We start from the raw sequence: 55,235 nt of genomic DNA on the forward strand, positions 1-55,235 counted from the left end.
ACCGGGCATCGCCGGGTCCGTGCGCGGGTCGAATATGGGATCGGGCGGCTGAAGAACTACAAGATCCTCCGTGACTGCGGGCAGCGCGGCGAGGGCCTCCACCACGCGGTCCAGGCCGTCGCCCGCATGCACAACCTCGCCCTGGTCGCATGATCAGCAGAGCCGCGGTCGGGCCCTGACCTGCAAAAACACGGCGTTCTGCAACGCGCTTTAGGCGACGGGAGCGCCGGGCGCGGCGGAGCGGTACCCCCATCCGGGGGAAGCCCTCCACACCATCGCCCGGAGAAGCGGAAGATCAGCCCTTGCGGGTGTTGACCTCGTCGGTGAGCTGGGGGACGACGTCGAAGAGGTCGCCGACCACACCGAAGTCGACCAGTTCGAAGATGGGGGCTTCGGCGTCCTTGTTGACGGCGACGATCGTCTTGGAGGTCTGCATGCCCGCGCGGTGCTGGATGGCGCCGGAGATGCCGTTGGCGATGTACAGCTGCGGGGAGACCGACTTGCCGGTCTGGCCGACCTGGTTGGTGTGCGGGTACCAGCCGGCGTCGACGGCGGCACGCGAGGCGCCGACGGCCGCGCCGAGGGAGTCGGCGAGGGTTTCTACGACGGTGAAGTCGCCGCCCACGCCGCGGCCGCCGGAGACCACGATCGCGGCCTCGGTCAGCTCGGGGCGGCCCGTGGACTCGCGCGGGGTACGGCCGGTGACCTTGGTGCCGGTCGCGGCGGCCGAGAAGGTCACGGCCAGCGCCTCGACCGCACCGGAGGCCGGGGCGGCCTCGACGGCGGCGCTGTTGGGCTTGACCGTGATGACCGGGGTGCCCTTGGTGATGCGGGACTTGGTGGTGAACGAGGCGGCGAACACCGACTGGGTGGCCACTGGGCCCTCGTCGCCGGCCTCGAGGTCGACGGCGTCGGTGATGATGCCGGAACCGGTGCGCAGCGCGAGGCGGGCGGCGATCTCCTTGCCCTCGGCGGAGGACGGGACCAGCACCGCGGCCGGGGACACCTGCTCGACGGCGGCCTGCAGCGCGTCGACCTTCGGGACGACCAGGTAGTCGGCGTACTCGGAGGCGTCGTGCGTCAGCACCTTCACGGCGCCGTGCTCGGCGAGGGCTGCGGCGGTGCCGGCGGCACCGGCACCGAGCGCGACGGCGACGGGCTCGCCGATACGGCGGGCCAGCGTCAAAAGCTCCAGGGTGGGCTTGCGGACCACGCCGCCTGCGTGGTCGACGTAGACGAGGACTTCAGCCATGGGACAGCAACTCCTTGTGGTTCAGATGAACTTCTGGCCCGCGAGGAACTCGGCGAGCTGCTTGCCGCCCTCGCCCTCGTCCTTGACGATCGTGCCCGCGGTACGGGCCGGACGCGCGGTCGCGTCCTGGACCGCGGTCCAGGCGCCCTGAAAGCCGACCTCCTCCGCCTCGATGTCGAGGTCGGACAGGTCCCACGACTGAACCGGCTTCTTCTTGGCCGCCATGATGCCCTTGAAGGACGGGTAGCGCGCCTCACCCGACTGGTCGGTCACCGACACGACGGCGGGCAGGGAGGCCTCCAGCTGCTCGCTGGCGGCGTCGCCGTCACGACGTCCCTTGACGGTGCCGTCCTGGACGGAGAGCTCGGAGAGCAGGGTGACCTGCGGGACGCCCAGACGCTCCGCGAGCAGGGCCGGGACCACACCGGCGGTGCCGTCGGTGGAGGCCATACCGGAGATCACCAGGTCGAAGCCGGCCTTCTCGATCGCCTTCGCCAGCACCAGCGAGGTGCCGATCGCGTCGGTGCCGTGCAGGTCGTCGTCCTCGACGTGGACGGCCTTGTCCGCGCCCATCGACAGCGCCTTGCGCAGCGCGTCCTTGGCGTCCTCGGGACCGACCGTCAGAACGGTCACCTCGACGTCGTCGTCCCCTCCCTGCCGCCGGCCTTCCGAGATCTGCAGCGCCTGCTCGACCGCGTACTCGTCCAGCTCGGAGAGCAGACCGTCCACGTCGTCACGGTCCACGGTCAGGTCATCGGCGAAGTGCCGGTCGCCAGTGGCGTCGGGCACGTACTTCACAGTGACAACGATCCTCATGCTCAAGTCCTCGTCAGGATTCGGGGGGTCTTGATCGACCGAACGCCGGCTCCCCCGCGGGTTCTTCGCATGCTATTGAATCGTGTACCGAATGGTCAATAAAACAGTGGATCCAGGGCGTGGCTGATCCTTTCGACCGATCGCCCCAATCTGTCGGCTTGGATGATCCGCGGTCGGGGTGGTACGGGATTGGCTTCTCCGTGTCCGAGTGGCGAAGGGGTGGGGTAAGGGCTTTCGCACTCCCTGCGCGATGTGATGTGCGTCACGTCGCATGGGTGCGATGAGTGTGCCCCATCGTGCGGCTTGGTGCCCGCTGTCGGTGCCCGGTGTGTCGTACGTCGCCGCTTCACCATGTGTAATCAGCCAAAACGTGACGGTGAGAAGAGTTTCGATGTGAGGGGGTGTCAGAATGTCTACGCGCATAGTGTACTGACTACCCTAAACGTCCATAACGATATGCCTGCACAGTCGCTTGACCCTGCTCGGCGGGCTCGGTTTCATGCTTACCTCAACTGCGCGACGGGGCGGATGGCTTGCCGTTGATCAGCGGCTACCTGCCCGGCCCTTCGTCCGTGCTCCACTCAACTCCCGGCCCCTGCTGCCGTGTTTCGTCATGCCCGTTTGTCCGGTGACGCCGTCGCACTACGCGCCTCCCCTCCGGAAAGGAAAGCCCCCGGTGCCCCAGCTCCACGCCACAGACCGCTTCCGCCTCCGCTCCGCCCCACGTCGGCGGGTGAAGTGAGCCGGCACAGGGGAAAGGCCGTACGCATGAGGCCGAACTCGGGCCGGAGTCGCAGCATCCGTGCCTCGCTGATCTCGCTCGCGGTAGTCCCGGCGGTGGCGATGATCCTGCTCTGGTTCAGTGGCTCGGCCGTGCTGTTCAATCAGTGGCGCCAGGCCGGCCATGTCGGACAGGCGGCGAAGACGACGTACGCGCTGGTGCCGGGCGTCGCCGAGTTTCAGAAGGAACGGCAGTTGACGGTTCTGCTGCTGTCGTCGCACGGCAGCCGTGCCGCTCTGGTCGCCCAGCGGGCCCGCACGGACCGTATCCTCGCGGACTTCCACAAGGCCGACACCGCTTCAGCCAGTGACGGATCGGCCGAATACCAGGCCCAGTTGGGGACTGTCCGCAAGCGACTGGACGCCTTGACCGCGGAGCGGACCACAGTGGACGGCGGAAAGGCCGACCGGCGGCATGTCTTCGACGTGTACTCCGCGATGATCCAGTCGGTGCTCAACCTCTTCGGGACGCTGAGCACGGACGACGGCAGCGGAGCCACGGCGGCGGAAGCCGCGCACGCGCTGTCCTTCCTGCGGGCGACGGAGGCGCTCGCGGAGGAGCGGGCCGTCCTCGACGCGGCCGCGGCCGGTGGGCGGTTGAGCGTTCAGGAGCGGTCCACTCTGGCCGCTGCGGCCGCTGTGCGCAGCTCCATCCTCACCAATGAGGTCACTCCCTACCTCCCGGCGAGCATGCGGGACGGGCTGGAGAAGACCATGGACGGCCGCGACTGGGTCGAACTGGACGCCTTCGAAGCGGCTCTGCCCGTGGCGGCCGCGGGCGGCGGCGACCGTATCGAGGTGCCCCGTGTCACGGCCGCCCGTGCCTCTGCACCGGGCCGTGTCTTCACCGATGTGCAAGGCGTGGAGAACGAGTACCTGGCCCAGGTCACCCAGAACAGTGTGGACCGGAACCACGAGCTGCTGGTCAGGGTGCTGGTCGGCAGCGCACTCGCCCTGCTGGCGGTGTTCGCGGTCGCCGTGCTGTCCTGGCGCATCACGCGGTCACTCATCGGCCGGATGGCTGGCCTGCGCGAGGCGACCCTCGATCTGGCCCAGGAGCGACTGCCCGAGCTGATCGGCAGGCTGCGCACCGACGGCAAGCAGACCGGCCTCGACGATCTCCCCGAACTCAACTATGGCACCGACGAGTTGGGGAAGGTCGCGGAGGCCTTCAACAGCGCTCAGCGGATCGCGGTGAGCGTCGCGCTGGAGCAGGCGGAGCTGCGTGAGGGGGCGCGGATGGTGTTCCTCAACATGTCCCGGCGTATCCAGATCCTGGTGCACCGACAGCTCACGGTCATCGACGGCATGGAACGCAAGGAGCAGGACCCCCAGCTGCTCGCCGACCTCTACCGCGTCGACCACCTGGCCACCCGTATGCGGCGAAACGCGGAGAGCCTGACGGTCCTGTCCGGTTCGGCGCCCCGGCGCCGCTGGAAGCAGGCCGTGGCACTCGCGGACCTGCTGCGTAGCGCGGTGTCCGAGATCGAGGGTTATACACGGGTGGTGGTCGAGCCGATGCCCGCGATCGCCGTGGCCGGTCCGGCCGTCGGCGACACCATCCACCTCATGGCGGAGCTGATCGAGAACGGCGTGACCTTCTCGCCCCCGCACACGGAAGTGCGCGTCCGCGCCCTGCCGGTGGCTCAGGGATATGTCGTGGAGGTCGAGGACCGCGGCCTGGGGCTGTCGCAGGAGGAGTACGAGGCCGCCAACGTTCTGCTGCACGACCCCCGGGAGTTCAGCATCACCTCGCTGGGCGAGGACCCGCGCCTGGGCCTGTTCACCGTCGGGCATCTCGCTCAGCGTCACGGCATCAAAGCCAGCCTGCAGGCGTCGTCGTACGGGGGATCGCTGGCCGTCGTCATCCTCCCGCACGACCTGACCGAGCCGGTCGCCGACCTCCCGCCGATGACGTTGGACCCTCGGGCGGAGCGACACCTGGCCTCGGTCGACTCCACGGCGCAGGAAGGGACGACGGTCGCCGGCATGCCCAGGCGCACCCGCACCACGGCGCCGACCCAGCCTGCCGGCGTACCGGCCCGGCCCCCGGGGGGTGTGCGCGGCAACGGGACCGGAGCAGTGCCGGACGGCGCGCTCGCGGTGGGCAACCGCGCCGGCGGCCAGAGCCGCCTGCCGCGCCGGGTCCGGCTGGCCAACCTCGCCCCCCAGCTTCGGGAGCGGCGCGAGGAACAACCCGACCATGGCCCGGGGCGGGAGGCGGAGGAGCGCCGCCCGGAACAGGCCCGCTCGATGCTCGCCGCGCTCCGTGACGGCACGCGGCGAGCTCGTGCCCAGGACGAGGTACCCGTACCTGACTGGCCCGTGCACCCGTCCCACCAGCGTCCGTTGCCCACCCGCACCAGCCCGACAAGGAACACCACCCCATGACACGAACCAACACCGCGCGCGAAGGTCTGTCCTGGCTTCTCGACAACCTGATCGACCGCATCCCGGAGACCCGGCACGCGATCGTGCTGTCGGAGGACGGGCTGCTGGTCGGTTCCTCGGCCGGACTGGCCAGGGCCGACGCCGAGCAACTCGCGGCCATCGCCTCAGGGGTGCATTCCCTGGCCCAGGGCACCAGCCGTCACTTCGGCGGCGGGCGCGTCCAGCAGACGGTCATCGAGATGGACGACCTCTTTCTCTTCGTCACCACGGCCGGAGGCGGCGCCCGGCTCGCGGTGCTCGCCGCCTCAGAGGTGGACGTGGGCAACGTCGGATACGAGATGACGATGCTGGTGCGGCAGGTGGGTCAGTTCCTCAGCGCCGCACCACGCTTCCCTCAATACAGCGGGGGTCCACATACGGGTGAGCATGAATGAGACACTGGTCCGAGGAAGACCCGTGGGCGGAGGACGACCCGCGCCGTCTCGTCCGGCCTTACGCCGTGACCGGGGGCCGTACCCACTCGGTCCGTGCCGACGTCGATCTGATCGCGTTGATCAGCACCGTCCGCCCGCCGACCCGTGACCAGCGGCTTCAGCCTGAACAGCACCGGCTGCTCGCGCTGTGCCGCAGGCCGACGGCGCTCGTGGAGGTCGCGGCAGCCCTCGACCTGCCGGTCTCGGTCGTACGCATCCTGCTGGGCGACCTTCTCGACACCGAACTCGTCTCCGTTTCCGCACCCCCGGCGGCCGGTACCCCCGACGCCCGCTTCCTTCAGGCAGTGATCGATGGCATTCGAAGACTCTGACCTCACCGCGGTCTCGCCCGACGCGGCGACGGCCAAGATCCTCATCGCCGGCGGCTTCGGCGTCGGGAAGACCACCCTCGTCGGCACCATCAGCGAGACGGAGCCGCTGCGCACCGAGGAACTGATCACCGAGGCCAGCGTCGGCGTCGACGACCTGGCCGGCGTGGAGCGCAAGACCACCACGACCGTCGCCATGGACTTCGGTCGGATCACGCTGAGCACGGCCCTCGTGGTCTACCTCTTCGGGGCACCCGGCCAGGATCGCTTCTGGTTCATGTGGGACGACCTGTCCCGCGGCGCGCTCGGGGCGGTCGTGCTGGCCGACACCCGGCGGCTGGACAGCTGCTTCCCCTCCGTCGACTTCTTCGAACACCGCGGCATTCCCTTCGCCGTCGGCGTCAACTGTTTCGACGGCATGTGCGACGAGGACGCCGAGGACATCCGCGCGGCGCTGGACCTGCCGCCCGATGTGCCGCTCGTGTTCTGCGACGCCCGGGACCGGGAGTCGGTGAAGCGGGTGCTGCTCGCACTGCTCGAACATGTGATGCGCGGGCTGGCGGCCGAGGCCTCGGCGGACCGGCAGCCGGTGTAGTCCGCCGGGCACCAGACCGGTCGACGCCGGCCGCCGCCGTGACAAAAGCTCTGGTCTCTCAGGTCCAGTCGGCGGCCACGGCGTGCACGGCGTCCCCGATCGCTCCGAACGGGGCGATCTGCTGCGGGCCGAAGAACATCCGGTTGTGCAGGACGGCGACGGAGAGGCCGAGTTCGGGTTCCGTCCAGGCGACCGTGCCACCGGCCCCCGTGTGGGAGAGCACCCCCTCGGTCAGGGCGCCGCCCGGGCTCGTGTCGCTCACGCCGGGGGCGAACTGCCACAGCCCGCCGTGCCCGACCGGCATGACGAAGCCGTAGGTGCGGTCGACGTCGGCCGGCCGGGGGGTGCGGCAACGGCGCAGGGTGCCGGCCGTGAAGAAGGGGTCACCGCCGTCGTGCCCGGACGCCGCGTAGGCCGCGAAGAGCCGGGCCGTCGCCCGGGCGGTGGCGATGCCGCCGGCCGACGGCAGGCCCGCTCGCTGTACCTCGGGCAGGTTGAACATCGAGGGGGCGAACGGCAGATGCCCGGGTGAGGCCGCCTGCAACAGCGGGTCGTCCGAGGAAGGCGCGCTGTCACCGGCAAGCGTGGCGACCCGGGGGCGCCGGTCGTCGGGCAGGCCGAGGAAGAAGTCGTCCATACCGAGCGGGAGCAGTACCTCCTCACGGACGATGTCCAGGAACGGCCGCCGCTGCGGATCGACTCGGCGTACCGCCTCCCCGAGCACCCAGCCGAAAGCGAAGGGACTGTACGCGTTCTGGGTGCCGGGTTCGGCCACCGGCCGCTGGTCGGCGACTTTGGCCGCCATCGTGTCCCAGTCGCACAGCTCCTCAAGGGTGGTGTCCGCCCCGATCGTGGGCGCCCCGGACCTGTGGCTGAGGACGTGGTCGAAGGTGATGCCGCCCTTGCCGTGGGCCGCGTACTCGGGCCAGACGTCGGCCACCGGGCGGTCGAGGTCCAGCAGTCCGCGTTGCGCGTAGCGGTGCACCACGGAAGCCGCGACGGCCTTGGTCACCGAGAAGACGGGGAACAGGGTGTCACCGTCGACCGCCCGGCCGTCCCCCATCTCGCCGGCCCAGGCGTCGACGATCAGCTCACCGTGGCGGAAGGCCGCTATCTGCACGCCCTTCTCGCCGGCGTTCAGTGCCTGTTCCAGGGCCTTGCCGATCCTGGGATCGGCGTTCGTCGCGATTCTTCTGCTCACAGCCGCTCCCTGTGATCGCGTGCCACCGGTGGACCGGAACCCGTCGGACTCAGGATCGCCACCAGATGTATGAGTGTATATAGTTCACTGAATTGGCGCTATGGTCGGTAAGTGGCACGCAGGGAGGTGGACGGGCTGTCGGTGGACCTGTGTTTCCCGGCAGCCGTCCGTCGCGACGACGAGGGAGGGCCGGTATGGCCGGGCGAGTTGAGGGCAAGGTCGCATTCATCACCGGCGCGGCACGCGGTCAGGGCCGCAGTCACGCCCTTCGGCTGGCCGAGGAGGGTGCCGACATCATCGCCGTCGATCTCTGCGCGGACATCGCCACCGCCCACTACCCGCTGGCCGATGAGGCCGACCTGGCGGAGACGGTGCGGCTCGTCGAGAAGCTCGGCCGCAGGATCGTCGCCCGCCGCGCGGACGTCCGTGAACGTTCGCAGCTCGCGTCCGCCGTTGCCGCCGGAGTCTTGGAACTCGGGCGCCTGGACGTCGTGGTGGCGAACGCCGGTATCGCCCCCGTGGGCCTGGACGTGCCTGCCGAGGGCTTCCTGGACGCGGTGAGTGTCAACCTGGTCGGCGTCATCAACACCGTCGAGGCCGCCTACCCGCACCTCGGCCAGGGGGGTTCCGTCATCTGCATCGGCTCGTCCGCCGGCCTGATGGTGGGCGGTGTCGACAGCCCCGAGACCGGCCCCGGCGGTTCCGGCTACTCCCACGCCAAGCGCGCGGTAGCCCGATTCGTGCACGACCTGGCGATCCAACTGGGACCGGGACTCATCCGGGTCAACGCCGTGCATCCGACCAACTGCGACACGGACATGCTCCAGAGCCGGCCGATGTACCGCATCTTCCGCCCCGACCTGGAGGACCCGACGCGCGAGGACGCTGTGGAGGCCTTCCGCAGCACCCAGGCCATGCCGATCCCGTACGTCGACACGTCGGACATCAGCAACGCCGTGCTGTTCCTGGCCTCGGACGAGTCGCGGTACGTGACCGGTCTCCAGATGAAGGTCGATGCGGGTGCGATCCTGAGGAGGAGCACCTCGGGCGCGCCGGCCTGACCCGCCCCACCGGTAGCCGGACATCCCCGGCTACCGGTCGGGCCGGTGCAGACGATCCGGCCCCAGCGCTGTGCGGGCATCCGGGGCCGAGCCGCGCGTGGGGTGTGGAACGTGCCCCGGACGCGCACATCGAGGTGGCGGTCGGCACGTCGCCGGTGCCGGCGAACGCCGTATCGCCGACGGAGCCGACCTCCGCATCGCCTGACAGGGGCCCCGGACGGAGCCGTGACCGGAAACAGGGTGGCCCGACGGAGGGTGCCCGGAGGCCGAAGCCACTGCTCGGGCCAGGCGATCAGTGTGCGAGCGGGAGATCCGCGACGACCTCGAATCCGCCTCCGGGACGCGGGCCGGCGCTGAGACGGCCGCCCACCGAGCGGGCCCGCTCGCGCATCCCGAGGATGCCGTAACCACTGTGGGGATCGGGTGAGCCGGGGCGATGAGCCACTCCGTCGTTGGTGACGGTGAGCCGGAACAGGCCGGGGGAGTAGTCGAGACGTACCCGGGCCTCTCGGGCGGCCGAGTGTTTGGTGACGTTGGTGAGCGCTTCTTGCAGGATGCGGTAGGCCGTGAGATCCGTGCTCGTGGGCAGCGGCAGCCGTGCTCCTCCGACGCTGACCGCGACGGCAAGCCCGGCGCCCCGGAAAGAGCCGGTCAGGTCCGTGAGGCCGGCGAGTCCGGGCGCGGGGTCCGAGGGCTGCTCCTCGTCCTGAGGGTCGCGCAACACGCCTACGGTGGCCCGTAGTTCACGCAGCGCCGCGGACGTGGCGACGGTGAGTTCGGCCAGGACCCGCTCCGCCTTGTCGGGCTGCGGCCGAAAGAAGCGCGCCACCGCACTGGCCTGCATGCTCGCCAGGACCAGGTGGTGGGCGACCACATCGTGCAGGTCGCGGGCGATGCGCAGGCGCTCTTCGGTGACCCGGCGCCGCGCCTCCTCGTCCCGGGTGCGTTCCGCGTGTTCGGCACGGGCCTGAACGGCTTCGAGGTACGCCTTGTGGACGCGGTTCAGGGTGCCGAGCGAGGTGGGCAGCAGCAGCCAGAAGGCGGGACTGAGCAGCTTCACCAGCAGCGGCTCGTCGGAGGCCCCGGCGATCAGCGCCGTCGCGGTGAGCAGCACGATCCCGATGCCGGCGACGGTGTTCGCGGTGCGGCGGTTCGTGCGGGCGGCCAGCGCGAAGAGGGCGACCATCAGCGGGCCCAGCAGCAGAACCGTGACCAGATGGCCGAGCGCGGTCATGGCCAGGGCACCGGCCAGCGTCAGCGCGGCCGTGGCCCGCGGGCGGGTACGGCGCCACGCCAGGGCCGCGCAGGAGATCACGGACACGAGGGCAGTGGGCCACCACGCGCCGGGCGGGTCCTGGCCTTCGAGCGCTCCCAGACAGGTCAGGAGGGAGCACCCGAACAGGCCCAGGGCGAGGAGTGCGTCGAGGGCGAGGTGCCGGCGGCGAGCGTACCGCTGCAAGCTGTCGATCATGAGTCTTCCGTCCAGGGGGCAGACGCGGCGGTCGTCCCGCCGGGCTCCGGCCTCGGCCCCGGTACGGGGGATCCGAGGAGCGAGGGCTGAGCCGATGAGGTGTCCGGAGGATCCGGCTACCAGGTGACCGGCAGTTCGTGGACACCGTAGGCGAGCGAGTCGCCCTTGAAGTCGAGTTCCGCACGGCCGACCGCGAGGCGCAGGCCGGGAACGCGGCGGAAGAGGGTGCCGAAGACGACCTGGAGCTCGACACGGGCGAGTTGCTGGCCCACGCACTGGTGGACGCCCCAGCCGAAGGCGTGGTGGTGGCTCGCCTTGCGGGCGAGGTCGAGCCTCTCCGGCTCGGGGAAGGCGCCGGGATCCCAGTTGCCGGCCGGAAGGGGGACGACGATGCCGTCCCCGGCCCGGATCGTCTCGCCCTCGATCTCGATGTCCTCGTCGGCGATCCGCCGCTGGCCCAGGTGCGGGACGGTCAGGTAGCGCAGCAGTTCCTCGACGGCGTTCGCGAGGAACGCGGGGTCCTCGTTCTCGCGCAGCCGGGCCAGCTGGTCCGGCTGCTCCAGCAGCAGGGCGGTGCCCAGGGTGATCATGTTGGAGCTGGTCTCGTGTCCGGCGATCAGCAGGATCATGCACAGCAGGGTGGCGTCCTCGATCCTGAGTTCGCCCGTCCCGACGCGCGCGGCGAAGGCGGAGAGCACGTCGTCGCGGGGGTTCGCCATCCGGGCCCGGAGCAGTCCGGCGAGGTAGCCGCCGAGAGCCGCCGACGCCCGCCGGTCGTCCTCGGCCGTCTTGAAGCGCCGGGTCGCGACGGAGGCGTGCTCCTGGAAGAACTCGTGGTCCTCGTAGGGCACTCCGAGCAGCGCGCAGATCATCAGCGAGGGCAGCGGCAACGAGAGGGCGGTCACCAGATCCACCGGACGGGGGCCGGTGAGCATCTTGTCGACGAGGTCGTCGGTGATCCGCTGGATCTCCGGACGGAGCTGTTCCATCCGCTTGCGCGTGAACGGGCTCGTCAGCGTCCGGCGTATCCGGGTGTGCTCGGCGCCGTCGGCGTTGAAGACGGTCAGCGGGTGGTGCGGGGCGCTGTCGGCCTGGGCCCGGCTCGGGTGCGGGAACCCCGGCCGCTTGTCGTCCGAGCTCACCCGCGGGTCGGACAGGATGGCGCGCTGGGCGGCGTGGCCGGTGACGAGCCAGGGGGTGCTGCCGTCCCAGATCCGGCCCCGGGACACCGGCTTCTCCTCATGCAGGGCGAGCAGTTCCGCGGGCGGCGCGAACGGGCACCCGGCCGCCCTGTCTCCTGGGTACTCGGTGGGCTGCGCGGCAGGGAAGGTCTGTGTCGTCTCGGTCATGGCATTGCTCCGGAAATCGCGTGGGGGAGTGGGGGGAGGGGGGAACTGAAGGCGGGAGGTTCAGTCCGCGATGCGGATCGCCAGCGCGGGGCAGACCGCCGCCGCCTCGCGGACGGCATCGGCCAGCTCGGCCGGCGGGTTCTCGTTCAGCACGACGACGATGCCGTCCTCTTCGCGCTGGTCGAACACGTCCATGGCGGCGGACACGCACTGTCCGGCGGCGACGCACTTGCTCTCGTCGATGATGACCTTCATGGGATCTCTCCTGATCTCTCAGTGGGCGGGGGCGGTGGCGACCGCGTCGGCGATCTCCTGGCGGCGCAGCCGGGTCTGCTTGGGCATGTTCCAGCCGAGGACTCCGGTGACCCGGCCCTCGCTGCGGTAGCGTGCGACGAACCGGCGGGCCGTCAGATCACCCTCCACGACGTCCACTTCGGCGTCCGCGGGCAGGAAGCCGTAGACCTGGAGCCGCGCGTCGTACTGGTCGGTCCAGAAGTACGGCACGGGGGTGTACGGCCGTTCGTCGCCGAGGACTGCGTCGGCGACCGCCGCCGCCTGCTCGGTGGCGTTGGTGCGGTTCTCCAGGCGGATCAACCGGCCGAGCCCCTCGTGGTACCAGCGGGCCACGTCACCGACGGCGTAGATCCCGTCGGCCGCCCGGCACCGGGAGTCGCACACCACCCCGTTGTCGAGGGTGAGCCCGCTGCCCTCCAGCCACTGTGTCGCCGGGACGGCGCCGATGGAGACGGCCACCACGTCCGCGGGCAGCACCTCACCGGTGGCCAGCCGGACGCCGGTGACCCGGCCGCCCCGGCCGTCGAGCCCGGCGACGCCGGTGCCGAGCCGGAGCCGTACACCCCGCTCGGTGTGCAGGTCGGCCAGGACGCCGGACACCAGCGGGCCCACCTGCAGGGCCATCGGCGCCGCGAGCGGGCCGGCGAGGGTGACGTCCAGGCCGAGGGTCCGTGCGGTGGCCGCGATCTCGGAGCCGAGCACCCCCTCGCCGACGACCACCAGCCGCTCGGCGGCCAGCAGGCCGGCGCGCAGGGCCAGTGCGTCGTCGAGGGTGCGCAGTGTGTGGACGCCCTCCTGCCCGCCCTGTCCCGGCAACTGCCGGGCACGTACGCCCGTGGCGATGACCACCGCGTCCGCGGTCAGTTCCCGTCCGGACCGGGTCCGTACGGTCCGTGCGGCCGTGTCCAGCGCGACCGCCGGGTCACCGAGCACGAACTCGGCGTCGAGTCCCGACAACGCCTCCCGGGTGCGCAGCGCGGCCCGTTCGGGCTCCCATGCGCCGGAGAGCACCTGCTTCGACAGCGGCGGCCGGTCGTACGGCGCGTGTGGCTCCTCGCCGAGCACGGTGATCGGGCCGGTGTGGCCCTTGCGCCGGAGCGACTCGACCGTCGTGAGTCCGGCCGCGGACGCTCCTACGACCAGTACTCGGGAAAGCTGTGATGCCCGCACGGCTGTACCTCCTGGGCCTCGGCTCACCGCGGTGAGCGTGAAACGACTTCCGAGATCGACGATCCCGGTCGGAGGACGGGGAAACGAGGGCGTGCACCCCCCGGTCGGGGGTGTAGCGGGCTGCACCCCCGAGACCGTGGTGTAGCCCGCTACACCACGGACCGGGGAGGGTGCTTCCTCGTGGCGGCGGGTGGGCGCCGGGATCGTGGAGACCACGGACGGCCCGGACCGCAACGGATCCACCGGCCGGACCGGACCTCGCATCCCCCATCCCCAAGGACACCGCCATGAAGTTCCTCGCCCGCGTCAAGGCCTTCTTCCGCGACCTGCTCCTGTGGTCGTGCTTCGTCGCCGGACTCGCCGCGAGCTCCGCCTCCGGTACCGTCCTCGACGGCACCCAGAAGGACGTCGCCACCTACTCCGGCATCGCCGTGTCGATGCTGGCGGGATCACGCATCGCGAAGAAGCCGAAGATCAAGGCGTTCCTGTCGAGGAGGGGCACCCTCTGGTTCCTGTTCCTCTTCAACGCCGGTGCGGCGGCGGCGATGTACTTCGCCATCGGCGGGGTGCAGGGAATCATGGGCGCCGCGTTCATGGGCCTGGTGTCGCTGGGCGCTGCGAGCGGTCTCGTCGCGGGCCGCCGCAAGCCGAAGCAGGTGCACCCGGCCGATCAGCCCTGGTCATGACCGGTCGCCGGACCCGGCCACCGCGCGGTGCTGAGCCCACGCCCCCGGAGGGCCGGGATCACGCCGCCGGCGGCTCCGGGACCGGGTCCGCGCCCTCGCCCGGACGGTCCGGAAGGCCGACCCCGGGAGGCCGGTACCTGCGGCGCGAGAGCCGCTGCGGACGCGCTCGGGATCGGGGGTGTGCCGAACGGGCCGGGAAGCCCGGCCCGTCGTCGCGGACCCCGGCGACCGGTCCGTCGGTCTTCACTCCTGCGGTGCGTGCGCCAGATAGGCCAGCACGGCGAGGACGCGCCGGTGGCCGCTGTCGCTCGGCGGCAGCCCCAGCTTCAGGAAGACGTTGCCGATGTGCTTGTGGACCGCGCGCTCGGTGACGACCAGGGTCCCGGCGATGGTCGCGTTGTCATGACCCTGTGCCATCAGCTTCAGTACCTCCCGTTCGCGCGGGGTGAGGGAGTCGAGCGGGGAGTCCTTGCGGCGGGTGAGGAGTTCGGTGACGACCTCCGGGTCCAGTGCCGTGCCGCCCGCCGCGACCCGCTCCAGTGCGTCGAGGAACTCGTCGACCCGGCCGATCCGGTCCTTGAGCAGGTACCCGATCCCGCTGCTCCCGCCGCCCAGCAGCTCACTGGCGTACGACTCCTCGACGTACTGCGAGAGCACCAGCACCGGCAGCCCGGGGATCCGCTCCCGGGCCTCCAGCGCCGCCCGCAGCCCCTCGTCGCGGAAGGAGGGCGGCATCCGTACGTCGAGCACGGCCACGTCCGGACGGTGCGCCAGCAGCGCGGGCACGACCTCGGGCCCGCTGCCCGCGACGGCCACGACCTCGTGCCCGGCCGAGGTCAGCAACAGGACCAGCCCCTCCCTCAGGAGGGCGTTGTCCTCGGCGATCACCACACGCACGGCAACTCCACTTCGATCACGGTCGGCCCCCCGACGGGGCTGGAGATCCGCACGGTCCCGTCGAGCGCGGCTACGCGCCGCCGCATGCCGAGCAGCCCTGAGCCGCCGGTCTCGTCGGCACCGCCACAGCCCTCGTCCCGGACGCTGATCCGCAGGCCGCGGCGGGCCCGGACGAGGTGTACCTCGGCGCGGGTGACCCCACTGTACTTGGAGACATTGGTGAGCGCCTCGGCCACCGCGAAGTAGGCGGCCGCCTCCACCGCGGCGGGCGCCCGTACTCCCGTGTCGAGGCCGCCGTCGTCCAGCGTGACCTCCAGTCCGCTGCTCGCGGCCAGGGCCCGGACCGCACCGGCCAGGCCGCGGTCCGTGAGGATCGGAGGATGGATGCCGCGCACGACCTGCCGCAATTCCGTGAGCGCCTTCTCGGCCTGCGCCTGGGCCTCGTCCAGCAGCTTCAGCGCCATCTCGTGGTCACGGCCGTAGGCGCGTTTGGCGAGCCCGATGCGCATGGACAGCGCCACGAGCTGGGCCTGTGCCCCGTCGTGCAGATCGCGCTCGATCCGGCGCAGTTCGGCGCCGTGCGCGGTGATCGCGTCGGCCCGTGTCTGCGCCAGCCTCTCGACCTGGGCCGTGAGCTGTGCCTGCGGGGACGGCTTGAGCAGAGCGGTCGACCAGTCGGCCTCCAGGTCCGCGAGCCGCACGATCAGCGGCAGTACGACTGCCTCGCGGCGCAGCAGCCCGCACCACACGCCGTCGACGACCAGTCCCACCGGCCACAGCGGCAGCGCGAGGGCGAGCAGGGCGCCGTAGAACCAGTAGGCGATCATCCAGCGCAGGTCGTGGCGGGTGCTGGGGTCGCGTACCGACTGGACCACTCGCGCGCGCATGGTGCCGGTCAGCGGCTGGTACACCTCGGGGATCTTCACGCCCGTCCACGCGGCGGTCAGGCTCCGTTTGGCCCCCGCGATCCGGCGGACCAGCAGCACCGTCTCGGGGAGCAGCCAGGCACCGACCACGGCCAACGTGGCGACCGCGGTGATCAGCAGCACGGTGATGAAGATCCACATGCCGAAGGCCATCGCCGCGGCCGCGAAGAGGTGGACCGTGGCCCACGCCGCGCGCCGCACCGTTTTCCACATGGGGAGGACGGTAGTGCTTTTACTTGAGTTAGGCAATTATTGACTGGGGTGCCCGCCCCGACACCACGAAAGGGCCCGTCATGCGAGGGAATCCCGAGGTCCAGACGCCGCCGTCCCGTACCGGCGGCCGGGACGTCCTGATCGTCGGACATGACTCCTCGGAGACCGATCTGCTCACCACGACGCTCGAACTGGCCGGGTACAGCGTCGCGGGCACGGCGGGAACCGGCTTCGAGGGGATCGAGCAGATCACCCGGCGGCGCTTCGACCTGGTGGTCTGGGACGCCACGCTGCCCGACCTCAAGGAAGTGGCACGCAGCCGCCGCATCCCGCCCGAGGACCGGCCGCCGCTGCTCTATCTGATCACCTGCGAATACCTGCACACCCTCCTGCCCGTGCTCGGCCGGGGCCGGGAGGACTACGTCACCAAACCGGTCCGGGCCGCAGAGGTCCTGGCGCGTGCGCAGATGCTGTTGCGAGGCCGGCACTCCGCGGGCGAGGCGGGCGAGGCCGCCTACGCCGACCTCGTCCTGGACACGGCCGGCTGCCAGGCCTGGCGCGGCTCCAGGGCGCTCGGGCTGTCTCCGGCCGAGTACCGGCTCCTGCGGCATCTGCTCTCCAACGCCGAGCGCGTCCTGTCCAAGGAGCAGATCGGCCGGCACGTCTGGGGGGAGTTCCGGGCGACCGAGGCCATCGAGAAACTCGTCTCCCGGCTCCGTGTGAAGGTGGACCGTGAGGAACCCGCCCTGATCCATACCCACCGGGGCTTCGGCTACCGGCTCGGACAGCCTCGCAGCTGACATCGCCGTCTCCGCGGCCGCCGCCACCGGCCCTGCGGCCGTGACACGACCGTCGAACCGGTCGCGGACAATCGGTGTGAGGGCCGTCACGTCCGGAAAATGTCCGGAAGCGGTCCGGTGTCCGTCAGCCCGACCGGTTTGCATGCCGGTACGGCGACCGTGGCCACCGGATGCGAACGGGACGGGTCTCCGCGCCGGGCCCGGCAGTCCCGGCGGGGGCGGTACCCGCGCCCGGGGCCGATGGCGCCGGTCCAGGGAACGTACTTCACCGAGGAGCAGCGCATGACGACCGTAGGAATTGTCACCGGAGCCGGCCGCGGCATGGGAGAGGCCTGCGCACGCAGGCTCGTCGACACCGTGGACGTGCTGCTGCTCGTCGACCGGGACACGGCCGGCGTGGAGGCGGTCGCGAAGGACCTCAACGACGCGGCCGGCCGGGCGCACGCCGAGGCGTTCGGCGTCGACATCACCGACCGCGAGGGCCTGGCCGGGCTCGCTGACCGGGTCGCCGAGCTGGGCACGCTGCGCTCCGTCGCCCACGCGGCCGGCATCTCGCCCTCCATGGCCGACTGGCGGCGCATCTTCGAGGTGGACCTCGTCGGGACCGCCCTGCTGGCCGAGGCGCTGCGCCCGCTGGCCACCCAAGGCACCGCGCACGTGTACTTCTCCTCGATGTCGCCGATGATCGCGCGGGTCGACAACCCGGATCCGGCCGTCGGGGCCATCCTGGACGAGCCGCTGCGGGAGGACTTCCTCGACCGTATCCGCGAGGCTGTCGGGCCTCAGCTGGAGCAGACCACCTGGGCCTACCCGTGGGCCAAGCACGGCGTGGCCCGGTTCGCGCGGAAGGAGGCGGTGCGGCTCGGTCCGGCCGGAGCACGCGTGTGCTCGCTGGCACCGGGCATCATCGACACCCCGCAGGGCCGGCAGGAGGCGGCCAAGCAGGCGTCGATGCAGCGGATGATCGACGCGACACCCCTCGGCCGGACCGGCCGCTCGGAGGAGATCGCCGAGGTCGTGGCGTTCATGCTCTCGGACGGCGCGAGCTTCCTGAACGGCGTCGACATCCTCGTTGACGGCGGCGTGTACGCGGCCATTCGCGACCGGTGACGGTGACGGTGACGGTGCCGAGGCGCCGGACCGGGTGTGGCAGGCGGACCGCGAGGCCGGTGCACCTGCCCGGCGGGCTCTCTGCGCGTCCGTGCCGGACCGCGGACGCGGCGGGACCCGCCGCAGGGCATCGGCGGCCGGACCGGGCCTTCGGGACCCGGACCGGATCAGGTCGGGCTCACGCCGGGCTCACGTAAGGCCGCGGCGCATGGCGTCGGCGACCAGTTCGCCGATGAGCACGGCGGTGGCCGCGGGACCCCGCAGCGGCGGCGTGGGCAGGATCGAGGTGTCCGCGACCCGCAGGCCCGCCACGCCGTGCACCCTGCCGTAGGCGTCGACGGCGGGGCCCAGCGGAACCGTGCCACAGGTGTGATGACAGGTGCCGAGGTGCCCGCGGATCCACTCGTCGAGCAGCCGGTCCTCGGCCGTCACCCGGGGCCCCGGGTCCGTGAGGCCGCCTCCGACCTCCGCGAAGTCGGCCGTCGCCGCCAACTCCGCGGTGACCCGCACCACTTCGCGCAGGCGCCGCCGGTCCTCGGCCGTCGAGAGATAACCGTGGTCGAGGCTCGGCGGCTGCCCGGGACCGGCGGGGTCCAGGCGCAGCCGACCGGTCGGCCGGGGCGTCTGGACGGACACCAGGAACGCGAGCGGCGCCCCCGGCACGGACACCCGCCCGCTGGTCAGCCCGGCCATGGGGACCAGGGACTGCAGTATCTCCAGATCGCCGCCCGGGTGGTCCCCGTCGGACGCGGGCAGGTGCAGGGCCCCGCCGAGCCACGAGCCGGCCGGCTCCGGCAGCGGCCGCCGGGGCGCCCACTCCAGAACCAGCTGCGGATGGTCGCCGAACCGGGCGCCCACGGCGGGCACGTCCCTGACGACCGGGATCCCGAGCGCCGCCAGCTCCGCGCGCGGCCCGACGCCGGAGAGCAGGAGAAGCTGCGGGGAGCGCAACGCACCCGCGCAGAGCACGACTTCACCCCCGCGCACGGTCGCACGGCGCCCGTGCCGTTCGACCACGACACCGGTCGCCCGCCCGCGCTCGACGACGATCCCGAGGACCGTGCTGTCTCCTTCCACACGGAGATTGGGCCGGCCGGACATCCGTGCCAGATAGGCGAGGCCGGTGTTGACCCGCACCCCGTCCACGGCGTTGGACGGGACCGGGCCGAACCCCGGCGGGTCCTGGGCGTTCTTGTCCGGTTCCTCGGGAAAACCCAGCCGCCGGGCGGCCGCCCCGAACGCGACGGCGGCCGGGTGCCGCAGGTCCGTGCGGCGGATGCGCACCGGCCCGCCGTCGCCGTGCAGCGGCCCGGCGCCGTCGTCGAGGTCGGTCTCCAGCGCGCGAAGGAGCGGGAGCATCCGCTCGTACGACCAGACCGGACCGCCGCCCGCCGCGGCCCACCGCTCGAAGTCCTCCCGCCGGGCGCGCACGAAGTACCCGCCGTTGACCGTGGTCGAGCCGCCGAGGACTCGGCCCCGGACGACCGTGTACGGGCGGCCGGCGGTGAGGCGGGCGGGATACGGCTGGACGGCCGGGTGCCCGGGCCGCGCACCGGGTACCAGCCGGGCGTCCAGCAACTCCGGCGGGAAGGACGGCGGCAGGCCCGGCACCGGGCCCGACTCCAGCACCAGCACCCTGCGGTCGGGGTCCTCCGCGAGCCGGGCCGCCAGCGCCGCCCCGGCCGCCCCGGCGCCCACCACGATCACGTCCGGGCCCGGAGTCCGGCCCCGCGCGTGCCCGGTCCGTCTCATGGTCCGGTGATTCAAGGCGTGGCGACTGCCCCGTACAACGGTCCGTCCCAGTGGCCGGGACGGGCCCGGGCACCGGGCACGGCCGTGACCTAGCGTCGGGATTGTCCACGAAAGGAGATCCGCATGAACGAGTTCCACCTCGCACCGGCCGAGGAGGCCGGCCCCGAGGCCGACGACACCGCGCTCACCGTCTCGCTGATCGAGGCGGAGGACCTCCTGGAGGAGGTCTCGATCGACGGCATGTGCGGCGTCTACTAGGCCCGCACCATGACAGTAATGGATCTCGACGGCGCCTGGGACCTGCATCCGCAGGTCTCGGTGCGACCGGAACCCTTCGGCGCGCTGCTCTACCACTTCGGCACCCGCAGACTCTCGTTCCTCAAGGACCGCCGGCTCCTGGCCGTCGTCCAGGCCCTCGCCCACGCGCCCACGGCCCGTGCAGCCTGCCTGGCCGCCGGCCTTGCGGACGACGAACTGCCCCGCTATGGGCGGGCCCTCGCCGTCCTCGCGCAGTCGTCGATGGTCATCGGAAGGACCTCATGACCACCACGTCCCGGCTGGTCGACCTGTTCGAGTACGGGCTCGACGCACCGATCTGCCTCACCTGGGAACTCACCTACGCCTGCAACCTGGCCTGCGCCCACTGCCTGTCCAGCTCCGGACGCCGTGACCCGCGCGAGCTGAGCACGGCCGAGGCCAAGGCCGTCATCGACGAGCTGGAGGCCATGCAGGTCTTCTACGTCAACATCGGCGGCGGCGAGCCCACCGTCCGTCCCGACTTCTGGGAGCTCCTGGACTACGCCACCGCCCACCACGTGGGCGTGAAGTTCTCCACCAACGGCGTGCGCATCACCCGGGAGAACGCCGAGCGGCTCGCCCGCAACGACTACGTAGACGTGCAGATCTCCCTCGACGGCGCGACCGCCGACGTCAACGACGCGGTGCGCGGCCCCGGCTCGTACGCGACCGCACTGCGGGCGATGGAACACCTGGCCGCCGCGGGTATGCGCAACTTCAAGATCTCCGTCGTCTGCACCCGGCACAACATCCCGCAGCTGGACGACTTCAAGGCCCTGGCCGACCGCTACGGCGCTCAACTGCGCCTGACCCGGCTGCGTCCCTCCGGCCGCGGCGCCGACGTCTGGGACGACCTGCACCCGACCGCCGCGCAGCAGCGGGAGCTGTACGACTGGCTGCTGGCGAACGGCGAGAACGTGCTGACGGGCGATTCCTTCTTCCACCTCGCCGGCTACGGTCAGGCGCTGCCCGGCCTCAACCTCTGCGGCGCCGGACGCGTCGTCTGCCTGATCGACCCGGTCGGAGACGTCTACGCCTGCCCGTTCGCCATCCACGAGGAGTTCCTGGCCGGGAACGTCCGCGCGCCGGGCGGCTTCCGCGAGGTCTGGCGCGGCTCCGAACTGTTCCGGCGGCTGCGCACCCCGCAGCACGGCGGCGCCTGCGCCTCCTGCGCCTTCTACGACACCTGCAAGGGCGGCTGCATGGCCGCGAAGTTCTTCACCGGGCTGCCGCTGGACGGCCCCGACCCCGAATGCGTCCAGGGACACGGCGAGAAGCTGCTCGCCCTGCGCCCGGCCGGCGGGGCCGGGCTTCCCAAGCCGTCCGGGGACCACTCCCACCGGACCACCCCGCCGGTGCGCGACTGCGTCGAGGACCCGCTGGCCGGGCTGCCGCTCATCCCGACGCGAAGGGACCACACCCATGCCTAAGAACCCGTGGTTCGAGACGGTGGCCGAGGCGCAGCGCCGCGCCAAGCGGCAACTGCCGAGTTCGGTGTACGGTGCCCTCGTGGCGGGCTCGGAGCGCGGCCGGACCATCGACGAGAACATGGCGGCCTTCGCCGAGCTGGGCTTCGCACCGAGGGTCGTCGGCCATCACGCCGAGCGCGACCTGTCCACGACCGTCCTGGGTGTGCCCACCTCCCTGCCCGTGCTCATCTCGCCGACCGGTGTGCAGGCCGTCGACCCCGACGGCGAGGTGGCCGTCGCAAGGGCCGCGGCGAGCCGGGGCGTCATCATGGGGCTCAGCTCCTTCGCCAGCAAGCCGGTCGAGGAGATCGCCGACGCCCAGCCGGACCTCTTCTTCCAGCTGTACTGGAGCGGTACGCGCGAGACCATGGTGCGGCGCATGGACCGGGCCCGGGCCGCCGGCGCCAAGGCCCTCATCGTCACCCTCGACTGGTCCTTCTCGCACGGCCGCGACTGGGGCAGCCCCGCCATCCCGGACAAGCTCGACCTGCGGACCATGCTCCGGTTCGCCCCCCAGGTGCTGCCCCGGGCGAGCTGGCTGTGGCGTTTCGCCCGCTCCGGGCGCCTCCCCGACCTCACCGTGCCCAACCTGACGGCCCTGGGCGCCGACGCCCCCACCTTCTTCGGCGCCTACGGCGAATGGATGCAGACCGCACCGCCCACCTGGGACGACGTCGCCTGGCTGGGCACCGAGTGGGGCGGCCCCATCCTGCTCAAGGGGGTGACCCGGGTGGACGACGCCAAGCGCGCGGTCGACGCCGGCGTGTCCGCCCTGTCCGTCTCCAACCACGGCGGCAACAACCTGGACACGACCCCGGCCACCATCCGCGTCCTGCCCGCGATCGCGGAAGCGGTCGGCGACCAGATAGAGGTCCTGCTGGACGGCGGCGTCCGCCGCGGCGGGGACGTGGCCAAGGCACTCGCCCTCGGCGCCCGGGCGGTGCTGATCGGCCGTGCCTACCTGTGGGGTCTCGCGGCGAACGGGCAGGCCGGCGTCGAGAACGTCCTGGACATCCTCCGCAGTGGCCTCGACTCGGCCGTCCTGGGCCTCGGGCACTCCTCCGTGCACCAGCTGTGCCCCGAGGACCTGGTGATACCTCCCGGCTTCCGGCTGACGCTGGGCGGCGGGGACGTACCCGCGGCTCCGCAGGCCGTCCCGGACGCAGCCGCCGAGTCACCGGCAGCCTGACCGTGCCAGGGGACGGGATGCCGCGAGTCCTGGCCGACGCCGTCTGGCCGGCGGTGCCGTCCGGTGCGCTCGTCCTGGTGCCGATCGGGTCCACCGAACAACACGGCCCGCACCTGCCGCTGGACACCGACACCGTGGTCGCCCGTGCCGTCGCGCGCCGGGCGGCCACCGCCCTCGACCGGGGCCCTTACGGCCCGCCGCTGGTGGCGCCCGCCCTGGAGTTCGGCGCGAGCGGCGAGCACACCGACTTCCCCGGGACCGTGTCGATCGGGCACGAGGCGCTGCGCGCGGTGATCGTGGAACTGACACGCTCGCTGTCCCTCTGGGCGGGCCGGGTGGCATTCGTGAACGGCCACGGCGGCAACACCGCCACCCTCGACGCGGCCCTCACCCAGCTGCGGGCCGAGGGCCACGACGCCGTCTGGACCGGCTGCGCCCCGCCCGGCGGCGACGCACACGCCGGCCGGACGGAGACCTCCCTGCTGCTGCACCTGGAGCCGGAGCGGGTACGCCTCGCGGACGCCGTCGCCGGTGACCCGCGCCCGCTGACCGCCCTCCTCCCGGAGCTGGTGGCCCGTGGCGTCCGCGCCGTCTCGCCCTCGGGGGTACTGGGCGATCCGGCCGGGGCCTCGGCGGCGGAGGGGCGACGGGCGATGGACGCGATGGTGGCCGCGACAGTCCGCCGTATCACTGCGTGGACCGCGGACGGCCGGGGCCGGCTCGCCGACCCCGGGCCGGGCCCCGGTGTACCGGCGACGGCCTCCACCGGACAGAAGGGCGTACGCCGATGACACTTCCCCACGGCTTCGTCGTCGAACTCGACCGGCACACCCGGGTGGTCGACGACGGCGCGGCCCTCCTCGGCGGATTCCCGACCCGGCTGCTGAGGCTGACCCCGCGGGCGCGCCGGCTGTTCGGCGGCCGACGGCTCCTGGTGCGCGACGCGGCCGGAGCGCTTCTCGCCGACCGGTTGCTCGACGCCGGCATGGCCCATCCCGTCGCCGGCCTGCTCCCGGCGCCCGCCGACCCCCGGTACACGGTCGTCGTACCGGTCCGTGACCGCCCGCGCCAGCTCGACCGCCTGCTGCGGAGCATCGGCACGGGCCACCCCGTGATCGCCGTCGACGACGCCTCGCACCGTCCGGCCGCGGTGGCCGCCGTGGCCGCCGAGCACGGCGCCCGGCTGGTCGCCCTGGCCGCCAACACCGGGCCCGCCGGAGCGCGCAACGCCGGACTCCGGCTGGTCACCACGCCGTACGTGGTCTTCGCCGACTCCGACATCGTGCTGGACCCCGACACGGTCCCCACCCTGCTCCGGCACTTCGCCGACCCGCGCGTCGCGGCCGCCGTACCCCGCATCACCGGCCTGCCCGCCGCCGACCCGACCTGGATCACCCGGTACGAGAACGCCCGGTCGTCCCTCGACCTCGGCACCCACCCGGCCCCGGTACGCCCCGGAACCCCCGTCTCCTGGGCCTCCTCCGCCTGCGTCGTGGCACGGGTCGACGCGCTGGGGGACGGGTTCGACGACAGCATGAGGGTGGGGGAGGACGTCGACCTGTGCTGGCGACTGATCGCGGCGGGCCGGCGGGTGCGCTACGAGCCCGCCGTCAAGGCCGCCCACGAGCACCGGGCGCGCCTCGGGGACTGGCTGCTGCGCAAGGCCGTCTACGGCACCGGGGCCCACCCCCTCGCCGAGCGGCACCCCGAGTCCGTCGCACCCGCCGTGTTCGCCCCGTGGAGCACGGCGTTCGCCGTCGCGCTGCTCGCCGGGCGGCGCTGGTCGGCACCGGCCGCGGCGGCCGTCCTCGGCGTGGTCACCGTACGCATCGCCCGCAAACTCGACGGCACCGAGCACCCGTACCGGCTGGCCGTGCGGCTCACCGGCAACGGCGCCCTCGCCACCCTGGCACAGACCTCCGCGCTGCTGACCCGCCACTGGTGGCCGCTGACCGCAGTCGGCTGCGCGTTCTCCGGCCGGATGCGACGCGCCACGGCGATCGCCGCGGTGGCCGATATCGCGCTTGAGTACCGATCTGATCAAGCCAGTCTTGATCCGCTCCGCTACGGCGTCGCCCGTCGCCTCGACGACCTCGCCTACGGCGCCGGGGTGTGGCTCTCCGCTCTCCGGGGCCGCTCGTCCGCCGCGCTGCGCCCTCGCGTCACCCGCCGCGGCACACCTGTCCCGGTCAGCGGAAAGCGCGCCGTGCGAGCCGCTCAGGTGCCCCGACACTGAGGCCATCCCGCCGCGGGCCGCGCGGCGGCGCGTGCGAGGGACCAGTCACCGGGAGGTGTGCGGAGTGGCGCATGAAGTGGTCGGCCGTGTCGAGGAGTCGGGTCCTGAACTGGCCGCACTGGCCGACGAGAACGAGTCACTCGGCAAGCTGAGTGACCGCACCGTCGAACTGCTGCGTTCCGCCGGGGTGATCCGGATGCTGCAGCCCAAGGAGTTCGGCGGATTCGCCGCGCATCCCCGGGACTTCGCGGAGGCGGTGATGGCGGTCGCGCGGCACGACGGCGCCGCCGGCTGGGTCTGCGGAGTCGTGGGAGTCCACCCCTGGGAGCTGGCCCAGATGGACCGGCGGCTCGCCCACGAGGTGTGGGACGACGACCCCGACACCTGGATCGCCTCGCCCTACATGCCCAACGGCATCGCCGAGCCGGTGGACGGCGGCTATGTGCTCAGCGGCCGCTGGCCGTTCTCGTCGGGCAGCGACCACTGCCGCTGGGACTTCCTCGGCGCGCTCCTCGGGGACGGAAAGGGCAAGCCCGCCATGCCCGTCACCGTGCTGCACGTCGTACTGCCCCGCTCGGACTACGAGATCGTCGACGGCACCTGGGACGTGATCGGCCTGTCCGGTACGGGCAGCAAGGACGTCGTCGTGGACAAGGCGTTCATTCCCGAGTACCGCGCCGTACGGCAGGAGTCCGTCCAGGAGGGCGCAGCGGCGGATGCGATCGGGCTCACGGAGACGCTGTACCGGCTGCCCTTCGCGTCGATGTTCCCGCTCGGCATCACGGCCGCGGTCATCGGCATCTGCGAGGGCGCGCTCGCCGTCCACCTCGCCCAGCAGCGCGACCGGGTGGCCGTGACCGGCGTCCAGGTGCGCGACGACCCGTACGTGCTCTACGCGGCGGGGGAGGCCGCCGCCGAGATCGCCGCGTCACGGGTCCAGCTCATCGACGGCATCAGCCGGATGTACGACCAGATCGAGTCCGGCCGCCCGGTGACGATCGAGGACCGGGCGAACGTACGGCGCAACCAGGTGCGCTGCGCCTGGCGCGCGGTGTCCGCCCTGGACGAGATCTTCACGCGCTCCGGCGGCAACGCCATCCGGCGCGGCAACCCGATCCAGCGCTACTGGCGGGACGCCCACGTCGGACTCCAGCACATGATCCACGTGCCCGGCACGGCGTACCACGCCAACGCCCTCGCCCAGATGGGACTTGAGCTCCCCGAGGCGATGCGGATCCTCATCTGAGCGTCGACGCGAGGCGCCGCTGACGCCGGTTTCGGCGCTGCTGCACGACAGGCCCGTCGGCCGGGACGCGACGGGCCGTCAGGGAACGGCGTCAGTCCGACGCCGTCGGTGAACAAGGGAGCTGCACATGCGGAAAGACCTGTACCTCAAACTGGAACGCATTTCGGCCTGGTGTGGATTCGTGCTGCTGGTCGGCTTCGTCGCCGCCTTCGCCGCGGGCGGCATCCTCACCCCGATGAGTCCCACCAAGAGCCCGGCGGACATCGTGACGTTCCTGCACGACCACCGCACCGGGATCCTGTGGTGCGTCGTGCTGATGGTGCTCACCGTCCCCTTCGAGTACCCGTACGTGATCGTGACGAGCCTTCAGATGCGCAGGGTCGAGGGCGGCTGGGGTCTGCTGTCGATGATCCAGCTCACCACGGGTGTCGTCGCTCCGCTGGGGTTCTTCTTCCCGCTCGCGATCCTGGCCGCGGCGGCCTACCGGCCGGACATCCACTCCCCGGACGTGCTGGCCGCGATGAGCGACATGTTCTGGCTCATGTTCGTCGGCAACGCCTGCATCTTCGTGCTGCAGGTCTGGTCGATCGGGTACGCGTCGTTCGTCGACCGGCGCGAGCGCCCGATCTTCCCGCGCTGGTACGGCTGGCTCAGCATGGTGCTGGGGGCCCTGCTCATCCCCGGGGCCTTCGTCTTCCTGTTCAAGACCGGTCCGCTGGCCTGGAACGGGATACTGGCCAACACCATTCCGATGTTCACGTACTTCATCTGGAAGATCTCCACACCGATCGTGCTGCTGCGCGCGGTCAAGTCCGAGGAGCAGGAGCTGGCCGGCACCGCGGCCTCCGATCCGGTGACCGTCTAGAGCCCGTCCTGCCACTGTGGCCGGGTCCCGCGCTGCCGAGCGCGAGACCCGGCCACAGCCGTTTGCACAGGCCACGCTCACCACACCTGTCGTAATTGAGTATCAGCAATTTTGCTTTCATCGAGGGGGTTCGACGCCAATGTCCGCTGTCAGTAATCTGTCAGGCTTTTCAAATCTTTGGGCCATCGCGAATTCCGTGTTCTCAATTATTGACTGGACCGGGCGGTACAGCTAACTTCGCATCATCCGCGGGTTGGGTTCTGCCACGAACGACGAGGTTCGAAAGAGGTACCGCCTGTGTTCAAGGAATTTGTCGTGTCCGGCGACTCGCACATCATCGAGCCGGTCGATCTCTTCAAGACCCGGCTTCCCCGGCAACTGCGTGAACGCGCCCTGTGGGAAGAGGAGTTCACGCTCGACGAGCCGATCGTCGACGGCGGCCACACCGAGTTCAAGAAGCTGCACACCATCGGTTTCGACGGCTGGACCATCTCCAAGTACCGTCAGTCCGGCGGGCAGACGCCGGACGGCGATCCGGACCACATCATCCGGGACATGGATCTCGACGGCGTCGACGCCTCGGTGATGTTCCCGAACCTCTCGCTGTTCGTCCTCTTCACCGACGACCACGAGCTCTCCATGGCCCACGCCCGTGTCTGGAACGACTATGTGGCCGAGCGGTACCTGCGGTACAGGGCCCGGTTGCGTCCGACGGGGGCGATCCCGCTCACCGACGTCCCCGAGGCCGTGGCGGAGATCGAGCGCTGCGCACGGCTCGGGATCGGCGCGATCCTCCTCCCCGAGATCCCGCCGCTGCCGTACTACTCACGCGAGTACGACCCGGTCTGGGCGGCCGCGCAGGCGCACGGGCTGCCGGTGTTCATCCACGTCGCCACCGGCGGGGTCCGGGTCAGGGAAGAGGTGTCCGAGACGGCGCTGACCGTCCGGGGCCTGATGACGGCCATGAACATGGGCAAGGGCAACCTGACCGACGACATGGTGGCCGGCCGCACCATGGGCAGCGCGGTCGGCTCGGCCGTGGCCGGTCCGCAGGGCATCATCGCCAGCCTGGTCGGCGGCGGGGTGTGCGAGCGCTTCCCCGATCTGCACTTCAACCTCATCGAGTACACGGCCGGCTGGCTGGTCTCCTTCATGGGCTACATGGACAAGGCATGGAAGACCGGCACCGGTCAGGACCCCGACTGGTGGCTCGGCTTCTGGGACGACAGCCGGGGGCCGAAGGACCAGCCCGCGATGGGGCGGCTGTTCGCGGTCAACGGCCGGTGGCCCTACCCGCTCAAGCCCACCGAGTACGTCCGCCGTCAGATCCACGTGCAGTTCGCGGATGACCCGACGGCCGTGAAGGCCCGCCACATCACCGGCCTCTCGACGGTCATGTGGGGCAACGACTACCCGCACGCGGAAGGCACCTTCCGCAGCAGCGCCGAGTGCATCGCCGAGAACTTCGAGGGAGTCGGCGACGAGGACCGTGCCGCCATCCTCGGCGGCACCCTCGCCAAGGTGGTCGGCTTCGACGCGAGCCGGAAGCTGGCGCCCGTGGCCGGGGAAGTCTGAGGTCACCGGCGGGCAACGAGCGCACGGCAGACCGGCGCGGCGGACGAGGGCGTCCGCCGCGCCGATGCCGTTGCCCATATAAAGTCCACTCAATTGCGGGGCGCGGGGCCGGGAAGACCCCTGCGCTTCCCGCCGCTGCCCCCGAATCGAAGGGGGGTGTAGCAGAATCCGACTCCCGCTCAGTGGCAGCCCTCTCGACGCGATCGCTTAAATCAGTACACTCATTTGTCATTGGCTCGGTGTCGTCGCGGTCGAGATCGACGCGGTGGCGGCACCGCGGACGCAGGCCGAGAGGAGCCGCGATGAGCACGACACTCGACGAGCCCGGCGGTACGTACGACGGGATGCCCGCCTACGAGTTCGACAACCGACTCGGCGGTCCGGTGCTCAGCCACCAGGAGCGCTGGGACGAGATGGCCGGCGCCCACTCCGGGTTCCGCAGCACGGTCGCTCGCGGGTTCTGGGTCGTCACCGACGGGCCGGCCGTGCAGCAGGCGCTGCAGGACTGGCGTACCTTCTCCAACAGGTCGGTGACGGCGCTCGACCCCGACCCGAGGTTCCTGTGGATCCCGGAGATGCTGGACCCGCCCACGCACAGCGTGTGGCGGCGCCTGCTGGGCCGCTACTTCTCCCCGGGCACGGTGGCCGCCAAGGAACCGGAAGTCCGCAGGATCGCTGCGGAGATGATCGACGAACTCAAGGACCGCGACGGCGCCGACGTCCTCGACGAGTTCACCCGCCGCTTCCCGACCCTGGTCTTCATGCGCCTGATGGGCCTGCCCGAGGAGGACCTGCCCACCTTCCTCGCCTGGACCCGGGAGATCCTGCACCTTTCCCACGGCGAGGACCCGGACGGCGCCCGCCAGCTGACCGCCATGCGGGCGGTGTCCGCCTACTTCGAGGAACAGATCGCCCTGCGCCGCGAGAGGCCGCGGGACGACCTGCTCTCCCACGCCATGACCTGGACGATCGACGACGAGCCGATCGACGACCGCGACATGCTCGCCTTCTGCGTCCTGATGTTCCAGGCCGGCTTCGACACCGTGCCGATCTCGATCGGCTGGGCTCTGTACCACTTCGCCACCCACCCGGAACAGCGCGCGGAGATCCTCGCCGACCCCTCGCTCATCCCCACCGGCGTCGAGGAGACCCTGCGCGTCTACTCGTTCGTCGTCCCGGCGCGCAAGGCGACGAAGGACGTCGAGATCGGCGGCTGCCCGGTCAGGGCGGGCGAGATGGTGATGCTCCCGCTCGCGGTGACCAACCGCGACCCCGGCCGCTACGAGAACCCGCGCGAGGTGGACCTGCATCGCAAGGCCACCAACCACATCGCGTTCGGCTCGGGTCCGCACCGCTGCCTCGGCTCGCACCTCGCCCGCCTGGAACTCAACGTGGCGATCGAGGAGTGGCACCGGCGGATCCCCGACTACCGGCTCGCGCCGGGCCAGGAGCTGTGGCAGCACGGCAACATGTACGGCCTCAAGTCGCTCCGGCTGGAGTGGTGAGCGGATCCGAAGGCCTCGGCACCTCTCCCCGGGACGGTCGGCACCGGCGTTCCCGGGGGACGAGTGCCCCGATCACGGCACCGGCTGACGCTCTGCCACGCCTCCACGCCGACGACGAATAGACTGGGGATCCGCAATCTTCCCCGGAGGAGCTGGCCATGGCGACTGCCGTCGACCGCGGGCCCGCCGACGGCGAGGCGGAGGTTCCGGTCGGCAAACTGGCCGCGCAGACCGCCCAGCGCATCGAGGCGAGCGTGATCCGGCGGGGTTGGCCCGTCGGCGAGTCGTTGGGCTCGGAGGGGGATCTGCGAGAGCGGCTCGGGGTGAGCCGGGCGGTGCTGCGTGAGGCGGTACGGCTGGTCGAGCACCACCAGGTCGCCAGGATGCGGCGCGGCCCCGGCGGCGGCCTCATCGTCCGCGCACCCGACGCGGGTCCCGCCACCCGGGCCATGGTGATCTACCTCGAATACGTCGGCACCAGCGTGACCGACCTGCTCCGGGCCCGCCTGCTCCTCGAACCGATCGCCGCCGGCCTGGCGGCCGAACGGATCACCGAAGAGGGCATCGTCACGCTCCGGGCCGCGCTCGACTCGGAACTCCGGCACCAGGACGTCCCGTCGCTCGGGTCACAGGATCCGCTGCACTCCGTACTGGGGCGCCTGTCGGGCAACCCCGTGCTCCATCTGTTCATCGACGTGCTCACCCGTCTCACCACCCGCTACGCGCACACCTCCCGGCGCGTCACCAAGGCGGAGACACAGGCCGCCAGGGAGTTCTCGCACCGTGAGCACCGTGCCGTCGTGGACGCCGTGATCGCGGACGACGGCGCCCGCGCCCAGGCCGAACTGACCGCCCACCTGGAGTCGGTGGCGGCGTGGATCGAGAAGCATCGCGTGCGCCGCGGAACCCGGATCTCGGGGAAGGTGATCGAGCCCGAACTCGCGGAGGGGTCACGGGCCAAACTGGCCGAGGTCGTGGCCGCCCGCATCCACGAGGACATCGCCGCGGGCGGCTGGCGGGTCGGCACGGTCCTGGGCTCGGAGACGGAGCTGCTGGCCCGCTACGAGATCAGCCGGGCCGTCCTGCGGGAGGCCGTGCGGCTCCTGGAGTACCACTCGGTCGCCCGGACGCGTCGCGGTCCCGGCGGCGGCCTGATCGTCACCGAGCCCGAGCCGCAGGCCAGCATCGACACGATGGCGCTCTTCCTGGAGTACCAGGGCGTCACCGCCGACGACCTGCGGATCGTCCGCAACGCCATCGAACTCGGCGTCGTCGCCAGGGTCACCGCCCGCCATGCCGCGGGGGACACGGAGGTCGCCGCGCGCCTCGGACAGGCCGTGCGCTGGGCCACGGAGGGCCCGCCCGGGGACTCCCGCAAGGCCGACCTGTTCCACTCCGAACTGGCTGCCCTGGCCGACAACCCGGTGCTGTCGCTCTTCCTCGCCATCATCACCGAGCTGTTCCGCCGGCACGCCGCCGGACACGACCGGTCGCTGCCCGGGGACTCGGCCGCCGACGAGGTCCGCCACGTCCACCAGCGCATCCTCGACGCGATCGGACAGGGCGACGCGGCGCTGGCCCGGCACCGGATGCGCCGCCACCTCGACGCGCTGATCCCCTGGTGGCACTGACGCACCGGCGCCGGCGCACCCGGCACTGCCGTCCCGTGTCCGGGAAACCTTGAACAACCTTCCCGGAACCCGTGAACAACCGTCAGAACGTGGGAAGTTGAGGCCGCCTTTTCACGTAGCCGGCGGCGTCCACCCGCAGTTGCATGCCGGACACGTAACGGGACTCGTCGGAGACGAGGAAGAGCACGGTGTCGGCGATGTCCTCCGGCTCCACGTAGGGAATGCCGAAGCCCGTCGTCGCGGGGAAGGACGGCAGCGCGTCCTCGCGGCTCGGGTTCTCCAGGTCGGGACGGAACGTCCGGTACATGAGGTCGCTGTTGAGCATGTCGGTGTTGACGTTGGTGGGGTGTACCGCGTTGACCCGGATCCGCCGGGGCGCCAGGACCGTCGCCAGGTCGTGCACGAACGCGGCCACTTGACGCTTCGCGAACGAATAACCCAGCCCGCCGGGCCCGTTGGCCGGGTTGTCGGTGGTGGCCGGTGTCAGCCCCGCAAGGGAGCCGGTGGCGACGATCGAGGCGCCGTCGGGCAGGTGGGGGAGCGCCGCGTCGACGGCGTGGACCACCCCGTTGAAGTCGACGGTGACGGCATCGAGGAAGGCCTGTGCGGTCTGGTCGGGCCCGAGCGGGCAGATCCCGGCCTGGGCGACGACGGCGTCGAGCCGCCCGAGTTCGGCGACCCCCTCGACGACGGCCGCCCTGAGCCCGGCGGGATCCCGTACGTCCGCCTTGCGCGCGACGATGCGCCGGCCGAGTTTCTCGACCTTCCGCACGGTGTCCGCGAGGTCCTTCTCGGTGGCCAGCGGGTAGCCGTTGGTGGCGATGTCCTCGCAGAGGTCGACGGCGATGATGTCGGCGCCCTCCGAGGCGAGCCGGACCGCCTGGGCCCGGCCCTGACCGCGCGCGGCTCCCGTGATGAACACGGTCTTGCCCTGTACTCGGTCCATGGGGTCTCCTTCTACGGAGAGAAGAGTTGCCTTAATGTCGATCCCGAACGACAGTGCTTCGATGATCGCCGCTCTTCTGCACTTACTTGCCGGTGACTCCCGGCTGCTGGGACATATTCAGTGCACACAATGCGCGGTGCTGGAGACTCGACGAGAACCCGGGAGCCGGACACGGCCCTTCGGCCCACCACCTCTGGAGACGGAGCTGTCACATGAAGATCACCATTGACAGGGCGGCGTGCTCCGGTCACGCCCGATGCGCGGCGGCGGCACCGGAACTCTTCCGCCTGGACGACGACGGCTACGCGCTGCCCTTCGACAGCGAGGTGCCGGAGGAGCTCGAACCGGCGGCCCGCGACGGCGAGACGGCCTGCCCGGAGCGGGCCGTCACCGTCGTCCGCTGAACACCGCACACGAGTGAGCCCCAGGGCCCGTCGGCCCTGGGGCTCACCCATGTGCACCGGCTCAGCCGGCCGGCTGCGGCGGCGGGGTGAAGTGGTGACCCCAGAACGCCCCGTCCGTGATCTCGTAAACGGGGACGGGCTCAGGCACCTTGAGGCCGTTCCAGCCGAACTCGACGGCGTAGTTCTCCGGCGACCAGACGTAGAACGACACCATGTGGTCGTTGGTGTGCTTGCCGAGCGAGTGCATCATCGGCACCTCGTACTTGCCGGCCCGGTCGAGGGCGCGCCCCACGTCGTCCAGGGTCGCCGCCTCCACCATGAAGTGCAGCAGCCGTCCGGGACCGGGCATCGGCGTCACACCGAGCGTGTGGTGCCGCGCGTTGCATCCCATGAACCACGTCGTACCACCGGGCGAACGCATCGTGTTCCGCTCGATGAAGCCCAGGACGTTCACATAGAAGTCGAACGTGGTCCGGGCGTCCTCGGCGGAGACGATCACGTGCCCGAAGCCCATGTCACCGGTGACGAACTTCGACACCAGCGGCGTCTGAACGGGGACATGGTCGAGGACGGTGCCGTAGAACAGCTCGACCGGGTTCCCGCCCGGGTCGTTGAACTTGACGAAGCCCGTGACCTTCCGCTCCGCCGCCTCGGCCTCGGTGCCGGCGGTCACCTTGATGCCCGCCTTCTCGACATCCGCGACCAGGCGTGCCAGCTCCCGCTCGTCGAGGACCTCGAAGCCCAGCGCCGTCATCCCGCTCTGGGCTCCCGGAGAGACCACGATGCGGGCCGGATAGTCGTCCATCCGGAAGGACAGAGACCCGGAATCACCGCCTTCGACGGGCATCAGACCGAGGAAGTCGGCACCGAACGCCTTCCACTTGTCGATGTCGTTGGACTCCAGACGCAGGTACCCGAGTGAGCCAACACCCATCAGGCCCTCCCCTCACATTGGTCAGGTCCGGGGCGGCCATCGGGCCCCGGTGTCACGTACGTCTGCGACGGTAGACAGCCTGGTCCGTCCGGCGCCGAGGCCGTCCCACTGATCGGGAGGGTTACGGCGTGGGCCGCGTCACCGATGGGACGGTGGCCGTCATGACACCGAGCTACGACGACACCCTGCGTGAACTGTCCACCGACGAAGGGACCCTGCGGTACCACGAAGTCGGTGACGGACCCCCGCTGCTCCTGCTGCACGGATCGGGGCCGGGCGTGACGGGCTGGCGCAACTACCGGGGCAACCTTTCCGCGCTGGCCCGGCACTTCCGCTGCCTGGCGCTGGAGTTCCCCGGCTTCGGTGTGAGCGACCCGACCGCCGAGAACCCGATGGTGGCCGCCCCGAAGGCGGTCCTGCGTTTCGTCCAGGGCCTCGGTCTCGACCGCGTCGACGTCATCGGCAACTCCATGGGAGGCTACGTTGCCGTGGGACTCGCGGTCGCCCACAAGGACCTGTTCCGCAGGATCGTGACCATCGGAGGCGTGGGCCGCAACATCCTGTCACCCGCGCCCAGCGAAGGACTGAACCTCCTGGTCGACTTCGCCGAGGACCCCACCCGGGACAACCTCGTGCGGTGGCTGCGCTCGATGGTGCACGATCCGGCACTGCTCACCGAGGAACTGATCGAGGAACGCTGGGCGAGCGCCACCGACCCGGCCACCCTGGAGGCGTCCCGCCGGATCTACGGCCGGCAGGCGATGGCCGCGCTGCAGGCCGCCCAGGACCATTCCGACCAGCCCATCTGGGCCGCACTCCACAAGGTGACCGCCCCCACGCTGCTGACCTGGGGCCGGGACGACAGGGTCACTCCGCTGGAGGGCGCGCTGCTGCCGATGCGCACCATCCCCAGGGCCGAGCTGCATGTGCTGCCGGACTGCGGGCACTGGGCGATGATCGAGCAGAAGGAGGCCTGGGAGAGCACGGTGACGGCCTTCCTGACCCGACCGGGGGCCGACTGAGCGCGGGCCGGCGGCAGCACCCGACGCAGGGGGAGAACCGAGTGGCGAGGTCCATGGCCGCACGGCAGCCCGCCGCACCGATGTCGAGCGGCCAGGCCGCCCGCCGGGTCCGCATCCTGCGCGCCGCCTCCGACCTCGGTACGCGCGAGGGGCTGGCCAACGTGCAGATGCACGACGTGGCCAAGGAGGCCGGCGTCGCGATCGCCACGCTGTACCGCTACTTCCCGTCCAAGCCGTACCTGTTCCTGGCGGTCCTCGAGTGGCACATCGACCAGTTCCTGGGCGGCCGCGACTGCGGCGCCGGGGCCGGTGAGGGGGTGGACCGTGCGACCGAGACGGGCGAGACGCTCGTGGCGCTCAGCGGGAAGCTGCTGGGCAGCCGGCTGCTGGCTTCGGCGGTGACGCTGTCGTCGTTCACGGAGTACACGAGCGACGTCCCGACCCGGATCGACATCGTGGAGAGCGCGCTCGGACAGCGACTCCTCGGACTTCTCGGTGGCCGCGCGGACGCGGCGACCGAGCGCAGCAGGGTGCGATTGCTCGTCTACTGCTGGTGGGGGGTGTTCGTGGCCATGCTGACCGAAGAGATCTCCACCGAGCAGGGCAACGCCGACCTGCGAATGGCCGCGCGGCTGATCGTGGCGGGGTGAGAGCGGCACGCCGCCGTGCCCGGTACACCCGCCGCGTCCCGGGTGCGGATGCCGTGCCGGTCCTCGCCCGGCGCCCGTCCCGGCCCGTCGTGCCGGCCGAGTCCAGGACCGCCGGACAGGCGAACGAGGGACTCGAAGCGCTCGGAGTGCCCCCCACCGGGACACGCGCGTCCGGGCATCGTGGCGGCGGTGCCGCCGGTGGCGCACGGCCGTCGATCGGCCGGCCGTCCGGGTCCAGGACCCGTGCGCCCGTGCGCCGGCCCGCGGACCGCCCCTGGACCGATCCCGGACGGGGCGGGGGCGCGCCGCGGTCGTGGCCGAAGCCGCCGGCCGCGAGCAGCGCCCTCGACCCGCCCGGTTCCGGCCGTCGTTCCCCGTCGGCGACGGCCTCGGCACCGGTGACGAAAGGACTGTGCGGCCGGTCAGCGGGACCCGCCGTGTCCCCGGCATTCCAGTCCCGGTGAGCGGAACACCCGGAACAGTCGCCCCGGACAACGGCCCAGGCTGAAGGCCGGCACGAGATGAGGATGGCAATGACAGACGTTTGGGAACCGGCGGCGGTCGCGGACCGGGAGACGGCGGTGGCGGAGGCGGCTACGCGGCTCACCGTAGCGGCCCGTGACCACCGGCCCTGTGCACCCGTACGGGACCTGCTCGGACCGACCGACATCAGCCTCGCGTACGCCGTCCAGCGGCGCGTCATCGGCGAGCGGATCGCCGCCGGTGCACGGGTCGTCGGGCGCAAGATCGGGCTGACGTCGGAGTCGGTGCAGCGCCAAGTGGGCGTCGACCGGCCCGACTTCGGCGTCCTGCTAGACGACATGGACGTCTCCGGTCTGCCGGCCGTCCCCAGCGGCCGGCTGCTCCAGCCCCGGGTCGAGGCGGAGATCGCGTTCGTGCTCGCCGCCGATCTGGACACCGACGACCTCGACCTCGACCGGGTCCGGTCGGCGGTCGGCTACGCCGTGGCCGCACTGGAGATCGTCGACAGCCGGGTGACCGGCTGGGACATCGCGATCACGGACACGGTCGCCGACAACGCCTCCAGCGGGCTGTTCGTGCTCGGCCGGCAGCGGGTCGGACTGGGGGAGTTCACCCCCCGGGACGTGACCATGCGGCTCTACGCCGACGGCGAGCTCGCCTCCCAGGGCAACGGCGCCGCCTGCCTGGGCGACCCCCTCGCCGCACTGCTCTGGCTGGCGCGCACCGCCCGGGAGTTCGGCGACCCGCTGCGCGCCGGGCAGGTGGTCCTGTCGGGCGCCCTCGGCCCGCTCGTGCCGACACCGCCAGGAATCACCGTACGGGCCGAGATGACCGGCGGCCTCGGCTCGGTGACCGCGACCTTCTCACCCAAGGACCAAGAAGGATGACGAAGACCAAGGTGGCCGTAATCGGCTCCGGCAACATCGGCACCGACCTGATGATCAAGGTGCTGCGCCTGTCCGACACCCTGGAGGTGGCCGCGATGGTGGGCATCGACCCGGAGTCGGACGGGCTGGCGCGCGCCGCCCGTCTGAAGGTTCCCATCACGCACGAGGGCGTGGACGGCCTGATCCGCATGGACGGTTTCGACGACATCGGCATCGTCTTCGACGCCACCTCGGCCAAGGCCCACGTCGAGAACGCCAAGAAGCTCGCCCCGTACGGCAAACGCCTGGTGGATCTGACCCCGGCGGCCCTCGGCCCGTACGTCGTGCCGCCCGTCAACCTGGACGAACACGTCGCCAACGATGTCGAGAACCTGAACATGGTCACCTGCGGCGGCCAGGCGACCATCCCGATCGTGTACGCGGTGAGCCGTGTCACCCCGGTGCCCTACGCCGAGATCGTCGCCTCGATCGCGTCCAGGTCGGCCGGGCCCGGTACCCGCGCCAACATCGACGAGTTCACCGAGACCACGGCCGGCGCCATCGAGAAGGTCGGCGGTGCGCGCCGGGGCAAGGCCGTCATCGTCCTGAACCCGGCCGAACCGCCGCTCATCATGCGGGACACGGTGTACTGCCTGACCGGGGACGCCGACCACGACGCGATCCGTGCCTCGGTGCAGGAGATGGTGGCCGCGGTCGCCGAGTACGTGCCCGGCTACCGGCTCAAGCAGGAGGTCCAGTTCACCCCGATCGCGGCCGGTGACCCGGTGCACACCCTGCTGCCCGACGACGTCTCCGAGATGCCCACCACCAAGGTGTCCGTCTTCCTGGAGGTGGAGGGCGCCGCGCACTACCTGCCCGCCTACGCCGGCAACCTGGACATCATGACCTCGGCCGCACTGCGCGTCGCCGAGCGCATCGCCGACCGGACCCGTGAGGTGACGAAGTGACTCGCAGGCTCTACGTGCAGGACGTCACCCTCCGGGACGGCATGCACGCCATCCGGCACCGGATCACCCCCGAGTTCGTGTCCAAGATCTCCGCGGCCCTCGACCGGGCGGGCGTGGACGCGATCGAGGTCGCCCACGGCGACGGTCTGGCCGGCGGCAGTCTCAACTACGGCCCCGGCAGCAACACCGACTGGGAGTGGATCGAGGCGGCCGCCGACGCGATCGACCGCGCGGTGCTCACCTCCCTGTTGCTGCCCGGCATCGGCACCATCGCCGAACTCAAGCGCGCCTACGCCCTCGGCGTCCGCTCGGTGCGCATCGCCACCCACTGCACCGAGGCGGACGTGGCGGCACAGCACATCGCGACCGCGCGGGAGCTGGGCATGGACGTGTCCGGCTTCCTGATGATGGCGCACATGGCCTCCCCCGAGACCCTCGCCGGACAGGCGAAGCTCATGGAGTCCTACGGCGTCCACTGCGTCTACGTCACCGACTCCGGCGGCAGGCTCACCATGGACGGAGTCCGCGACCGCATCCGCGCCTACCGGGACGTACTCGACCCGGAGACCCAGATCGGCATCCACGCCCACGAGAACCTCTCGCTCTCGGTCGCCAACTCGGTGGTGGCGGTCGAGGAGGGGGTCACCCGGGTCGACGCCTCGCTCGCCGGGCAGGGCGCCGGCGCGGGCAACTGCCCGATCGAACCGTTCGTCGCCGTCGCCAACCTCCACGGCTGGAAGCACGACTGCGACCTGCACGCCCTCCAGGACGCCGCCGAGGACCTCGTACGACCGCTGCAGGACCGGCCGGTACGCGTGGACCGCGAGACCCTCACCCTCGGCTACGCCGGTGCCTACTCCAGCTTCCTGCGCCACGCCGAGGCCGCGGCCGAGCGGTACGGCCTCGACGCCCGCACCATCCTGGAGGAGGTCGGCCGACGCGGTCTGGTCGGCGGCCAGGAGGACATGATCGTGGACATCGCCCTGGACCTCACCGGCAGCTGAGTAACACCCGACGTACCGCTCACGGGAACGGTTTCCCGCTGAGCGGTACGCTTTTTTATTTTCCCTGAATATTAGACCAACCGCCCCAAACAAGTGGGTGCACGACCCTTTCTCTGCGGCCGACGGCGTTGTAGTTTGGCGTCGGCGCCGAACTAGAATTGATTTCAGTTTGAGCAGAGAGGCACCGACGATGACGTCTGCCCTTCGCCTGAGTGAGCGTGCAACCGAGGCCGACGGTCATGCGCTGCCTCCGTCGATGATGGAGCGTGTGACGCTGATCATGGATCTCTTCGAACGTCCGCAGACCCACCTGACGCTCGAAGCCGTCTCCCGTCGCACACAGTTGCCCCGCTCGACGACGCATCGCATTCTCGACCAGCTGGTCCGACTGGACTGGCTGCATCACACAGCGGCCGGATACGGGCTGGGAAGCCGGGCGCTCGGCCTGGGCGGCCGGGAGACAGGCCACAGCGCGCTGCGGGCGGCCGCCGCACCGCATCTTCTCGATCTGGCGGTGCGCACCAGGATGGTCGTCCACCTGGCCGTGCTCGACGGGCCGGAGATCTACTACCTGGACAAGGTGGGCGGCCGGGCCGCGGCGGACATCCCGTCCCAGGTCGGCGGCCGGGCGGTCGCGCACTGCACCGGGCTCGGCAAGGCCATGCTCGCCTGGCTGGCCCCGGAGGAGATCGACGCCTGGTACGCGCAGGTGATCGAGCGACGCACCCCGCACAGTATCGGCCGTCTCGACCAACTGCACCGCGAACTGGGCCTGATACGGCGCCGCAACGGAGTGGCGATCGAGCGGGGGGAGTGCTTCCCCGACCTCGGCTGCGTCGGCCTCGCACTGCGGGGGTCCCGGGGGCCGCTCGGCGCGATATCGGTGGTCGGCGACGGCCGTTCCGCGCTGGAGCTCATGGTCCCGCTGGTGGTCAACACGGTGCGTGCCGTGTCCGAGGAACTCCTCGCGGCCCCGCGGCCGGACCGCCGGGACATGCCGAGCCTCGTCGGCTAGTGGAGCCGGCCCGACCGCCCGTCAGCCCGTGGCGGAGAGCTGCTGCCACTCCGTCTCGGGGTCGAGCGACAGCCCGGGGTGTTCCTGCTTGAACGCCTCGGCCTGCTCCTCGATCTTCGGCAGGGCGTGGTCCGGCGCGCCGAAGCCGCGGAACAGGGTCGCGCAGTACTCCCGGGACAGCAACTCCGCGTCCCACTGCCCTTCCGGGTTCACCCACTGGTAGGTGTGGTTGTGCAGGTTGAGGAACTGCAGGGTCGCCAGCCGCGCCGGCATCGTGCGGAGGACGTGCTGTTCCATGGCCTCCGAGAGCAGCCCCGCGACCACCTGCTCGAAGTCGGCACGCTGTCCCAGCAGGGTCTTGAGCTCCTCGCCGCTCAGGGAGCGGTAGTCGTGCTCGTAGACCCAGATGTGGTCGAGCCTGCGGAAGATGATCGTGAGCAGCGACTCCGAGAGCAGACGCAACCGGAGCAGCGGGCCGGCGTCGAGTTCCGCGATCTGACGGGCGCGGGCGAGGAGCGGGCCCATCACCCGGGACTGGATCTCGACCAGCAGGTTCTCCTTGGACCCGATGTAGTAGTACAGGGCGCCCTTGGCGAGCCCGACCGCGCGTCCCAGGTCGTTGATCGAGGTCGCCGCGTATCCCTGCTGCGCGAACAGCGACGCCGCGATGTCGATGATCTTCTGGCGTCTGACCTCGAAGCCCGGTCCGTGGCCCGGCGGTCGTGGCATCTGTTCTCTCCCCGCTCGACGTGACGATGTGCTGATTGAAACAGGCTCCCGTGGTCCGCGTCGAACAGCCTTGTATGCAGGGGGACAGCGGACCCCGGGCCCGTCTTCCGGTTTCCTCGACCGGACGGTGCGTCGGGGGACCGCCCGTCCCACGCGCGGCGCCGTTGCGCAAAGGCCCCGGGATCGAAGTCCCGGGGCCTCTCTCCCCCCTCTGTTCCGGTTCGGCTCCGTTGTCAGACGGTGGCGATGGGGGTGAGGGGGCTGCCTTGTGTGCCGGGGAGGTTGAGGGGTGGTGCGGTGAGGAGGAAGCGGGTGCGGTTGTGCTGGCGGAGCCAGGTGGCGAGGTCGTGGAGGTACCAGAGTTCGCCGAGGGGGACGCCGAGTTTGAAGAGGCAGAGGTGGTGGATGGGCAGGAGGGTGTGGGGGCCCTGGGCCTGGGTGACGCCGACGCCTTCGACGGCGTAGTTGTCGGAGATGAGTGCGGTGATCTGGGACTGGGTGATCCTGAGGAGATGGTCGGGGTCGTCGGCCTCGACGTAGGCGGCGGTCTGGTGGATGGCGACGGGGTCGGGGTTCTTGCCCCAGGCGAGGATCTGGGTGGCGAAGCCGGTGTGGAGCAGGAGCATGTCGCCGGGTTCGACGGTGACGTTGTCCGCGGTCATGATTTCTTGGAGCTGTTTGAAGTTGACGGGCTGGTAGCCGGTGCCGAGGTGGTGGGCGATGTCGATGAGGACGCCGCGGCCCTGGACGCCGTGTTCGGCCATGTGTTCCATGCCGAGGTGGTGGGCGTGGCTGAGGCTGCCGCTGCCGTCGTTCTTGACGTTTTCCTGGGGTCCGGTGATGTCGGTGTGGGCGCGGTAGCCGTTGTAGTAGAGGGGTTCGGGGATGCCGTCGCCGTCGGCGTCGAATTCGGCGCCCTGGTGGGCGAGGGCGTCCCACTGGGTGGAGTACTGGAGCCAGAGGGTGACGACGTCGTCGGACCAGACGTCGATGAGTGAGGGGTCGATCTGTTCGCGGGCGACGACGTTGTAGAAGACGTCCTGCTTGTGGGCGAGGTCCTCGGTGGGGCGCAGGATCGGGGGGTAGCGTCGCTGGTTCATGGCCGAGCCGCCGGGGTAGTCGAGCGGCAGGCTCAGGCTGAAGGTGAGGCCGTGCTCGACCTCGCGCACGCCCTGGAGGACCTTCTCCTTGGTGAGCAGGTTGATCCGGCCCAGCTCGTCGTCGTCACCCCAGTCGCCCCAGGTCGAGCCCGGCGGCCGCTGCTTCCAACGCTTCGTCACGATAAACGCCTCCTCCGTCGGCAGTCCCGGTACCGATCGGCGGCATGTTATTGAGTTTGTACCGATCGGTCAACAAGATGGTTGACTGTAAATATCCCACCTCCTTGGGGCTGGTGTATCAATAGACTTGGTAGTCGAAAAATGGGTTCGGGTGCCTGCTGTCGAACTGCGGGCCGACGCGCTGTGGGCCCTGCGCCACTCCAACCTCTGTACTGACTTGGGAGAGAAGATCTATGACCATTACCGCTGAGGCCGCCCTGGCCGGTGTGCAGGCCGCCATCGCCGCATACGCCCACGCGATCGACTCCGGGAACACCGATGTCATTCCCGACCTCTTCACCGAGGACGGCGTGGCCGAGATCGTCGGTCAGGGCACCTTCGAGGGCCGGGAGGCCATCCGCAAGGCCTATGGGGCGTTCGCGCCGCAGACCCCGCAGGTGCACATGGTCGGCAACATCCTGCTCACCTCGCCGCCCGGTGAGGAGGTGACCGTCAGCAGCAACCTGGTGTTCTTCGCGCGTGGCGAGGAGGGCTGGGGGGTGCAGCTCGTGGGGGCCTATGAGGACACGCTGGTCCGCGAGGGTGACGTGTGGAGGTTCCGCAAGCGGGTCACGACGTTCAAGTAGCCCGAGTCGTCGCGCGCCTGTGCTGAGGGCCCCGCCGAGGGCGGGGCCCTCAGCACAGGTCGGTCGGCGATCGGTGGTTCCTTTTGTCGAGGACTGCGGTTTTTCGACCGTGAGCCGCTGGCGGCTCGGTCCACGAAGCCATTGATTGTACCGATCGTTTGAATTAACTTTCGCTCAGGCGAACCACACAGAGCTGTGTCAGAGGAGTCGCACATGACACCCAAGGACGTCCAGGATCCCCCCGCGACGGTGTCGGGAGCCCCCGACGATCTGCGAGCCGTCGGCTGGAAGGCCATGCGTGCGGCGTTGCCCGGGGTTTTCCCGGAGGGGGATGTCGACCTGCGCGACGGTCGTATCGGCGAGGAACTGGTGGACATCGGTCTCACCAGTGTCTGGGGCGCGCTGTGGGGCCGCGAGGGGCTCAGCCCCAGGGACCGTAGCCTGGTCACGCTGGGCCTGCTGATCGCGCTGCGTGCGGAGACGGAGCTGCGGACCCATGTCCGGATAGCCCTCACCAACGGCCTGAACAGGGACGAAATCGCAGAGGTCGTCTACCACGCCGCAGGCTACGCCGGTTTCCCCGCCGCAGTCGCGGCCCGGACCGCGGCGCGCGAGGCGCTGGGCGAGTAGGGGTTCCGGGCGGCATCCGAGTCGGGCGAACCGGGCGAACGAGGAGCACGCATGTCACTGGAAGGAAGGGTCGCGGTCGTCACCGGCGGTGCCCGTGGCATCGGGCGGGCGGTCGCGATCGTGCTCGCCTCCCGCGGCGCCGCTGTCGCCGTGTGGGACCTGAACGCCGAAGGCGCCGAGAGGACCGTCGCCGAGATCCACGAGGCGGGCGGCAGAGCGATCGCCGTGGGCGGTGACGCGGCCGACGCCGCGGCCGTCGCCGCCTCGGCGGCCCGGACCCGCGAGGAGCTCGGACCCGTGTCGATCCTCGTCAACAACGCCGGGATCACCGGCTACGTCCCGTTCACCGACATCGGCGAAGCCACTTGGGACCGCATGATCGGCGTCAATCTCAAAGGGCCGTTCCTGGTCACCAGGGAACTGGTACCCGACATGCTCGAAGCCGGCTGGGGACGGATCATCAACATCTCGTCCTCGTCCGCGCAGACCGGTGCCCCCGCCATGGCACACTACGCGGCTTCCAAGGGCGGGGTCATCGGCCTCACCCGGGCGCTGGCGATCGAGTACGCCGACAAGGGAATCACCGTCAACCACGTCCCGCCCGGTTTCATCGACACCCCGCTGGTGCGGGAGGGCCCCGTCGACATCGACGCGGTCGCGAACACCATGCCGATGAAGCGGGCCGGCCGACCGGAGGACGTCGCCTACGCGGTGGCGTACCTCGCCTCGGAGGAGGCCGGTTATGTGACCGGCCAGGGCCTCAGCACCAATGGCGGGCGCTACCTGGTCTGAGCCTCGCCGAGGTGACGCCGGAGCCCGGCTCGCCGCCGTCCGAGAACCAAAAGGACGTTGCCGACGGCGAGTTGAGCGCCGGTGGTCTTCGAGACCCCCGCCCCCCACCCGTCGAACCACTGGAGACAGCCCATGAAGGTCGTCGTCGACGAGGAGAAGTGCGTGGCGGCCGGACAGTGCGTGGCAGCCGCCGCGGACGTGTTCGACCAGCGCGAGGACGACGGCATCGTCGTCCTGCTCAACGAGAACCCGCCGGCGGATCTGGCCGACGACGTCCGCAACGCGGCCGCCGTCTGTCCGGCTCTCGCCATCCGCATCGAGGAATAGCGCGTCCGAGTCCGGCCCTCACCCCCCACCCACCACCGTAGGAGAACCCATGGCCGAGGCAGAGGCCTCGCTCGCCCCCGACGAGCAGATCTACTTCTACCAGGACGACCGTGACGCCAAGTGCCCCTTCGCCCCGCCGCCCGGCCTGCGGGCCCTGAACGAGACGGCGCCCGTCTCACGGGGCCGGATCTGGGACGGCAGTACCCCCTGGCTCGTCACCGGTCATGCCGCGCAGCGCGCCATCCTGTCCGACCCGCGGGTGAGTTCGGACGACAAGCGGCCGGGGTTCCCGTACCCCAACCGGGCCATGTCCGAGAACGCCCACCACCACCCGCTGACCATCTTCAACGCCGACGGCGCCGACCACACCCGGATCCGCCGCATGATGACGCGCCCCTTCACCCGGCCCCGGATGGAGGCGCTGCGGCCGGAGATCCAGAAGTTCACCGACGACCTCATCGACAAGATGCTCGCCGGTCCCAAGCCGGCCGACCTGGTGACCGCCCTGTCGCTGCCGCTGCCCTCGCTGATGATCTGCGCGCTGCTCGGAGTGCCCTACGAGGACCACGAGTTCTTCCAGGAGCACGCCTCCGTGGCCACCCGGAGTGACAAGACCGCGGAGGACGACCGGCGGGCGAACGAGGCGCTCGGCGGCTACCTCGCCCGGCTGCTCCAGGAGAAGATGGAAGACCCCGCCGAAGACGTCCTCTCCGACTTCGCCGCGCGCATCAAGGACGGTGACATCACCCTCCCCGAAGCCACCCTGCTGTGCATGATCCTGCTCATCGCCGGTCACGAGACCAGCGCCAGCATGATCACGCTGGGCACCGCCCTGCTGCTGGACAACCCGGATCAACTGGCGCGCATGCGCGAGATCGGGGACACCAAGGACGCGGCGCCCGCGGTCGAGGAGATCCTGCGCTACCTCTCCATCGCGATGTTCGGGCAACGGCGCATCGCCGCCGAGGACTTCGAGTTCGAGGGCGTGCAGATCAAGGACGGCGACGGCATCGTCGTACCGCTGCCGGCGGGCAACTGGGACCCGGAGGCGTTCCCCGACCCGGAGAAGCTCGACCTCACCCGGGACTCCCGTCACCACCACGCCTTCGGCTGGGGTATCCACCAGTGCCTCGGCCAGCAACTCGCCCGTATCGAACTCCAGGTCGTGTACGGCACCCTCTACCGCCGTGTCCCCACGCTGCGCCTCGCGGTCGACCGCGACGGACTCGCCTTCCGCCCGGCCGACGCGCTCGCCTTCGGCGTCAAGGCGCTGCCGGTCACCTGGTAACCGGGGCACCGGCCTCGGACCGCGCACAGACCGCCGGTTCCGTCCACTGGGACGGGACCGGCGGTTCTCTGCGTTCTGAGCGTGGCCGCGTGACGGCCCGGCGGAGGGGCGACCGACGGGGTGTAGCGGCCTACACCCCGGCTCGGGGAGCCCGCTCCATCGTGGCGGAAGGGGGCGCGACGGGATCGTTGTCGGCAGAGACCAGACTCCACGGCTCCGTCGCCGGCGTCAGAGAGATCGCTGACATCGCCGAGCTGAGCCGACATCAGGAAGGGGCCTTCCCATGGCCGTCAACAGCCGTCGCCGCCGTACCGCCTTCGCCACCGCGGTGGGCGCTGTCGCACTGACCGCCGGGCTCGCCACCGGCTGCGACCCCACCGACTCACTGGACTGCCTCTCCAACGCCGACACGATCGCCGACAGCATCACGGCCATCAACAAGGCCGGCGCGGACGCGGCCAAGGACCCCGCACAGACCCAGGAATCCATCGTCACGATCCGGAAGAACATCGACAAGATCAACGACAAGACGGACGACGGCAAGGTCGACAAGGCCGTGGACCGCCTCAACAAGGCGATCAAGGACTACAACCGCGCCATTCTGAACGGCGACACCAACCCGGACTCCAGCGAGATCGACGCCGCGGCCGACGGGCTGAAGAACGTGTGCACGTCGTGACGAACCTGAGCACGACGTGATGTCGGTGCGCCGCGGTCACTCGCGAGACACTCGTCCTGTGACGAGTGTCTCTGGTGAGGAGTGACGCATGACCACAGTAGGGATCGCCACCGGCGCAGGGCGCGGCACGGGGGAGGCATGCGCGAAACGCCTGGCGGACATGGTGGACGTGCTGCTGCTCACCGACCGCAGCGAGGCGGCCGTGGCCGCGGTGGCGAAGGACCTGTCAGGCAGCCACGGGAATACGGTGGTCGAGCCGCTCGCGGTGGACGTCACCGACCGGGGCGATCTCGTACGGCTCGCCGAGCGCGTCAGGGAGCTCGGCACCCTCCGGGCCGTCGCGCACGCCGACCACGTTCCGCCCGAGGACGCCGACTGGCGCCGGATCCTCGGCGCCGACTACGTCTCCGGTGCCCTGCTGGCCGACGTGATGCGCCCTCTGGCCACCGCCGGAACGGCCTTCGTGTACCTCGCCTCGGTGTCCCCGCTGATCGCCCACATCGACCCCGATCCGCAGGTCGCGGCCGTTCTGGACACCCCGCTGGAGGGCGACTTCCTCGTCAGGATCCGGGACGTGATCGGCCCTGCCGTCGAGGATCCCGCGTGGGCGTACCCGTGGGCGACCTACGGGGTGCACCGTCTCGCCCGTGCCGAGGCGGTGCGGCTCGGGCCGGTGGGCGCCCGCGTCTGCTCCCTGTCACCCGGTGCCCTCGACACGCCCGAGACGCGGATGGAGGCGGCGCGGCACGCATCGGTACGGGAGCTCATCGCGCAGACGCCGCTGGGTCGCACCGGCCGGTGCGAGGAGGTCGCGGAGGTCGCCGCGTTCCTGCTGTCGGACGGGGCGAGCTTCGTCAACGGTGTCGACATCGTCGTCGACGGCGGCCTGTGCGCCGCCCTCCGGGACGAGTGACGGCCCGTCATCCCGGCGCCCGGTACGGCACGAATGCGGGCCGCCCGACGCACACCGGCGTGTGCGTCGGGCGGCCCGCATCAGGTCGGGTTCAGGCCGCACTGAGCGTCGGCGCACCCGCGGGCTCGACCGAACCGGCGGGGTGGACGAGGGCGAGCGCGGGGAACCGGTTACCGGTCCGCACGGGCCGGGTCTGCTTCCGCACCGGCGCGGCGGCGCGCTTGCGGCCGGCGAAGACGTACAGGCGCAGCACCAGAAACCGCCCGATCCCGGCAAGTGCGGAGGCGGTGAGGTACACGATCTGCTCCCACGTCGTCCCGGCGGACGGCTGGACGACGTGGAGTACCAGCACCGCCGCCGAGGTCACCGCGTACGCGGCGGTGGCCGACCCGGCGGACTGCCAGTGCCGGCGCCAGCCGGCCCGGCGTCCGGTCCCGAAGGTGAAGCGCGCGTGGAGTTCCGTGCACAGGACGGTGGAGGCGACCGTTATCAGCGCGTTCGCCAGGATCCAGGGCATCGACATGGCGAGCAGGGTCACCGCCGGGCTGGAGGCGAGCCCGACGCCTCCGCCGCACACCACGAACCGGACGAAGGAGGCCAGCGGACCGGGCGCGGCCGGAGAAGGGTCCGCCGCCGACGCGACCTCCGTCCGCGGGCTCCGACTCGACGTCCCCGGCTCCGACGTGAGCGTCGATGTCATGGCGATTTCCTCCCGGACAAGCACTGCGACCCCTGTGATCGGCTGATCTCAACGATCCCGTGCCGGCCTCGCCGAAACGAGGACGCGCACTCCCGGACCAGGGGTGTAGCCAGCTCCACCGCCCGCACGGGGTGGGCCGGACCAGGGCGCGGCAGGAAGGTCGGGGGCGGGGACCCGCCGCGGCCGTCGGGAGCGGGCCCGGTGGCCGCCGTCGCCCCGGACTCGCGGTGTCCGGTCCGCGTGCCGCGGGACTGCCCGGACGGCCGTTCCGGAACCGCCGTCGGGATTCGCACCGGCTCCGCGGCCCCGGCCGGGCGGGGCCGCGGAGCCCGAGCGAGGACCGTCGCGCCCGGGAGAACCCGGCCGGTGCGGTTCCTGCTCCGCCTCGGACCCGGGAGTGGGCGCTCAGGGCTGGTAGGGCTTGTCCGCCAAGGTCAGGCCCTCCAGGGCCAGGCCCAGGGTCGTGCCCTCGTCCAGTCGCCGGGCGAGTCGCTGGCGGAGGGCCAGAGGGGTGAGGCGCAGCAGGAGCGGAGGCTTGGACGCGAGCTGTTCGGCCAGCGCCAGGGCGCGGGGGAGTACGTCGGCGGGCGGGACTACCTCGTTGACCATGCCGAGCCGGAGCGCCTCGTCGGCCTGGATCACCTGCTGGGTGAGGGCCGCGTAACGCGCCCGGTTGATGCCGAGGATCTCCTCCCAGACGACGTGGACGCCGTCGCCGGGTACGACCTCGCCCGCGAGGTGGGGGAAGTCCTGGAAGTACGCGGTGGCCGAGGCGATGGTGATGTCACCGAGCAGGACCCACTCCGAATGGATCGTGGCCGGTCCGTTGATCGCCGCGACGACCGGCATCGGGAGATCGACCAGCGCGCGCAGCACCTGGCGGCCCTCCCAGTAGATGTCGTCCCAGTTGAGCGGCTTGTGCACCTGGCGGTCGACCGTGGTGTCCATGTCGGTCATGAAGCGGTCGCCGGTGCCCGTGAGGACCAGGACCCGGTTGTCCCGGTCGTCGGCGATCTCCCTCAGGACGCGGGGGAAGTCGCGGTGGAGCGAGACGCTCAGAGCGGCCGGCTCACCGCCGCTGTGCAGCCGCAGGGTCAGCACACCGCTCTCGGTGCGGTCGAAGGCGAAATCCGGGAAGCCGTCGAAGTACGCGGGGGTCTCCATGCGGGAATCCTCAAGTTCGTAGGTCGTGTCAGCGGATGCTGAATCCGGCGTCCAGCGGCCATTGGATGCCGGTGATGAAACGTGCTTGCTCGGAGACGAGGTAGGCCACCGCGTCGGCCACGTCCTGCGGTTGCAGGACTTCGATGGGCAGGGCGTTCTGCATGCCGGAGACGAGGTTGTTCTCCCCGGCGGCGGCCTCTGCCATGAGCTTCTCCATGGCCGGGTTCTGGGTCATGCCGCTGAGCACTCCGGTGGGATGGATCGTGTTGACCCGGATCCACTCCGGCGCGAGGGCGCCGGCGAGGTTCTGCATCAGGCCGACCAGTCCCCGCTTCGCGGCGGTGTACGCCATGCCGCTGGTGTTCAGTGAAGGGGTGCCCTTCAGCCCTGCCGACGAGCTGGTGATCACGATCGAGCCGCCGCGGCCGCCGGCTCGCAGGGCCGGGAGCGCGACGCGGACCGTGTGGAAGACACCGGTGAGGTTGACGTCGATCACGTCGTTCCAGTCCGCGAGGACGTCGTCGGACTCGTCTCCGATCCGGATGATCCCGGCGTTCGCGATGACGATGTCCAGCCGGCCGAACTCCGCGTAACCCGCGTCGAACGCCTTCTGCAGGGCCTCGTAGTCACGCACGTCGCACTTGCGCGCGACGATGCGGCGGTTCTCCCGCTCGACCAGGCGGACGGTTTCGGCGAGGTCGTCCTCGGACGCGTTCGGATACGTCATCGTGGGAATGTCCGCGCAGATGTCCACCCCGATGATGTCGCACCCCTCGCGCGCCAGCCGTACGGCGTGCGCCTGGCCTTGGCCGCGGGCGACTCCCGTGATGAAGGCGACCTTTCCCGCGAGATCCTTCGACATGGTCTCTCCTAGAAGGTGATCGACCCGCGGCCGGCACACCGTGCCGGGCAGGCGAAGCGGCCATGAGGTTTTCCGCTCCCGGGTGTGCCGGACGCCCGGGCCCCGTACGGATGCGGTTCGGTGCCGCCCTGAACAAGCAGTGTGATCGCCGACGCGGTACCCCCTGCGGGTGTTTCCGCTCAGCGGAACGGAATCTGCCGGAGCGTGCGGGCGGGCGGGCCCACCGGTGTCCGGGGCCGACGGCCGGGGCGACCAGCCGTACTCGGCTGTCGGGCAGCGAACTAAGTGCACTCAATTAACTGATTCGCGGTTACAGTGTGCTGAGTTCACAGGGGTGCGGGGCCGTCCGCCATGCCGGGGGCCGCGCATACGACGCCACTGCGAAGGAGTGCGCGTGACCGAAGTGACCGAATCCCTCGATCAGGTGTCACCGGACGGGGCGCCGCCGGAGCGGCCGCTCGCCGGACGCCGGGTGCTGGTGACCGGAGCGGCCGGCGGAATCGGGGCCGCGGCGGTGTCCGTGTTCCTCGACGCCGGAGCGCGTGTCGTCGGCCTGTTCCACTCGACGCCGCCGCCGGACGAGCTCAAGGAGCGATGTGACTGGGTGGTCTGTGACGCGCGCTCCCGTGCGGCGGTCGGCGCGGCCTTCGAGCGGGCCGCCTCGCTGCTGGGCGGTCTCGACGTACTGCTGAACGCTGCCGGGACCTGGCGGCCGGCCACGCCGGAGTCGCTGTCCGACGACGAACTCGACCTGATTCTCGACGCCAACCTCCGGAGCACGGTGCTCACCAACCAGGCCGCGTTCGAGCTGATGCGGCACGGCGGCGGGCAGATCATCAATCTCGGATCCGGAGAGGGCGTGCGCGGGAACCCGCTGGCGCCGCACTACGCGGTGGCGAAGGCCGGCGTTCACGCGTGGACCCGCTCGGTGGCCGCGGCGTGGGGCAGGTTCGGGATCACGGTGAACGCCCTGTCGCCGGCGGTGCAGACCGCGGGGGCCGACCGCCTGTGGGAACACCTGGGCGAGGAGCGCGCCCTGGCGTTCAAGGAGAGCCTGCGGACGGCCATGCCGCTCCGGGGCGAACTCGGCGATCCGCAGGCGGACCTCGGGCCCGTGATGGTGTTCCTGGCCGGCAGCGGGGCCCGGTTCATCACCGGTCAGCTGATCGCGGTCAACGGCGGCCTGCAGATGCTCGGCGCCTGACACCGGGCGACGGCGGCGAAGCCGCAGGGACGAGTGCACGGGGACGCGTCCACGGCGACGAGGACACGGCGCCCCCGCGTCGGCGCACTCTTCGGAGCCGCCCGAAGGACCAACTGCCCGGCTGCCTCACTTGGGATGTGATCATGAACGCCGACGAGCACGAGCCGCGTCGCCCGAAGGTCGGCCTGGAGCACCTGACCGTCCGCCAGGATCCGCTGCGCGTGTTCGTGGCGGCCGCTGCCGCGGGCGGCGCCGACAGTGTCTGCGTGAGTGTCCGGCACCCGGACACCCACGACCCGAAGGTCCTGCGCGAGACCGTGTCGCGGCTCGACGCGCTCGGCATCCCGATCGCCATGGGGGACGGCTTCCTCATCAGCCCAGGTGCCGGTCTGGACCCCCTCAGACAGGGGCTGGACATCCTCGCGGACATGCGCGCGCCCCTGGCCAACGTCTGTGCCTACGAGCCCGATGAGAACGCCCCGCGCGATCCGGCGGCGATGGCCGACCTGCTGGGGGAGTTCTGCCGGATCGCCCGGACCGCGCAGGTCGACGTGCTGCTTGAGTTCACGCCGCTCTCGCATGTGCCGTCGCTGGCGGCGGCCGTCGCACTGGTCGAGCAGCTCGGCCAGCCGAACCTCAGGATCCTCATCGACACGCTCCATCTCGTACGAGCCGGAGAGGGACCGGCCGACCTGGGCGGGATCGACCGGCGCCTGATCGGATACTGCCAGTTGAGCGACGGCGCCCTGGAGTCCACGGGCCTCGCCGCCTACTTGGAGGAGGCCAACAACGACCGGACGATTCCCGGGGAGGGCGAGTTCCCCCTGGACGAGATCCTGTCGCTCATCCCGCACGACGTGACTGTCAGCGCCGAGGTTCCGCTGCGCCGGCTCGAACGGGCCGGGGTCTCTCCGGAGGAACGTGCCCGGCTGATCCTTGAGGGAAGCCGTCGTCTGATGGCCAGGGTCCGGCGCTGAGACGGCGGCGGTGTCGTGCCGAGGGCCGTGCGCCCGCGGCCGCGTCGGGCCGTAGCGGGCCTCCCGAACGGCTCGCCCTCCGCCGTGCGCACCCGTGCGGTCGGCCCCTTTCCGGGGCTCGACGGCACGGGTACGGCCTTCGGGCGAGGTGTCACCGCCGTCCTCTTGCCAGGTCTGCCGCCGCGGTGGCCCGGATCAGGCCGCCACCTGCTCCGCCGCCTTCTCCTCGGTGCGCCGGCCGCCGGCCTCCCCGCGGAGCGCCGGAATGCAGGCGGCGATCAGCGCGGCGGTCAGCGCGACACCGCAACCGATGAGCAGACCCGTGCGGAAGCCGCTTTCGGAAGTGAAGGTGTAACCGTGGACGGTGGAGGTCATCTGGGCGAGGACGACGCCGACGACCGCCGAGCCGACCGAGGTGCCGAGGGACCGCATGAGGGTGTTGAACGCGTTGGCGGCACCGGTCTCGGCCGGCGGCACCGCACCCATGATCAGGGCGGGCATCGCGCCGTACGCCAGGCCGACCCCGCTGTTGATCACCATGCTGGCCAGCATGCAGCCCCATGCCTCGCCCATGAGGGCGAGCGAGAAACCGTACCCGAGGGCGATGACCAGTACGCCGGAGACCAGCGTGAACTTCGGCCCGCGGGCGTTGGTGAGCTTGCCGCCCAGGGGAGAGACGAACATCATCATGAGTCCGCCTGGCGCCATCCACAGGCCGGCCGCGAGCATCGACTGCCCGAGACCGTAACCGGTGGCCTTGGGGAACTGCAGCAGCTGCGGCAGGATCAGCAGGCTCGCGTACATGCCGAAGCCGACGAACACCGAGGCGAGGTTGGTCACCAGGACGCGTGGCCGGGCCGTGGTCCGCAGGTCCACGAGCGGGCTGGTGATGCGCAGCTCCCAGATGCCCCAGCCGAGCAGCAGTACCACGGCGGCCACGAAGAGCCCGAGGACCGTGCCGGAGGCCCAGCCCCAGTCGGCGCCCTTCGACACGCCCAGCAGGAGGCACACCAGTCCGGCGGCGAAGCCGAGCGCGCCCACCGTGTCGAAGCGCTCGCGCCGGGCGACGACGGGCGCGTCGGGGACGAGAGTCCAGACCAGCACGGCGATCAGGCCGGCCAGCGCCGCCGCGCCCCAGAACAGGACGCGCCAGCTGGCGTACTGGGCGACGGCGGACGAGATCGGCAGGCCCAGCCCGCCGCCGATGCCCATGGAAGCGCTGACCAGCGCGATGGAGGAGCTGAGCTTCTCCGCCGGGACCACGTCACGCAGCAGCGCGACGCCCAGCGGGACCATGCCCATGCCCATTCCCTGGAGACCACGTCCGACGATCATGGGTATGACGGACGAGGAGAGCGCGCACACCGCGGATCCGACCATGAGGGGCACGGTGCATACGAGGATCATCCGCCGTTTCCCGATCATGTCGCCGAGCCTGCCGGTGACCGGTACGCACACGGCGGACACCAGCAGGGTCACGGTGATGACCCAGGCGGCGTTCGAGGACGAGGTGTGAAGGATGCTCGGCAGCTCCGCGATCAGCGGGGTGACCAGCGTCTGCATGATCGCTGCCACCGTGCCCGCGAATGCCAGGGTGGCGACCACGCGGCCGGCACGACCGGCCGGTTCGGGGGTGTCCATTCAAGGACTCCTACGGTTTGGGAATATGTATTGTGCACATGATGTGTATCACGCATATGTTGTGTACGGTGCATCGGCCGTGCGTGATACACATGACAGGGAGATCAAGGCCGGCGGCAGGCGTGCCCCAGCGGACCGGAGAGCGGAGGTGGCAGGCGGGTGAATGACCCTGTGCACGAAGTCGAGTACGAACAGATGCTGCTGAGCCGTCACGGCCTGCGCCGACGTGGCGGCCGACGCAAGGGCGGGCACATGGAGCACAGCGCCTACGTCATTCTCAGCCGTCTGCGCGTCCAGGGCCCCATGTCGATCGGGGAGCTCAGCGAGGCCTTCGGGCTCGATGCCTCGACCCTCAACCGCCAGACGGCCGCGGCCCAGCGCGACGGGCTCGTGGAACGCATCCCTGACCCGGACGGGGGTATCGCCCGCAAGTTCTGCCTCACCGAGACCGGCAGACAACTCCTCGACGCGGAACGCGAGTCCACGATCGCGGCGCTCGAACGTGTCATGGACAACTGGCCGGACGAGGACGTCGCGGCGTTCGCCGGCTATCTCAGGCGTTTCAACAGCGGAATCGAGCGGCTGGAGGGCCGGCCGTGGCCCAGGCCGTGAAAGCAGCCAGGCCGTCGGCGTGCGCGTTCCCGGTACCCGGTGGCGTCCGGGCGCTCGGGGGAGGCGGGGTCCGGTGTGCGGTGCCGGTCGACGGCGACCCCGTCCGTGGCGCGGCGGATGCCGCCGCGGACCGTGAGAACGTCCCGGCCCCCGGCGGTCGCGTACCGTGGGTCCCGCTCGCTCCTGACGCCGGCGACGGCACCCGTGCCCCGGGCCGGTCGGTCGGCCGCCTAACGGACGCAGAACCCCGCGTCGAGCGGGAGCTGGATTCCGGTGACGTACGACGCCTGGTCGCTCAGCAGCCAGGCGACCGCGTTGGCGATGTCCTCGGGCTGCAGGATCTCGATGGGCAGGGCGTTCTGCATCTGCGCGATCTCGCTGCCGGCCTGCGCGGCCTTCTTCGCCAGCGCCTCGTTCTGGGTCATGCCGCTGACGACGCCCGTCGGATGGATGGTGTTCACCCTGATCATGTGCGGCGCCAGGTCGTTGGCGAGGGTCTGCATGTAGCCGACGAGACCTCGCTTGGCCGCGGTGTAGGCCTGGGCGCCCGCGTTCGGGGAGCCGGTGCCCTTGATGCCGGCGCTCGAACTGGTGATCACGATCGAACCGCCGCGACCACCGTCGATCATGGCCGGCAGAGCGGCGCGGACGGTGTGGAAGACCCCGGTCAGGTTCGTGTCGATGATGTCCTGCCAGATCCGCACGAACTCGTCGCCCTCCTCGGCGGCGAAGCGCACGATGCCCGCGTTGGCGAGGATGAAGTCCAGCCGCCCGAACTCGGCGTAGCCCTGGTCGAACGCCGACTTCAGGCTCGTGTAGTCGCGTACGTCCGCGGACAGCCCGATCATCCTGCGGCCCTCGCGCTCGACCAGACGTACGGTCTCGGCGAGGTCGTCGGGGGAGGCGTTCGGGTAGTCCATGGTCGGGATGTCGTGGCAGA

General features: G+C 70.9%; 55 protein-coding genes and 1 pseudogene (1 of these 56 running past the window's edge). 37 read left to right on the forward strand and 19 right to left on the reverse strand.

The window, feature by feature from the left end:
* Positions 1–153 (forward strand): annotated as a pseudogene (locus ABZ887_RS44670) (IS5/IS1182 family transposase); the annotation flags it as partial.
* Between the two features lie 142 nt (positions 154–295).
* Here the strand turns inward: ABZ887_RS44670 and ABZ887_RS44675 are convergent.
* Positions 296–1,252, reverse strand: coding sequence for an electron transfer flavoprotein subunit alpha/FixB family protein (locus ABZ887_RS44675; protein WP_361304013.1), 957 nt, complete (start codon positions 1,250–1,252; stop codon positions 296–298).
* Positions 1,253–1,273: 21 nt separating this feature from the next.
* Positions 1,274–2,074 (reverse strand): electron transfer flavoprotein subunit beta/FixA family protein, encoded by an 801-nt coding sequence (locus tag ABZ887_RS44680; protein WP_361304016.1) that lies wholly within the window; start codon positions 2,072–2,074, stop codon positions 1,274–1,276.
* Positions 2,075–2,836: 762 nt separating this feature from the next.
* Here ABZ887_RS44680 and ABZ887_RS44685 point away from each other — a divergent pair.
* The 4 genes from ABZ887_RS44685 to ABZ887_RS44700 are packed head-to-tail and all read left to right on the forward strand — an operon-like array spanning position 2,837 to position 6,636.
* The gene (locus tag ABZ887_RS44685; RefSeq protein WP_361304019.1) at positions 2,837–5,239 is read left to right on the forward strand and encodes a nitrate- and nitrite sensing domain-containing protein; all 2,403 of its coding nucleotides are present in this window, start codon (positions 2,837–2,839) and stop codon (positions 5,237–5,239) included.
* Positions 5,236–5,673 (forward strand): roadblock/LC7 domain-containing protein, encoded by a 438-nt coding sequence (locus tag ABZ887_RS44690; RefSeq protein ID WP_361304022.1) that lies wholly within the window; start codon positions 5,236–5,238, stop codon positions 5,671–5,673. Before ABZ887_RS44685 ends, ABZ887_RS44690 begins: the two co-directional genes overlap by 4 nt.
* A complete protein-coding gene (locus tag ABZ887_RS44695; protein ID WP_361304025.1) occupies positions 5,670–6,044 on the forward strand; it encodes a DUF742 domain-containing protein in 375 nt (124 codons plus the stop codon). Before ABZ887_RS44690 ends, ABZ887_RS44695 begins: the two co-directional genes overlap by 4 nt.
* Positions 6,025–6,636 (forward strand): ATP/GTP-binding protein, encoded by a 612-nt coding sequence (locus tag ABZ887_RS44700; RefSeq protein WP_361304028.1) that lies wholly within the window; start codon positions 6,025–6,027, stop codon positions 6,634–6,636. Before ABZ887_RS44695 ends, ABZ887_RS44700 begins: the two co-directional genes overlap by 20 nt.
* 58 nt (positions 6,637–6,694) lie before the next feature.
* Here the strand turns inward: ABZ887_RS44700 and ABZ887_RS44705 are convergent, their stop codons facing one another.
* Positions 6,695–7,837 (reverse strand): serine hydrolase domain-containing protein, encoded by a 1,143-nt coding sequence (locus ABZ887_RS44705; protein ID WP_361304031.1) that lies wholly within the window; start codon positions 7,835–7,837, stop codon positions 6,695–6,697.
* Positions 7,838–8,031: 194 nt separating this feature from the next.
* Here ABZ887_RS44705 and ABZ887_RS44710 point away from each other — a divergent pair, with 194 nt between their 5' ends.
* The gene (locus ABZ887_RS44710) at positions 8,032–8,898 is read left to right on the forward strand and encodes a mycofactocin-coupled SDR family oxidoreductase (protein WP_361304034.1); all 867 of its coding nucleotides are present in this window, start codon (positions 8,032–8,034) and stop codon (positions 8,896–8,898) included.
* Between the two features lie 292 nt (positions 8,899–9,190).
* On the opposite strand, the gene ABZ887_RS44715 is transcribed toward ABZ887_RS44710, so the two are convergent.
* From ABZ887_RS44715 to ABZ887_RS44730, 4 genes are all read right to left on the reverse strand, one after another.
* A complete protein-coding gene (locus ABZ887_RS44715) occupies positions 9,191–10,369 on the reverse strand; it encodes a sensor histidine kinase (RefSeq protein WP_361304037.1) in 1,179 nt (392 codons plus the stop codon).
* A gap of 116 nt (positions 10,370–10,485) precedes the next feature.
* On the reverse strand, positions 10,486–11,718 hold the full coding sequence (locus tag ABZ887_RS44720; protein WP_361304040.1) for a cytochrome P450: 1,233 nt from the start codon (positions 11,716–11,718) through the stop codon (positions 10,486–10,488).
* A 60-nt stretch (positions 11,719–11,778) separates the two neighbouring features.
* Positions 11,779–11,973, reverse strand: a complete 195-nt coding sequence (locus tag ABZ887_RS44725; protein WP_361304043.1) for a ferredoxin — start codon at positions 11,971–11,973, stop codon at positions 11,779–11,781.
* Between the two features lie 18 nt (positions 11,974–11,991).
* Positions 11,992–13,182 carry an FAD-dependent oxidoreductase gene (locus ABZ887_RS44730; RefSeq protein ID WP_361304046.1) on the reverse strand — a complete coding sequence of 397 codons (1,191 nt, stop codon included), beginning with the start codon at positions 13,180–13,182 and terminating at the stop codon, positions 11,992–11,994.
* A gap of 287 nt (positions 13,183–13,469) precedes the next feature.
* Between ABZ887_RS44730 and ABZ887_RS44735 the strand changes: the two genes are divergently transcribed.
* The gene (locus ABZ887_RS44735) at positions 13,470–13,868 is read left to right on the forward strand and encodes a hypothetical protein (protein ID WP_361304049.1); all 399 of its coding nucleotides are present in this window, start codon (positions 13,470–13,472) and stop codon (positions 13,866–13,868) included.
* Positions 13,869–14,111: 243 nt separating this feature from the next.
* Here the strand turns inward: ABZ887_RS44735 and ABZ887_RS44740 are convergent, their stop codons facing one another.
* Positions 14,112–14,765 (reverse strand): response regulator transcription factor, encoded by a 654-nt coding sequence (locus tag ABZ887_RS44740; RefSeq protein ID WP_361304052.1) that lies wholly within the window; start codon positions 14,763–14,765, stop codon positions 14,112–14,114.
* Positions 14,753–15,904: a histidine kinase gene (locus ABZ887_RS44745; RefSeq protein WP_361304055.1), complete on the reverse strand. Its 1,152-nt coding sequence runs from the start codon at positions 15,902–15,904 to the stop codon at positions 14,753–14,755. The genes ABZ887_RS44740 and ABZ887_RS44745 overlap by 13 nt, the downstream gene beginning before the upstream one ends.
* Before the next feature lie 80 nt (positions 15,905–15,984).
* On the opposite strand from ABZ887_RS44745, the gene ABZ887_RS44750 reads away from it, so the two are divergent.
* Together ABZ887_RS44750 and ABZ887_RS44755 are read left to right on the forward strand one after the other, a co-directional pair.
* Positions 15,985–16,704, forward strand: coding sequence for a response regulator transcription factor (locus ABZ887_RS44750; protein ID WP_361304058.1), 720 nt, complete (start codon positions 15,985–15,987; stop codon positions 16,702–16,704).
* Positions 16,705–16,986: 282 nt separating this feature from the next.
* A complete protein-coding gene (locus ABZ887_RS44755; RefSeq protein ID WP_361304061.1) occupies positions 16,987–17,814 on the forward strand; it encodes an SDR family oxidoreductase in 828 nt (275 codons plus the stop codon).
* A 189-nt stretch (positions 17,815–18,003) separates the two neighbouring features.
* On the opposite strand, the gene mftG is transcribed toward ABZ887_RS44755, so the two are convergent.
* The gene (gene mftG, locus ABZ887_RS44760) at positions 18,004–19,566 is read right to left on the reverse strand and encodes a mycofactocin system GMC family oxidoreductase MftG (protein WP_361304064.1); all 1,563 of its coding nucleotides are present in this window, start codon (positions 19,564–19,566) and stop codon (positions 18,004–18,006) included.
* Between the two features lie 123 nt (positions 19,567–19,689).
* On the opposite strand from mftG, the gene mftA reads away from it, so the two are divergent.
* The 11 genes from mftA to ABZ887_RS44815 all read left to right on the forward strand — a co-directional run bounded on the left by mftA (position 19,690) and on the right by ABZ887_RS44815 (position 31,579).
* Complete coding sequence (mftA, locus tag ABZ887_RS44765) at positions 19,690–19,824, forward strand: mycofactocin precursor MftA (RefSeq protein WP_361304067.1); 135 nt, start codon at positions 19,690–19,692, stop codon at positions 19,822–19,824.
* An 18-nt stretch (positions 19,825–19,842) separates the two neighbouring features.
* The gene (gene mftB / locus ABZ887_RS44770) at positions 19,843–20,109 is read left to right on the forward strand and encodes a mycofactocin biosynthesis chaperone MftB (protein WP_361304204.1); all 267 of its coding nucleotides are present in this window, start codon (positions 19,843–19,845) and stop codon (positions 20,107–20,109) included.
* Positions 20,106–21,293, forward strand: a complete 1,188-nt coding sequence (gene mftC / locus ABZ887_RS44775; RefSeq protein ID WP_361304070.1) for a mycofactocin radical SAM maturase — start codon at positions 20,106–20,108, stop codon at positions 21,291–21,293. Before mftB ends, mftC begins: the two co-directional genes overlap by 4 nt.
* Entirely contained in the window at positions 21,286–22,521 is a 1,236-nt protein-coding gene (gene mftD / locus ABZ887_RS44780) for a pre-mycofactocin synthase MftD (RefSeq protein ID WP_361304073.1), read from the forward strand. The genes mftC and mftD overlap by 8 nt, the downstream gene beginning before the upstream one ends.
* A 17-nt stretch (positions 22,522–22,538) precedes the next feature.
* On the forward strand, positions 22,539–23,312 hold the full coding sequence (gene mftE / locus ABZ887_RS44785) for a mycofactocin biosynthesis peptidyl-dipeptidase MftE (RefSeq protein WP_361304076.1): 774 nt from the start codon (positions 22,539–22,541) through the stop codon (positions 23,310–23,312).
* Positions 23,309–24,757 (forward strand): mycofactocin biosynthesis glycosyltransferase MftF, encoded by a 1,449-nt coding sequence (gene mftF / locus ABZ887_RS44790; protein WP_361304079.1) that lies wholly within the window; start codon positions 23,309–23,311, stop codon positions 24,755–24,757. The genes mftE and mftF overlap by 4 nt, the downstream gene beginning before the upstream one ends.
* Positions 24,758–24,821: 64 nt before the next feature.
* A complete protein-coding gene (locus ABZ887_RS44795; protein WP_361304082.1) occupies positions 24,822–26,003 on the forward strand; it encodes a hydroxylase in 1,182 nt (393 codons plus the stop codon).
* Positions 26,004–26,130: 127 nt separating this feature from the next.
* Positions 26,131–26,868, forward strand: coding sequence for a hypothetical protein (locus ABZ887_RS44800; RefSeq protein ID WP_361304085.1), 738 nt, complete (start codon positions 26,131–26,133; stop codon positions 26,866–26,868).
* Between the two features lie 315 nt (positions 26,869–27,183).
* Entirely contained in the window at positions 27,184–28,443 is a 1,260-nt protein-coding gene (locus tag ABZ887_RS44805) for an amidohydrolase family protein (protein WP_361304088.1), read from the forward strand.
* 302 nt (positions 28,444–28,745) lie between these two features.
* On the forward strand, positions 28,746–29,948 hold the full coding sequence (locus tag ABZ887_RS44810) for a cytochrome P450 (RefSeq protein ID WP_361304091.1): 1,203 nt from the start codon (positions 28,746–28,748) through the stop codon (positions 29,946–29,948).
* A gap of 158 nt (positions 29,949–30,106) precedes the next feature.
* Positions 30,107–31,579, forward strand: coding sequence for an FCD domain-containing protein (locus ABZ887_RS44815; RefSeq protein ID WP_361304094.1), 1,473 nt, complete (start codon positions 30,107–30,109; stop codon positions 31,577–31,579).
* Between the two features lie 82 nt (positions 31,580–31,661).
* On the opposite strand, the gene ABZ887_RS44820 is transcribed toward ABZ887_RS44815, so the two are convergent.
* Positions 31,662–32,525: a mycofactocin-coupled SDR family oxidoreductase gene (locus ABZ887_RS44820; protein WP_361304097.1), complete on the reverse strand. Its 864-nt coding sequence runs from the start codon at positions 32,523–32,525 to the stop codon at positions 31,662–31,664.
* Positions 32,526–32,737: 212 nt separating this feature from the next.
* On the opposite strand from ABZ887_RS44820, the gene ABZ887_RS44825 reads away from it, so the two are divergent.
* Positions 32,738–32,929, forward strand: a complete 192-nt coding sequence (locus tag ABZ887_RS44825) for a ferredoxin (protein WP_361304100.1) — start codon at positions 32,738–32,740, stop codon at positions 32,927–32,929.
* Positions 32,930–32,990: 61 nt separating this feature from the next.
* Here ABZ887_RS44825 and ABZ887_RS44830 read toward each other — a convergent pair whose 3' ends face one another.
* Complete coding sequence (locus ABZ887_RS44830; RefSeq protein ID WP_361304103.1) at positions 32,991–33,863, reverse strand: VOC family protein; 873 nt, start codon at positions 33,861–33,863, stop codon at positions 32,991–32,993.
* A 161-nt stretch (positions 33,864–34,024) separates the two neighbouring features.
* Here ABZ887_RS44830 and ABZ887_RS44835 point away from each other — a divergent pair, with 161 nt between their 5' ends.
* From ABZ887_RS44835 to ABZ887_RS44860, 6 genes are all read left to right on the forward strand, one after another.
* The gene (locus ABZ887_RS44835; RefSeq protein ID WP_361304106.1) at positions 34,025–34,885 is read left to right on the forward strand and encodes an alpha/beta fold hydrolase; all 861 of its coding nucleotides are present in this window, start codon (positions 34,025–34,027) and stop codon (positions 34,883–34,885) included.
* Positions 34,886–34,938: 53 nt separating this feature from the next.
* On the forward strand, positions 34,939–35,535 hold the full coding sequence (locus tag ABZ887_RS44840) for a TetR/AcrR family transcriptional regulator (RefSeq protein WP_361304109.1): 597 nt from the start codon (positions 34,939–34,941) through the stop codon (positions 35,533–35,535).
* A gap of 533 nt (positions 35,536–36,068) precedes the next feature.
* Positions 36,069–36,905, forward strand: coding sequence for a fumarylacetoacetate hydrolase family protein (locus ABZ887_RS44845; RefSeq protein WP_361304112.1), 837 nt, complete (start codon positions 36,069–36,071; stop codon positions 36,903–36,905).
* Positions 36,902–37,852 carry an acetaldehyde dehydrogenase (acetylating) gene (locus ABZ887_RS44850; RefSeq protein WP_361304115.1) on the forward strand — a complete coding sequence of 317 codons (951 nt, stop codon included), beginning with the start codon at positions 36,902–36,904 and terminating at the stop codon, positions 37,850–37,852. The genes ABZ887_RS44845 and ABZ887_RS44850 overlap by 4 nt, the downstream gene beginning before the upstream one ends.
* A complete protein-coding gene (gene dmpG, locus ABZ887_RS44855) occupies positions 37,849–38,856 on the forward strand; it encodes a 4-hydroxy-2-oxovalerate aldolase (protein ID WP_361304118.1) in 1,008 nt (335 codons plus the stop codon). Before ABZ887_RS44850 ends, dmpG begins: the two co-directional genes overlap by 4 nt.
* Positions 38,857–39,115: 259 nt before the next feature.
* A complete protein-coding gene (locus tag ABZ887_RS44860; RefSeq protein WP_361304207.1) occupies positions 39,116–39,871 on the forward strand; it encodes an IclR family transcriptional regulator in 756 nt (251 codons plus the stop codon).
* Between the two features lie 21 nt (positions 39,872–39,892).
* Here the strand turns inward: ABZ887_RS44860 and ABZ887_RS44865 are convergent, their stop codons facing one another.
* Complete coding sequence (locus tag ABZ887_RS44865; RefSeq protein ID WP_361304121.1) at positions 39,893–40,600, reverse strand: TetR/AcrR family transcriptional regulator; 708 nt, start codon at positions 40,598–40,600, stop codon at positions 39,893–39,895.
* A gap of 233 nt (positions 40,601–40,833) precedes the next feature.
* Positions 40,834–41,880, reverse strand: coding sequence for a cyclase family protein (locus ABZ887_RS44870; RefSeq protein WP_361304124.1), 1,047 nt, complete (start codon positions 41,878–41,880; stop codon positions 40,834–40,836).
* Positions 41,881–42,113: 233 nt separating this feature from the next.
* Between ABZ887_RS44870 and ABZ887_RS44875 the strand changes: the two genes are divergently transcribed.
* From ABZ887_RS44875 to ABZ887_RS44905, 7 genes are all read left to right on the forward strand, one after another.
* Positions 42,114–42,506 (forward strand): nuclear transport factor 2 family protein, encoded by a 393-nt coding sequence (locus tag ABZ887_RS44875; RefSeq protein ID WP_361304127.1) that lies wholly within the window; start codon positions 42,114–42,116, stop codon positions 42,504–42,506.
* Positions 42,507–42,719: 213 nt separating this feature from the next.
* Positions 42,720–43,136, forward strand: coding sequence for a carboxymuconolactone decarboxylase family protein (locus ABZ887_RS44880; protein ID WP_361304130.1), 417 nt, complete (start codon positions 42,720–42,722; stop codon positions 43,134–43,136).
* Between the two features lie 51 nt (positions 43,137–43,187).
* Complete coding sequence (locus ABZ887_RS44885) at positions 43,188–43,928, forward strand: SDR family NAD(P)-dependent oxidoreductase (RefSeq protein WP_361304133.1); 741 nt, start codon at positions 43,188–43,190, stop codon at positions 43,926–43,928.
* Between the two features lie 132 nt (positions 43,929–44,060).
* Positions 44,061–44,255, forward strand: coding sequence for a ferredoxin (locus ABZ887_RS44890; RefSeq protein ID WP_361304136.1), 195 nt, complete (start codon positions 44,061–44,063; stop codon positions 44,253–44,255).
* A 49-nt stretch (positions 44,256–44,304) separates the two neighbouring features.
* Positions 44,305–45,543 carry a cytochrome P450 gene (locus ABZ887_RS44895; protein ID WP_361304139.1) on the forward strand — a complete coding sequence of 413 codons (1,239 nt, stop codon included), beginning with the start codon at positions 44,305–44,307 and terminating at the stop codon, positions 45,541–45,543.
* 283 nt (positions 45,544–45,826) lie between these two features.
* Positions 45,827–46,222, forward strand: a complete 396-nt coding sequence (locus ABZ887_RS44900) for a hypothetical protein (protein WP_361304142.1) — start codon at positions 45,827–45,829, stop codon at positions 46,220–46,222.
* A gap of 88 nt (positions 46,223–46,310) precedes the next feature.
* A complete protein-coding gene (locus ABZ887_RS44905) occupies positions 46,311–47,135 on the forward strand; it encodes an SDR family oxidoreductase (RefSeq protein ID WP_361304145.1) in 825 nt (274 codons plus the stop codon).
* Positions 47,136–47,226: 91 nt separating this feature from the next.
* Here ABZ887_RS44905 and ABZ887_RS44910 read toward each other — a convergent pair whose 3' ends face one another.
* From ABZ887_RS44910 to ABZ887_RS44920, 3 genes are all read right to left on the reverse strand, one after another.
* A complete protein-coding gene (locus ABZ887_RS44910; protein WP_361304148.1) occupies positions 47,227–47,835 on the reverse strand; it encodes a hypothetical protein in 609 nt (202 codons plus the stop codon).
* Positions 47,836–48,240: 405 nt separating this feature from the next.
* Positions 48,241–48,999, reverse strand: a complete 759-nt coding sequence (locus ABZ887_RS44915) for an enoyl-CoA hydratase/isomerase family protein (RefSeq protein ID WP_361304151.1) — start codon at positions 48,997–48,999, stop codon at positions 48,241–48,243.
* A gap of 28 nt (positions 49,000–49,027) precedes the next feature.
* Positions 49,028–49,861: a mycofactocin-coupled SDR family oxidoreductase gene (locus ABZ887_RS44920; protein ID WP_361304154.1), complete on the reverse strand. Its 834-nt coding sequence runs from the start codon at positions 49,859–49,861 to the stop codon at positions 49,028–49,030.
* 394 nt (positions 49,862–50,255) lie between these two features.
* Here ABZ887_RS44920 and ABZ887_RS44925 point away from each other — a divergent pair, with 394 nt between their 5' ends.
* Together ABZ887_RS44925 and ABZ887_RS44930 are read left to right on the forward strand one after the other, a co-directional pair.
* On the forward strand, positions 50,256–51,065 hold the full coding sequence (locus ABZ887_RS44925; RefSeq protein WP_361304157.1) for an SDR family oxidoreductase: 810 nt from the start codon (positions 50,256–50,258) through the stop codon (positions 51,063–51,065).
* Between the two features lie 143 nt (positions 51,066–51,208).
* On the forward strand, positions 51,209–52,042 hold the full coding sequence (locus ABZ887_RS44930) for a TIM barrel protein (protein WP_361304159.1): 834 nt from the start codon (positions 51,209–51,211) through the stop codon (positions 52,040–52,042).
* A 195-nt stretch (positions 52,043–52,237) separates the two neighbouring features.
* On the opposite strand, the gene ABZ887_RS44935 is transcribed toward ABZ887_RS44930, so the two are convergent.
* Positions 52,238–53,683, reverse strand: coding sequence for an MFS transporter (locus ABZ887_RS44935; protein ID WP_361304162.1), 1,446 nt, complete (start codon positions 53,681–53,683; stop codon positions 52,238–52,240).
* Positions 53,684–53,878: 195 nt separating this feature from the next.
* Between ABZ887_RS44935 and ABZ887_RS44940 the strand changes: the two genes are divergently transcribed.
* Complete coding sequence (locus ABZ887_RS44940; RefSeq protein WP_361304210.1) at positions 53,879–54,295, forward strand: MarR family transcriptional regulator; 417 nt, start codon at positions 53,879–53,881, stop codon at positions 54,293–54,295.
* A gap of 230 nt (positions 54,296–54,525) precedes the next feature.
* Here the strand turns inward: ABZ887_RS44940 and ABZ887_RS44945 are convergent, their stop codons facing one another.
* Positions 54,526–55,235, reverse strand: partial view of a mycofactocin-coupled SDR family oxidoreductase gene (locus ABZ887_RS44945; RefSeq protein ID WP_361304165.1) — the 3' portion only. Its footprint extends 115 nt past the window's final position; only the last 710 of its 825 coding nucleotides appear in the window; the start codon falls outside the window, past its right edge; it ends in the stop codon at positions 54,526–54,528.

It is taken from the genome of Streptomyces sp. NPDC047061 (assembly GCF_040643955.1).
Lineage (GTDB): Bacteria > Actinomycetota > Actinomycetes > Streptomycetales > Streptomycetaceae > Streptomyces.

What these genes read in the sequence shown, in the direction of transcription:
- ABZ887_RS44675 (WP_361304013.1), bottom strand. Translation starts at nt 1,252, where the DNA reads ATGGCTGAAGTCCTCGTCTACGTCGACCACGCAGGCGGCGTGGTCCGC.
- ABZ887_RS44685 (WP_361304019.1), top strand. Translation starts at nt 2,837, where the DNA reads ATGAGGCCGAACTCGGGCCGGAGTCGCAGCATCCGTGCCTCGCTGATC.
- ABZ887_RS44690 (WP_361304022.1), top strand. Translation starts at nt 5,236, where the DNA reads ATGACACGAACCAACACCGCGCGCGAAGGTCTGTCCTGGCTTCTCGAC.
- ABZ887_RS44695 (WP_361304025.1), top strand. Translation starts at nt 5,670, where the DNA reads ATGAGACACTGGTCCGAGGAAGACCCGTGGGCGGAGGACGACCCGCGC.
- ABZ887_RS44700 (WP_361304028.1), top strand. Translation starts at nt 6,025, where the DNA reads ATGGCATTCGAAGACTCTGACCTCACCGCGGTCTCGCCCGACGCGGCG.
- ABZ887_RS44710 (WP_361304034.1), top strand. Translation starts at nt 8,032, where the DNA reads ATGGCCGGGCGAGTTGAGGGCAAGGTCGCATTCATCACCGGCGCGGCA.
- ABZ887_RS44715 (WP_361304037.1), bottom strand. Translation starts at nt 10,369, where the DNA reads ATGATCGACAGCTTGCAGCGGTACGCTCGCCGCCGGCACCTCGCCCTC.
- ABZ887_RS44720 (WP_361304040.1), bottom strand. Translation starts at nt 11,718, where the DNA reads ATGACCGAGACGACACAGACCTTCCCTGCCGCGCAGCCCACCGAGTAC.
- ABZ887_RS44725 (WP_361304043.1), bottom strand. Translation starts at nt 11,973, where the DNA reads ATGAAGGTCATCATCGACGAGAGCAAGTGCGTCGCCGCCGGACAGTGC.
- ABZ887_RS44735 (WP_361304049.1), top strand. Translation starts at nt 13,470, where the DNA reads ATGAAGTTCCTCGCCCGCGTCAAGGCCTTCTTCCGCGACCTGCTCCTG.
- ABZ887_RS44745 (WP_361304055.1), bottom strand. Translation starts at nt 15,904, where the DNA reads ATGTGGAAAACGGTGCGGCGCGCGGCGTGGGCCACGGTCCACCTCTTC.
- ABZ887_RS44750 (WP_361304058.1), top strand. Translation starts at nt 15,985, where the DNA reads ATGCGAGGGAATCCCGAGGTCCAGACGCCGCCGTCCCGTACCGGCGGC.
- ABZ887_RS44755 (WP_361304061.1), top strand. Translation starts at nt 16,987, where the DNA reads ATGACGACCGTAGGAATTGTCACCGGAGCCGGCCGCGGCATGGGAGAG.
- mftG (WP_361304064.1), bottom strand. Translation starts at nt 19,566, where the DNA reads ATGAGACGGACCGGGCACGCGCGGGGCCGGACTCCGGGCCCGGACGTG.
- mftA (WP_361304067.1), top strand. Translation starts at nt 19,690, where the DNA reads ATGAACGAGTTCCACCTCGCACCGGCCGAGGAGGCCGGCCCCGAGGCC.
- mftB (WP_361304204.1), top strand. Translation starts at nt 19,843, where the DNA reads ATGGATCTCGACGGCGCCTGGGACCTGCATCCGCAGGTCTCGGTGCGA.
- mftC (WP_361304070.1), top strand. Translation starts at nt 20,106, where the DNA reads ATGACCACCACGTCCCGGCTGGTCGACCTGTTCGAGTACGGGCTCGAC.
- mftD (WP_361304073.1), top strand. Translation starts at nt 21,286, where the DNA reads ATGCCTAAGAACCCGTGGTTCGAGACGGTGGCCGAGGCGCAGCGCCGC.
- mftE (WP_361304076.1), top strand. Translation starts at nt 22,539, where the DNA reads ATGCCGCGAGTCCTGGCCGACGCCGTCTGGCCGGCGGTGCCGTCCGGT.
- mftF (WP_361304079.1), top strand. Translation starts at nt 23,309, where the DNA reads ATGACACTTCCCCACGGCTTCGTCGTCGAACTCGACCGGCACACCCGG.
- ABZ887_RS44800 (WP_361304085.1), top strand. Translation starts at nt 26,131, where the DNA reads ATGCGGAAAGACCTGTACCTCAAACTGGAACGCATTTCGGCCTGGTGT.
- ABZ887_RS44810 (WP_361304091.1), top strand. Translation starts at nt 28,746, where the DNA reads ATGAGCACGACACTCGACGAGCCCGGCGGTACGTACGACGGGATGCCC.
- ABZ887_RS44815 (WP_361304094.1), top strand. Translation starts at nt 30,107, where the DNA reads ATGGCGACTGCCGTCGACCGCGGGCCCGCCGACGGCGAGGCGGAGGTT.
- ABZ887_RS44820 (WP_361304097.1), bottom strand. Translation starts at nt 32,525, where the DNA reads ATGGACCGAGTACAGGGCAAGACCGTGTTCATCACGGGAGCCGCGCGC.
- ABZ887_RS44825 (WP_361304100.1), top strand. Translation starts at nt 32,738, where the DNA reads ATGAAGATCACCATTGACAGGGCGGCGTGCTCCGGTCACGCCCGATGC.
- ABZ887_RS44830 (WP_361304103.1), bottom strand. Translation starts at nt 33,863, where the DNA reads ATGGGTGTTGGCTCACTCGGGTACCTGCGTCTGGAGTCCAACGACATC.
- ABZ887_RS44835 (WP_361304106.1), top strand. Translation starts at nt 34,025, where the DNA reads ATGACACCGAGCTACGACGACACCCTGCGTGAACTGTCCACCGACGAA.
- ABZ887_RS44840 (WP_361304109.1), top strand. Translation starts at nt 34,939, where the DNA reads ATGGCCGCACGGCAGCCCGCCGCACCGATGTCGAGCGGCCAGGCCGCC.
- ABZ887_RS44845 (WP_361304112.1), top strand. Translation starts at nt 36,069, where the DNA reads ATGACAGACGTTTGGGAACCGGCGGCGGTCGCGGACCGGGAGACGGCG.
- ABZ887_RS44850 (WP_361304115.1), top strand. Translation starts at nt 36,902, where the DNA reads ATGACGAAGACCAAGGTGGCCGTAATCGGCTCCGGCAACATCGGCACC.
- ABZ887_RS44860 (WP_361304207.1), top strand. Translation starts at nt 39,116, where the DNA reads ATGGAGCGTGTGACGCTGATCATGGATCTCTTCGAACGTCCGCAGACC.
- ABZ887_RS44865 (WP_361304121.1), bottom strand. Translation starts at nt 40,600, where the DNA reads ATGCCACGACCGCCGGGCCACGGACCGGGCTTCGAGGTCAGACGCCAG.
- ABZ887_RS44875 (WP_361304127.1), top strand. Translation starts at nt 42,114, where the DNA reads ATGACCATTACCGCTGAGGCCGCCCTGGCCGGTGTGCAGGCCGCCATC.
- ABZ887_RS44880 (WP_361304130.1), top strand. Translation starts at nt 42,720, where the DNA reads ATGACACCCAAGGACGTCCAGGATCCCCCCGCGACGGTGTCGGGAGCC.
- ABZ887_RS44885 (WP_361304133.1), top strand. Translation starts at nt 43,188, where the DNA reads ATGTCACTGGAAGGAAGGGTCGCGGTCGTCACCGGCGGTGCCCGTGGC.
- ABZ887_RS44890 (WP_361304136.1), top strand. Translation starts at nt 44,061, where the DNA reads ATGAAGGTCGTCGTCGACGAGGAGAAGTGCGTGGCGGCCGGACAGTGC.
- ABZ887_RS44895 (WP_361304139.1), top strand. Translation starts at nt 44,305, where the DNA reads ATGGCCGAGGCAGAGGCCTCGCTCGCCCCCGACGAGCAGATCTACTTC.
- ABZ887_RS44900 (WP_361304142.1), top strand. Translation starts at nt 45,827, where the DNA reads ATGGCCGTCAACAGCCGTCGCCGCCGTACCGCCTTCGCCACCGCGGTG.
- ABZ887_RS44905 (WP_361304145.1), top strand. Translation starts at nt 46,311, where the DNA reads ATGACCACAGTAGGGATCGCCACCGGCGCAGGGCGCGGCACGGGGGAG.
- ABZ887_RS44910 (WP_361304148.1), bottom strand. Translation starts at nt 47,835, where the DNA reads ATGACATCGACGCTCACGTCGGAGCCGGGGACGTCGAGTCGGAGCCCG.
- ABZ887_RS44915 (WP_361304151.1), bottom strand. Translation starts at nt 48,999, where the DNA reads ATGGAGACCCCCGCGTACTTCGACGGCTTCCCGGATTTCGCCTTCGAC.
- ABZ887_RS44920 (WP_361304154.1), bottom strand. Translation starts at nt 49,861, where the DNA reads ATGTCGAAGGATCTCGCGGGAAAGGTCGCCTTCATCACGGGAGTCGCC.
- ABZ887_RS44930 (WP_361304159.1), top strand. Translation starts at nt 51,209, where the DNA reads ATGAACGCCGACGAGCACGAGCCGCGTCGCCCGAAGGTCGGCCTGGAG.
- ABZ887_RS44935 (WP_361304162.1), bottom strand. Translation starts at nt 53,683, where the DNA reads ATGGACACCCCCGAACCGGCCGGTCGTGCCGGCCGCGTGGTCGCCACC.
- ABZ887_RS44940 (WP_361304210.1), top strand. Translation starts at nt 53,879, where the DNA reads ATGCTGCTGAGCCGTCACGGCCTGCGCCGACGTGGCGGCCGACGCAAG.